The sequence below is a fragment of the Deltaproteobacteria bacterium genome (assembly GCA_026388545.1).
Lineage (GTDB): Bacteria > Desulfobacterota > Syntrophia > Syntrophales > UBA2185 > JAPLJS01.
The window spans coordinates 1-57,671 of the sequence record JAPLJS010000044.1 but is presented as its reverse complement, the minus strand read 5'-3'; the positions used below and the strand labels follow the sequence as shown (position 1 = coordinate 57,671).

54 protein-coding genes, 1 tRNA gene, 1 pseudogene and 1 riboswitch (1 of these 57 running past the window's edge) are annotated in these 57,671 nt (G+C 46.2%); of the genes and pseudogenes, 20 read left to right on the top strand and 36 right to left on the bottom strand.

The genetic code is table 11. The annotated features are described in order from the left end of the window. The 3 genes in view from NTW12_04815 to NTW12_04805 are tightly spaced (each overlapping or abutting the next) and all read right to left on the bottom strand, a layout consistent with a single transcriptional unit that may run on beyond the window. Window positions 1-981, bottom strand: partial view of a CofH family radical SAM protein gene (locus NTW12_04815; GenBank protein ID MCX5845667.1) — the 5' portion only. The gene continues 81 nt to the left of window position 1, outside the view; the window shows 981 of its 1,062 coding nt (coding positions 1-981); it begins with the start codon at window positions 979-981; its stop codon lies beyond the left edge, outside the window. Next, a complete protein-coding gene (locus NTW12_04810) occupies window positions 978-1,838 on the bottom strand; it encodes a menaquinone biosynthesis protein (GenBank protein ID MCX5845666.1) in 861 nt (286 codons plus the stop codon). The genes NTW12_04815 and NTW12_04810 overlap by 4 nt, the downstream gene beginning before the upstream one ends. Then, window positions 1,835-2,959 carry a CofH family radical SAM protein gene (locus NTW12_04805; GenBank protein ID MCX5845665.1) on the bottom strand — a complete coding sequence of 375 codons (1,125 nt, stop codon included), beginning with the start codon at window positions 2,957-2,959 and terminating at the stop codon, window positions 1,835-1,837. The genes NTW12_04810 and NTW12_04805 overlap by 4 nt, the downstream gene beginning before the upstream one ends. Before the next feature lie 196 nt (window positions 2,960-3,155). Here NTW12_04805 and NTW12_04800 point away from each other — a divergent pair, with 196 nt between their 5' ends. Beyond that, the gene (locus NTW12_04800; protein ID MCX5845664.1) at window positions 3,156-4,454 is read left to right on the top strand and encodes a phenylacetate--CoA ligase; all 1,299 of its coding nucleotides are present in this window, start codon (window positions 3,156-3,158) and stop codon (window positions 4,452-4,454) included. Window positions 4,455-4,482: 28 nt separating this feature from the next. After that, window positions 4,483-4,917 (top strand): hypothetical protein, encoded by a 435-nt coding sequence (locus tag NTW12_04795; GenBank protein MCX5845663.1) that lies wholly within the window; start codon window positions 4,483-4,485, stop codon window positions 4,915-4,917. 2 nt (window positions 4,918-4,919) lie between these two features. Here the strand turns inward: NTW12_04795 and NTW12_04790 are convergent, their stop codons facing one another. Further along, window positions 4,920-5,435, bottom strand: coding sequence for a cob(I)yrinic acid a,c-diamide adenosyltransferase (locus NTW12_04790; GenBank protein MCX5845662.1), 516 nt, complete (start codon window positions 5,433-5,435; stop codon window positions 4,920-4,922). Then, window positions 5,432-6,145, bottom strand: a complete 714-nt coding sequence (locus NTW12_04785; GenBank protein ID MCX5845661.1) for an MTAP family purine nucleoside phosphorylase — start codon at window positions 6,143-6,145, stop codon at window positions 5,432-5,434. Before NTW12_04785 ends, NTW12_04790 begins: the two co-directional genes overlap by 4 nt. 156 nt (window positions 6,146-6,301) lie before the next feature. Here NTW12_04785 and trxA point away from each other — a divergent pair, with 156 nt between their 5' ends. The 3 genes from trxA to NTW12_04770 all read left to right on the top strand — a co-directional run bounded on the left by trxA (window position 6,302) and on the right by NTW12_04770 (window position 10,586). Beyond that, a complete protein-coding gene (trxA, locus tag NTW12_04780; protein MCX5845660.1) occupies window positions 6,302-6,634 on the top strand; it encodes a thioredoxin in 333 nt (110 codons plus the stop codon). A 3-nt stretch (window positions 6,635-6,637) separates the two neighbouring features. Further along, window positions 6,638-7,354 (top strand): outer membrane protein assembly factor BamD, encoded by a 717-nt coding sequence (locus tag NTW12_04775; protein MCX5845659.1) that lies wholly within the window; start codon window positions 6,638-6,640, stop codon window positions 7,352-7,354. A 295-nt stretch (window positions 7,355-7,649) separates the two neighbouring features. Continuing rightward, on the top strand, window positions 7,650-10,586 hold the full coding sequence (locus NTW12_04770; GenBank protein MCX5845658.1) for a PAS domain S-box protein: 2,937 nt from the start codon (window positions 7,650-7,652) through the stop codon (window positions 10,584-10,586). A 107-nt stretch (window positions 10,587-10,693) separates the two neighbouring features. On the opposite strand, the gene NTW12_04765 is transcribed toward NTW12_04770, so the two are convergent. The 8 genes from NTW12_04765 to NTW12_04730 all read right to left on the bottom strand — a co-directional run bounded on the left by NTW12_04765 (window position 10,694) and on the right by NTW12_04730 (window position 21,456). Continuing rightward, window positions 10,694-12,043, bottom strand: a complete 1,350-nt coding sequence (locus tag NTW12_04765; GenBank protein ID MCX5845657.1) for a CoA transferase — start codon at window positions 12,041-12,043, stop codon at window positions 10,694-10,696. 6 nt (window positions 12,044-12,049) lie between these two features. Then, on the bottom strand, window positions 12,050-13,378 hold the full coding sequence (locus tag NTW12_04760) for a CoA transferase (protein ID MCX5845656.1): 1,329 nt from the start codon (window positions 13,376-13,378) through the stop codon (window positions 12,050-12,052). A 102-nt stretch (window positions 13,379-13,480) separates the two neighbouring features. Continuing rightward, a complete protein-coding gene (gene rlmN, locus NTW12_04755; protein MCX5845655.1) occupies window positions 13,481-14,551 on the bottom strand; it encodes a 23S rRNA (adenine(2503)-C(2))-methyltransferase RlmN in 1,071 nt (356 codons plus the stop codon). Next, the gene (locus NTW12_04750) at window positions 14,511-15,731 is read right to left on the bottom strand and encodes an NADP-dependent isocitrate dehydrogenase (GenBank protein ID MCX5845654.1); all 1,221 of its coding nucleotides are present in this window, start codon (window positions 15,729-15,731) and stop codon (window positions 14,511-14,513) included. Before NTW12_04750 ends, rlmN begins: the two co-directional genes overlap by 41 nt. A 122-nt stretch (window positions 15,732-15,853) precedes the next feature. Next, complete coding sequence (locus NTW12_04745; protein ID MCX5845653.1) at window positions 15,854-17,128, bottom strand: SAM-dependent methyltransferase; 1,275 nt, start codon at window positions 17,126-17,128, stop codon at window positions 15,854-15,856. Between the two features lie 143 nt (window positions 17,129-17,271). After that, window positions 17,272-19,209, bottom strand: a complete 1,938-nt coding sequence (locus tag NTW12_04740) for an aconitate hydratase (protein MCX5845652.1) — start codon at window positions 19,207-19,209, stop codon at window positions 17,272-17,274. 15 nt (window positions 19,210-19,224) lie between these two features. Next, window positions 19,225-20,085 carry an OmpA family protein gene (locus NTW12_04735; GenBank protein MCX5845651.1) on the bottom strand — a complete coding sequence of 287 codons (861 nt, stop codon included), beginning with the start codon at window positions 20,083-20,085 and terminating at the stop codon, window positions 19,225-19,227. Between the two features lie 405 nt (window positions 20,086-20,490). After that, on the bottom strand, window positions 20,491-21,456 hold the full coding sequence (locus tag NTW12_04730) for an NlpC/P60 family protein (GenBank protein MCX5845650.1): 966 nt from the start codon (window positions 21,454-21,456) through the stop codon (window positions 20,491-20,493). A gap of 374 nt (window positions 21,457-21,830) precedes the next feature. On the opposite strand from NTW12_04730, the gene mtgA reads away from it, so the two are divergent. From mtgA to NTW12_04700, 6 genes are all read left to right on the top strand, one after another. Next, window positions 21,831-22,721: a monofunctional biosynthetic peptidoglycan transglycosylase gene (gene mtgA / locus NTW12_04725; GenBank protein ID MCX5845649.1), complete on the top strand. Its 891-nt coding sequence runs from the start codon at window positions 21,831-21,833 to the stop codon at window positions 22,719-22,721. Between the two features lie 122 nt (window positions 22,722-22,843). Beyond that, window positions 22,844-23,033: riboswitch (cobalamin riboswitch) on the top strand. A gap of 83 nt (window positions 23,034-23,116) precedes the next feature. After that, window positions 23,117-24,082: an alcohol dehydrogenase catalytic domain-containing protein gene (locus NTW12_04720; protein ID MCX5845648.1), complete on the top strand. Its 966-nt coding sequence runs from the start codon at window positions 23,117-23,119 to the stop codon at window positions 24,080-24,082. A 156-nt stretch (window positions 24,083-24,238) separates the two neighbouring features. Next, on the top strand, window positions 24,239-25,354 hold the full coding sequence (gene trpD, locus NTW12_04715; protein ID MCX5845647.1) for an anthranilate phosphoribosyltransferase: 1,116 nt from the start codon (window positions 24,239-24,241) through the stop codon (window positions 25,352-25,354). A gap of 243 nt (window positions 25,355-25,597) precedes the next feature. Then, a complete protein-coding gene (locus NTW12_04710) occupies window positions 25,598-26,161 on the top strand; it encodes a hypothetical protein (protein MCX5845646.1) in 564 nt (187 codons plus the stop codon). 56 nt (window positions 26,162-26,217) lie between these two features. Continuing rightward, window positions 26,218-26,454, top strand: coding sequence for a hypothetical protein (locus NTW12_04705; GenBank protein ID MCX5845645.1), 237 nt, complete (start codon window positions 26,218-26,220; stop codon window positions 26,452-26,454). A 723-nt stretch (window positions 26,455-27,177) separates the two neighbouring features. Then, window positions 27,178-27,408, top strand: a complete 231-nt coding sequence (locus NTW12_04700; GenBank protein ID MCX5845644.1) for a hypothetical protein — start codon at window positions 27,178-27,180, stop codon at window positions 27,406-27,408. Window positions 27,409-27,538: 130 nt separating this feature from the next. Here the strand turns inward: NTW12_04700 and NTW12_04695 are convergent, their stop codons facing one another. The 4 genes from NTW12_04695 to NTW12_04680 all read right to left on the bottom strand — a co-directional run bounded on the left by NTW12_04695 (window position 27,539) and on the right by NTW12_04680 (window position 28,779). Further along, complete coding sequence (locus NTW12_04695; protein MCX5845643.1) at window positions 27,539-27,913, bottom strand: helix-turn-helix transcriptional regulator; 375 nt, start codon at window positions 27,911-27,913, stop codon at window positions 27,539-27,541. Then, complete coding sequence (locus NTW12_04690; GenBank protein ID MCX5845642.1) at window positions 27,882-28,145, bottom strand: hypothetical protein; 264 nt, start codon at window positions 28,143-28,145, stop codon at window positions 27,882-27,884. The genes NTW12_04695 and NTW12_04690 overlap by 32 nt, the downstream gene beginning before the upstream one ends. Before the next feature lie 218 nt (window positions 28,146-28,363). Then, window positions 28,364-28,591, bottom strand: a complete 228-nt coding sequence (locus NTW12_04685; protein ID MCX5845641.1) for a type II toxin-antitoxin system MqsA family antitoxin — start codon at window positions 28,589-28,591, stop codon at window positions 28,364-28,366. A 112-nt stretch (window positions 28,592-28,703) separates the two neighbouring features. Beyond that, window positions 28,704-28,779: transfer RNA gene (locus tag NTW12_04680), tRNA-Asn, on the bottom strand. Window positions 28,780-29,096: 317 nt separating this feature from the next. Between NTW12_04680 and NTW12_04675 the strand changes: the two genes are divergently transcribed. The 4 genes from NTW12_04675 to mutS are packed head-to-tail and all read left to right on the top strand — an operon-like array spanning window position 29,097 to window position 32,817. Next, window positions 29,097-29,255, top strand: coding sequence for a rubredoxin (locus tag NTW12_04675; GenBank protein MCX5845640.1), 159 nt, complete (start codon window positions 29,097-29,099; stop codon window positions 29,253-29,255). 36 nt (window positions 29,256-29,291) lie between these two features. Continuing rightward, on the top strand, window positions 29,292-29,789 hold the full coding sequence (locus NTW12_04670; GenBank protein ID MCX5845639.1) for a rubrerythrin family protein: 498 nt from the start codon (window positions 29,292-29,294) through the stop codon (window positions 29,787-29,789). A gap of 8 nt (window positions 29,790-29,797) precedes the next feature. Further along, the gene (locus tag NTW12_04665) at window positions 29,798-30,199 is read left to right on the top strand and encodes a phage holin family protein (GenBank protein ID MCX5845638.1); all 402 of its coding nucleotides are present in this window, start codon (window positions 29,798-29,800) and stop codon (window positions 30,197-30,199) included. Continuing rightward, window positions 30,196-32,817 (top strand): DNA mismatch repair protein MutS, encoded by a 2,622-nt coding sequence (mutS, locus tag NTW12_04660; protein MCX5845637.1) that lies wholly within the window; start codon window positions 30,196-30,198, stop codon window positions 32,815-32,817. The genes NTW12_04665 and mutS overlap by 4 nt, the downstream gene beginning before the upstream one ends. 95 nt (window positions 32,818-32,912) lie before the next feature. On the opposite strand, the gene NTW12_04655 is transcribed toward mutS, so the two are convergent. From NTW12_04655 to pyrR, 7 genes are all read right to left on the bottom strand, one after another. Then, window positions 32,913-35,204: a GspE/PulE family protein gene (locus NTW12_04655; protein MCX5845636.1), complete on the bottom strand. Its 2,292-nt coding sequence runs from the start codon at window positions 35,202-35,204 to the stop codon at window positions 32,913-32,915. Window positions 35,205-35,416: 212 nt separating this feature from the next. Continuing rightward, window positions 35,417-37,489 (bottom strand): glycine--tRNA ligase subunit beta, encoded by a 2,073-nt coding sequence (gene glyS / locus NTW12_04650; protein MCX5845635.1) that lies wholly within the window; start codon window positions 37,487-37,489, stop codon window positions 35,417-35,419. A gap of 106 nt (window positions 37,490-37,595) precedes the next feature. After that, complete coding sequence (locus tag NTW12_04645) at window positions 37,596-38,489, bottom strand: glycine--tRNA ligase subunit alpha (GenBank protein MCX5845634.1); 894 nt, start codon at window positions 38,487-38,489, stop codon at window positions 37,596-37,598. Window positions 38,490-38,626: 137 nt separating this feature from the next. Continuing rightward, the gene (recO, locus tag NTW12_04640) at window positions 38,627-39,400 is read right to left on the bottom strand and encodes a DNA repair protein RecO (protein ID MCX5845633.1); all 774 of its coding nucleotides are present in this window, start codon (window positions 39,398-39,400) and stop codon (window positions 38,627-38,629) included. Next, window positions 39,397-40,704 (bottom strand): dihydroorotase, encoded by a 1,308-nt coding sequence (locus NTW12_04635; protein MCX5845632.1) that lies wholly within the window; start codon window positions 40,702-40,704, stop codon window positions 39,397-39,399. The genes recO and NTW12_04635 overlap by 4 nt, the downstream gene beginning before the upstream one ends. 166 nt (window positions 40,705-40,870) lie before the next feature. Further along, window positions 40,871-41,794: an aspartate carbamoyltransferase catalytic subunit gene (locus tag NTW12_04630; protein ID MCX5845631.1), complete on the bottom strand. Its 924-nt coding sequence runs from the start codon at window positions 41,792-41,794 to the stop codon at window positions 40,871-40,873. 131 nt (window positions 41,795-41,925) lie between these two features. Further along, window positions 41,926-42,468, bottom strand: coding sequence for a bifunctional pyr operon transcriptional regulator/uracil phosphoribosyltransferase PyrR (gene pyrR / locus NTW12_04625; GenBank protein MCX5845630.1), 543 nt, complete (start codon window positions 42,466-42,468; stop codon window positions 41,926-41,928). A 262-nt stretch (window positions 42,469-42,730) separates the two neighbouring features. Here pyrR and NTW12_04620 point away from each other — a divergent pair, with 262 nt between their 5' ends. Both NTW12_04620 and NTW12_04615 read left to right on the top strand, forming a co-directional pair. Beyond that, complete coding sequence (locus tag NTW12_04620; protein ID MCX5845629.1) at window positions 42,731-43,990, top strand: CBS domain-containing protein; 1,260 nt, start codon at window positions 42,731-42,733, stop codon at window positions 43,988-43,990. A 67-nt stretch (window positions 43,991-44,057) separates the two neighbouring features. Continuing rightward, on the top strand, window positions 44,058-45,302 hold the full coding sequence (locus NTW12_04615) for an Nramp family divalent metal transporter (protein ID MCX5845628.1): 1,245 nt from the start codon (window positions 44,058-44,060) through the stop codon (window positions 45,300-45,302). Window positions 45,303-45,433: 131 nt separating this feature from the next. Here NTW12_04615 and lepB read toward each other — a convergent pair whose 3' ends face one another. The 9 genes from lepB to mazG all read right to left on the bottom strand — a co-directional run bounded on the left by lepB (window position 45,434) and on the right by mazG (window position 52,791). Beyond that, complete coding sequence (gene lepB / locus NTW12_04610; protein ID MCX5845627.1) at window positions 45,434-46,045, bottom strand: signal peptidase I; 612 nt, start codon at window positions 46,043-46,045, stop codon at window positions 45,434-45,436. A 10-nt stretch (window positions 46,046-46,055) separates the two neighbouring features. Continuing rightward, a complete protein-coding gene (locus NTW12_04605; GenBank protein ID MCX5845626.1) occupies window positions 46,056-46,568 on the bottom strand; it encodes a DUF456 domain-containing protein in 513 nt (170 codons plus the stop codon). A gap of 3 nt (window positions 46,569-46,571) precedes the next feature. Further along, a complete protein-coding gene (gene secF / locus NTW12_04600) occupies window positions 46,572-47,480 on the bottom strand; it encodes a protein translocase subunit SecF (GenBank protein ID MCX5845625.1) in 909 nt (302 codons plus the stop codon). 47 nt (window positions 47,481-47,527) lie between these two features. Beyond that, a complete protein-coding gene (gene secD / locus NTW12_04595) occupies window positions 47,528-49,132 on the bottom strand; it encodes a protein translocase subunit SecD (GenBank protein MCX5845624.1) in 1,605 nt (534 codons plus the stop codon). 18 nt (window positions 49,133-49,150) lie between these two features. Continuing rightward, window positions 49,151-49,477 carry a preprotein translocase subunit YajC gene (yajC, locus tag NTW12_04590; GenBank protein ID MCX5845623.1) on the bottom strand — a complete coding sequence of 109 codons (327 nt, stop codon included), beginning with the start codon at window positions 49,475-49,477 and terminating at the stop codon, window positions 49,151-49,153. Window positions 49,478-49,538: 61 nt separating this feature from the next. Then, a complete protein-coding gene (tgt, locus tag NTW12_04585) occupies window positions 49,539-50,663 on the bottom strand; it encodes a tRNA guanosine(34) transglycosylase Tgt (protein MCX5845622.1) in 1,125 nt (374 codons plus the stop codon). 90 nt (window positions 50,664-50,753) lie between these two features. Next, window positions 50,754-51,794: a tRNA preQ1(34) S-adenosylmethionine ribosyltransferase-isomerase QueA gene (queA, locus tag NTW12_04580; GenBank protein ID MCX5845621.1), complete on the bottom strand. Its 1,041-nt coding sequence runs from the start codon at window positions 51,792-51,794 to the stop codon at window positions 50,754-50,756. 3 nt (window positions 51,795-51,797) lie between these two features. Then, window positions 51,798-51,983: a DUF2065 domain-containing protein gene (locus NTW12_04575; protein MCX5845620.1), complete on the bottom strand. Its 186-nt coding sequence runs from the start codon at window positions 51,981-51,983 to the stop codon at window positions 51,798-51,800. A gap of 7 nt (window positions 51,984-51,990) precedes the next feature. Beyond that, window positions 51,991-52,791, bottom strand: a complete 801-nt coding sequence (gene mazG, locus NTW12_04570; protein ID MCX5845619.1) for a nucleoside triphosphate pyrophosphohydrolase — start codon at window positions 52,789-52,791, stop codon at window positions 51,991-51,993. 276 nt (window positions 52,792-53,067) lie between these two features. Here mazG and NTW12_04565 point away from each other — a divergent pair, with 276 nt between their 5' ends. The 3 genes and pseudogenes from NTW12_04565 to NTW12_04555 all read left to right on the top strand — a co-directional run bounded on the left by NTW12_04565 (window position 53,068) and on the right by NTW12_04555 (window position 54,288). Next, the gene (locus NTW12_04565) at window positions 53,068-53,445 is read left to right on the top strand and encodes a YtxH domain-containing protein (protein MCX5845618.1); all 378 of its coding nucleotides are present in this window, start codon (window positions 53,068-53,070) and stop codon (window positions 53,443-53,445) included. Window positions 53,446-53,485: 40 nt separating this feature from the next. After that, window positions 53,486-53,881 carry a DUF948 domain-containing protein gene (locus NTW12_04560; GenBank protein MCX5845617.1) on the top strand — a complete coding sequence of 132 codons (396 nt, stop codon included), beginning with the start codon at window positions 53,486-53,488 and terminating at the stop codon, window positions 53,879-53,881. A gap of 101 nt (window positions 53,882-53,982) precedes the next feature. Then, window positions 53,983-54,288, top strand: a pseudogene (locus NTW12_04555) (YajD family HNH nuclease). 129 nt (window positions 54,289-54,417) lie between these two features. On the opposite strand, the gene NTW12_04550 reads toward NTW12_04555, so the two are convergent. The 3 genes from NTW12_04550 to folE2 all read right to left on the bottom strand — a co-directional run bounded on the left by NTW12_04550 (window position 54,418) and on the right by folE2 (window position 57,640). Continuing rightward, window positions 54,418-54,618, bottom strand: a complete 201-nt coding sequence (locus NTW12_04550; GenBank protein ID MCX5845616.1) for a cytoplasmic protein — start codon at window positions 54,616-54,618, stop codon at window positions 54,418-54,420. A gap of 5 nt (window positions 54,619-54,623) precedes the next feature. Beyond that, window positions 54,624-56,693 (bottom strand): NAD(+) synthase, encoded by a 2,070-nt coding sequence (locus NTW12_04545; protein MCX5845615.1) that lies wholly within the window; start codon window positions 56,691-56,693, stop codon window positions 54,624-54,626. A gap of 164 nt (window positions 56,694-56,857) precedes the next feature. Then, the gene (gene folE2, locus NTW12_04540; protein MCX5845614.1) at window positions 56,858-57,640 is read right to left on the bottom strand and encodes a GTP cyclohydrolase FolE2; all 783 of its coding nucleotides are present in this window, start codon (window positions 57,638-57,640) and stop codon (window positions 56,858-56,860) included. Window positions 57,641-57,671 lie beyond the last annotated feature (31 nt).

Below are 57,671 nucleotides of genomic sequence, written 5' to 3'. Positions count from 1 at the left end.
TTCCGCCATATTGGTTCTGGTCTTGATACCGGTGGCCTTCACCACCACCTCTTCCGTGAGCACGCCGCCCATATCATTGGCGCCCATCGCCAGCGCGATCTGCGCCAGTTTCATGCCTTCGGTAAGCCATCCCGCCTGGATATATGTTATATTGTCCAGGAAGATGCGTGAAATTGCCACAATCCTGAGATAGTCGATTCCGGTTGCAGGCTGCATATTCTCCATGCGTGTCCGCGCAGGGGAAAAGGACCAGGGAATAAAGGCGCGGAGTATCCCGGTTTTGTCCTGCACGGCGCGCACGACTTCAAGGTGGGCGATTCGCTCCTCAAGGGTTTCGCCCATGCCGTAGGTCATGGTGGCGCTCGATTTCATGCCATGACGCGAGAGTGTATCCATGACCGTGCGCCATTCTCCTTTCGTAAGCTTTCCGGGACTCACCTTGCTGCGAATCCTGTCCACAAGGAGATCCGAAGCTCCCGGAACGGAATCAAGCCCGGCCGTTTTCAGCCTTTGTACCACATCATCGAGCGAAAGGCCTCCCCGGCGGGCAATATGGACCAGCTCCGCCGGTGAAAAGGAGTGGAGATAGACATCGGGGAAATATTTTTTGACGGTCGCTACCATAGTAGTATAGAAATCCAGGGTGTAGTCCGGATGCAGACCGCCCTGGAGCATGACCTGCGTGCCGCCCATGGCCGTCAGTTCCTCCACCTTACGCAGGATATCGTCGAGGGGAAGTTCATACGGTTCGATCTGCCCCGCCCGCGCATGGTAGGCGCAAAATGCGCATGATGCCGCGCAGACATTGGTAAAGTTGATGATACGGTCTACGATAAAGCCCACCTTATCATCAGTGGATGCAAGCCTTGTCCTATAATCCGCGGCCATGCCGAGCTCGAGAATATCCCAGGAGAAAAGACCGACGGCCTCCTCGGAGCTGATGCGCTTTCTCGCGTAGATTTTTTCCTTAAGGTCATTCATAGAAAAACTCCGGCCTGCGGCGCTTGCCCTGGCTCCACTTTTGTCACAAAAAGGTCCATATATTTTACGGCATTCACTTTTTTGAGGAGGCCCAGTTCACCGGCGAGACGGAGGTAAAAATTCAGTGCACCCTTCAATTCGGAAGTGAATGTGTACTCCAGCGACTGGTAGTACGAGTCGATGTCCCATTTGACGGAGGGGTATCTTTCTTCCGCTTTTTGAATCAGTGTTTTCCGGTTATGATCAAGGCAGGCCAGCGATTGGTGGTAGGAGTCAACGACAGCCCCGATTGTTGAGAGATTTTTCTCAATGGCCGATTTCCGGATGGCGAATACGGCGAATACCACGGGATACCCCGTCTTTCTCAACCACAGATCGCCGAGATCGTAGGTATAGGGAGAAACTCCCTGTGTCATCGCCTCATTGCCGATGACAAGGGCGGCATCGAGCTCTTGATCTTTCAGGGAGGGGTTGGGGCCTGTCGCCACATAGACCGGTTCAAGAGAGTAGTAGCTTCCGAGGAGAATTTTCAGGAACACCACGGAGGTCAGCGATGCACTGGAGAGCCCGACTCTTTTTTTGTCCAGCTCTTCAATGGGGACGAGGCTTTTCAGGATTACCGAATGCACGTATCCAACTGAGCTGAGACAGAAATCGGGAAGGAGCACCACCTCTTGTTCTAGCTCGGCGTATGCTGCCGCGGAAATCGGGCTCATGTCGAGTTCCCCTTTTACCATCAACCGATTCAGTTCACTGGGGTAGCGGGGAAATATCTGCACATCCGGAAGGGGGCTGATCTCGAACATGTGGTAGTAGAAGGGATAGCAGTTCAGGTAATCGATGTAGCCTAACTTCATTGCGTGTTCCTCGTTTCGTAATTGGCAGCCGCCCTCACCGGGTTCAGTCCTGAGAGCTCGATAAGTCTTCGCAGGTGTGACTCGCTTCCGCTGTCGGGTGTGGACGCTCCTGCCGCGTGTACTATCTTTTCATGGTGGTAGGTTCCGCCGAGATCATCGACGCCGAAATGGAGGAGTGTCTGCGCCATCTTCTCCCCGACATACATCCACAGGGCTTTCAGGTGCGGAACGTTGTTAAGGACGATGCGGCTCGCAGCATACAGGCGGATATCTCCAAAACCGGTGGTCTCAGACCGTCGGGAACGAACATCCGTATTGGTGTCGTGGTAGGCCAGCGGCACAAAGGTCTTGAACCCTCCGGTCTCCTCCTGAAGGGCTCTGATCTGTAACAGGTGATCCGCGATATCGACAGGTCGTTCAATGTGGTTATGGAGCAGCGTGGCGTTTGTCTTCAATCCGAGCCTGTGCGCGGTGCGCATGACCTCGAGCCAGCGCGTTCCGGATATCTTCTTCGGGGCGATAACCTCCCGTATTTCCGGGGCAAAAATCTCTGCCCCTCCTCCGGGAAGGGCGCCCACGCCAGCCGATTTCATCAGAATAAATACCTCCTCCAGGGGGAGGTTATTGATCCGGGCGAAATAGTCATACTCGACCGCGGTAAAGGCGACGATGAATATATCCGGCTTGATGGACTTTATCCTTCTTAGCATCTCTAAAAAGTAGTCGATCTTCAGTTTCGGGTTGAGACCGCCTACAATATGCACCTCATCGATGCCGCAGGATGCCGCATTTCTTACCTTGATCTCAATCTCGTCCAGGGTGAGGGTGAATGCATCAGCAGCATCCTCCGAACGCGAAAAGGCGCACAATGGGCAGCGCAACTCGCAGACATTGGTATAATTGAGATTCATATTAACACTGTAATAGACAGCATCGCCATGCAGTTTTGTCTTAAGGAAATGGGCGATCAATCCCAGTTCCAGAATGTCGTGTGTGGCAAGCATGATAAGAGTATCGGACTCATTCACCGGTACTCCCTTCACGACCTTTTCGGCGATGCCCTGGAGTTTTCTGCTTTTTATCCTGTCTGAGAGGTTATCTGTTCTGGTGAAGTCGCGCAAATTTCTACTCACGGTAAATTTTTAGCTGTCTATACAAGTTTATCACTCCATGTTGCAACAAAAAAATCCTCTCTACCCCGGTGTGTCCGTTTACAAGGTCTAAAAGATTGGTTAATGCAGTTATTGATAGATTTGCCTTGATAAAACTTTGAACGAATTGTAAGAGTGACACCCGAGAGAACCATGGAGGCCTGATATGTACTGGGAAAAAGATATTGAAACGATGGATCGAGCAACGCTGGAGGCCTTCCAGCTCGCACAATTTAAGGAGATCGTCAAAAATGCGAAGAAATCCATCTATTATGGAAAACTTTTCCGGGACATTGGACTGGATACGGAACAGATAGACTCTCTTGATGTTATCAAAAAGATTCCTTTTACCACAAAGGATGATTTGAGAGAAAACTGGCCGTATGGTCTTCTTGCTGTTCCAAAGTCTGAATTGATCAGAATGCATGTGTCTTCAGGAACGACCGGCCGGGCTACGGTAGTATTTCATACAGCAAGCGACATCCAGGCATGGACGAATGTCTTGGCCCGCTGCATCTATATGGCGGGCATGAGAAAGGACGATGTCTTCCAGAACATGATGACGTACGGTCTTTTCACGGGCGGTCTTGGTTTTCACTATGCCGCCGAAAAAGTTGGGGCTCTGGTAATACCGTCAGGGGCGGGCAATAGCAAACGTCAGATTCAACTGATGCGTGATTTTGAGACAACGGTTATCCATATAATACCGAGCTATGCCCTTCATCTCTCAAGGGTTTTTGAGGAATTAAAGGTTGATCCCAGGAAAGATACAAAACTAAGGATCGCTTTTATCGGGGCTGAACCGCATTCTGAAAAGATGAGAAAAGTAATTGAGGAGATTTACGGGCTGAAAGCATACAATTCCTACGGCCTTTCCGAGATGAATGGGCCGGGGGTGTCTTTTGAATGTCCCTATCAGAACGGGATGCATATCTGGGAAGATCATTATTTTGTGGAGATCATCGATCCAATAACCCTTAAACCCGTTTCTGATGGGCAAGAGGGAGAACTTGTCTTGACCACCCTGATGAGGGAGGGTATGCCCGTTATCAGATATCGGACAAAGGATCTGACACGTATTATCCCCGGACCGTGTGAATGTGGGAGAACTCACCGGAGGATCGACCGTATCAAAGGAAGAACCGATGATATGATGATTCTCAAGGGGGTCAATATTTATCCCATCCAGATCGAAAAGAAGCTGATGGAGATACCCGGCGTGGGGACTAACTTTGTCATTATTCTGGAAAGGGAAGGGTATGATGATGATATGATTGTCAAGGTGGAGGTACAGAAGGAATTCTTTGACGGTGATTTAAAACAGCTTGAAAATTTAAAAAAAAGGATCGTTGATGAATTGAAAGCGGACATTTTGATTACACCGAAAGTTAACCTGGTCGAGCCGAGGAGCCTTCCCATAAGTGAAGGCAAAGCGGTCCGGGTTATCGATAACAGAAAAGAATAGATGAAAGCAGGGGGTTGAGAAGAGACAAATGACTCACAGTGATGCAGGAAATTATAAAGCGAAACATTCGTCCGATGTTACGGTCAATGCAAAAATTGCACAGGCAGTGGAGAAGAAAGCCGTCGATAGAATAATTACATGTGCTGATTCCAGCGATATTGCCGGCGATTTACACGTGACGATGCAGGAGGTTGGCGTTACTCTTGATCTGATGGAGATTCGGCTCGGCAAATGCCAGTTGGGACTTTTCGGTTACAGTACGGAAAAAATCGTTGTTACACCCGCTTTAATCATCCCCGGCGAACTGGAGAGGGCCATACGCAGCGATCTGGTAAACAACCGCCTTCCCTGTGCGGCTGCCTGGAATATTGCTGAAAGATTCGGCATTCCGAAAATGGAAGTCTCATCGGTATGCGAGGCCTTAAAGATTAAGGTAAAGCCTTGTCAACTGGGGGCCTTTTGACGTTATCCGTTCTGCTCTTCATACCGCGCAAGCACAAAGAGCATATCCGCTAATCTGTTGAGATATTTGTGAATATCAGCATTGTGGATGAGTCCGTCATCCTTAAGCCTGGCAGCTTTCCTTTCCGCCCTTCTTATAATGGTTCTGCCCACATCGATCTGGGCTGAAACAGGGGTTTCCCCCGGGTAGATAAATTCGTTCTTTAAAGTGATAGTATCCTGCAGCTCATCAATGATTTTTTCCAGGCGCCGAACATCTCCTTCGCCGATTCTGTGAGTAAGCTTCGATGTATCTTCCGGTTGACTGGAAAGCTCCGCGCCCATGGTGAGCAAGTCTTTCTGCACGCTGAGGATAACGTCTTTGATATTTTGGTTTTTTGTTGAAGCTCTGGCAACACCAAGTGCAGAGCTTGCCTCATCTAATGTTCCGTAAGTCTCCGGTCGTGCATCGTATTTCGGGACTCTCTGCCCGCCTAATAAACTTGTTTCCCCGCCATCACCTTTCGTGGAAAATTTCATTGCGTTCTCCTTTCGATGTATCTCGTGACAATTTTAAATATGATATCAGCATTTCTCCGGGCATGCAGCAGTATTTCATCTACCGTCAATTCCTTTTCTCCAAGACCATGCCCATAATTATCTACGGAACATAAGGAAGCATAAGACAGGCCTAATTCCTGTGCAACCACCGCCTCGCTTGCCATTGTCATCCCGACAAGATCGGCAAATTGGGACATCATCATGATCTCAGCCTTGGTCTCAAGCCTCGGACCTGTTGTTTGCCAGTATGTTCCTCCATTTACGACATCAATTCCGCAGTCTCGGGACGCCTCGATCCATTTCTGCCGGACTTCAAAACTGAGCTTTGGTGTGATATGGAAGGCTGCTCCGTGAACTGCCGTTGGTGTTCCGGATACCATGATAAAGTCATCCGGCACGGCGATCATACCGGGTTTAAGGTTTGGCTTAAGAGACCCTGTAGAGTTGATACCGATGACCTCTTTGATGTTAAGGTCCTTTAACGCCTTCAGATTGGCCTGATGATTAATCAGGTGAGGGAGAATGTGGTGTTGGGGGTCTTTACCGTGTCTTGGTATGAATGCAATGGTCTCTGAAAAGAAAAGAAGCACCTTGCCGAACTCCGTTACCATTTCTCTTTCTTCCAGATTGTCGAAGATGCCTTTTCGCTGCAGAAGAATAATACCAGAGATGACGCCAAGAGGTTCCATTTGATTTTCCTGCGAGACTCCTGTAATTGATGTGCGTTCTTATAGCAGATTCACGTTGGTCTGTCAAACGGACAGGGCCATAATTAAATAGCATTTGACATTATTTGCTTCTCTATGCCATATAATCCCCAACAATAGTGATAAGGAGAATTTCGTATGGGTAAAGAGGAATTTTTAGTTCACGTGAGTGACGATAATTTTGAACAGGAGGTTATCAAATCGGAAAAGCCTGTTCTTGTTGACTTCTGGGCGCCATGGTGCGGCCCCTGCAGGGCAATAGGGCCGGTTGTTGAAGACTTGGCAGAAGTATACAAAGACCGCGTAAAGGTTGCAAAACTCAATATTGACGACAATCCCAAAACCGCGACAGTCTACGGTGTAATGAGCATACCGACCATTGTCCTCTTCAAGAATGGCAATGCCCTGGATAAGGTCGTGGGACTTGTGCCTAAAGATCGTCTTGAAGAATTGGTGAAAAAGGCTCTGTAATCAATGATCGAAGGAATACGCGGTAAAAAAACAGTTTTAATTTTTGTCTTTATTGCCATATTCTCCCTGTCCGGATGCGGCTGGTGGAAGGACCTATGGGGGCGTGGCGACAGAACGAAAATCACCCCCGAGGCGCTTTATCAGAGAGGATTTGAGGCATATCAGGATGGCCGTTACAAAAAGGCAATCGAAAATTTTCAAAGGCTAAGGGATGAGCATCCTCTGAGCAAGCTTGCCATTCTTGCTGAAATGGGGATTGCTGATTCTTATTTCAGTGATGAAGAGTATGGTGAAGCCGAGATGGCATATAATGATTTTATAAACCTTCATCCAACGAATGAGAATATTCCCTACGCAATGTATCAGCTTGGTATGTGTCACTATAATCAGATGTATACCATAGACCGGGACCAGACCGAGACTGCTAAGGCCAGAAAAGAATTTGAAAGGCTTATTGCACGGTTTCCAGGCAGTAAATTTTCTTTCATGGCGGAGAAGATACTCAGAGAATGTAAAAAGAGGCTTGGGGAACACGAGTTCTACGTGGGGGAATTTTATTTCAAGAGGAAGCAATATAAAGCCGCTCTGAAGAGATTTGAAACAATCGCACGCGATTATGCGAACATTGGTCTGGATTATAAAGTGAATTACTTTATTGTTGAAACAAAGAAACGGCTTGCCCAGGAGGAAGTGAAAAAAGAATCAAAAATCAAAAAATAGAATCGTCAGTTTTCAATCAAGACTCCTGAAATATACTCATTGAAGCTAAAGCTCTGAAATCTTAGAAGTAAAATTCATAGTTAATGATTTCGTAAAATGTCGGATTCGCCTCAAATTGTCATTCCCGCGAAGGCGAAAATCCAGTAATATTAAATAGTTTTGGACTCCCGCCGGAGCCTGCCCTCGAATGCTCTTGTCGGGGGCGGGAGTGACAGGAATTTTTGCTCCTTACGAATGCGTCGTAGTTTGTTATTATAATTTGTAAATCACTATAATCATTAAGGAACAATGGGTAATGCGTCTCATTTCTCATGAAAGTGGGCTTTTGCGGTATCGCTGGATGATAATCCACCTGATTCTTCTTTCTGCCGTTGTTGTCGCCGGATGGTTTGTAACGGTTTATTTAGGCGACAAAGCCAGGCAGGAAATAATCGGGGGCAACGAATCTGCACTATCAATACGCTCAACCCATCTGACTGATGAGTTGAAAAAGATTGAAGGAGCCGTCAAGGCCATGGCAGGTTCTCCCTGGATCGTCTCGGCATTGATTTCACGCAAGAACCATGATATCGTGCAGGCAAACTCAGCGTTAGACAGGTATAACACAGCCTTGGATGCCTCCGTCAGTTATCTTATCGACAGCACGGGGGTGACTGTTGCTTCTTCCAACCGTAACGATCCGGACAGCTTCGTTGGAAAATCCTACCAATTTCGCCCGTATTTCACACAGGCGATGAACGGCAACCCGGGCCGTTACTTTGCCCTGGGTATTACTTCATTGAAGAGAGGTTTTTACGCGAGCTTTCCTGTCCGGGACGGTAAAGACAGGATTGTTGGCGTTGTCGCGATGAAGAGGGATCTCGATGAGATGGAACGTCAGTTGAGCAGTTACCCCTATTGTTTCGTCGTCAATCAGCACGGTATAATTTTCCTCTCCAGCAAGCCGGATTTGCTCATGAAGAGTCTCTGGCCGATAAATCAAGCAATCGAGCGGGAGTTGCTTACATCCAAACAATTTGGTGAAAAACCATTCGATCCGGTCATGCCAAAGGAAGTTATTGACAAAACGGAAGTCACATTACAGGGGACTTCATACCTCGCCTCACGTAAGGTCATTGATCCCGAAGGATGGTCGATTATACTCATGACCCCGACGGACAGCATCACGATATATAAGTCAGTCGGCGTGATAGTAACGCTTGTCGTATGCCTTCTTATTATTATACCCCTCGCCGTCACGTATCAGACTGTCAGATCTGCGGAAGCTGTCCGGAGTAGTGAAGAGCGGTTTCAGCAGGTGGCACAGAGTTCTCAGGACTGGATCTGGCAGACCGACAGGGAAGGACGGTACATCTATTCCAGTCAGGCCGTGAAGCAGATCCTCGGCTATGAGCCGGAAGAGATAATAGGAAAGCATTACTATGATTTCTTTATTCCCGAAGAAAGAGAAGAACACAGGCATGAATTAAAGGGCTTTTTTGACAAAGATGAAGCATTTTTCCGCATTGTCAGTAGAAGGCTTCATCGGGATGGGTACCAGATTTACATAGAGGCTACGGGTTTGCCGTTAATTAATGCTGAGGGGAAAACAGTCGGTTACAGGGGTACGAACCGTGACATTACTGAACGGATCCGTGCAGAAGAAAAGCTCAGGGAGAGTGAACAGAGATTGTACAAAGTTATCCAGGGCTCCGCTATTCCTACCTTTGTCATCGGAAAAGACCACAGAATCATATATTGGAATACGGCGCTGGAAAAACTCAGCAGCATAATAGCTGAAGAAGTAGTTGGCACAACCCAACACTGGAGGGCGTTCTACAAAGAAGAAAGACCCTGTATGGCGGATTTGCTGGTCGATGAATCCCTGGAAACAATCCCACATTGGTATTCGGAAAAGTATAAAAAATCAAAGTTAGTGGCAGATGCGTATGAGGGTTTAGATTACTTCCCGGATATGGTCGGAGGAGGGAAATGGCTGCGATTTACCTCAGTAGGTATCAGGGAATCTCAGGGGAATGTGGTCGGCGCTATAGAGACCCTTGAAGATGTTACTGAAGGCAAGAAGGCTGAAGAAGAAAAGGAGAAATTGGAGAGGGGGCTCCTCCATGCCCAAAAAATGGAGGCGATCGGGACACTGGCAGGGGGCATTGCCCATGATATTAACAATCTTCTCATGGGAATCCAGGGATACGCATCGTTAATACTTTTAGATTCTGATGTTGGTGATCCTTATTACAAGAAGCTCAAAAGCATAGAGGAACAGGTCAAAAGCGGGTCTGATCTGACAGGGCAACTCCTCGGATTTGCCCGGGGAGGAAGATATGAGATCAGACCTACAGACTTAAATGAGGTGGTCAGGAAAACCTCAACCATGTTCGGGAGGACAAGGAAGGAGATAGCGATTCACCAGAAATACCAGGAAGACCTCTGGCCGGTGGAGGTTGACCGGGGGCAGATCGAGCAGGTACTCCTGAATCTTTATGTCAACGCCTGGCAGGCCATGGCGGGAGGCGGAGAGCTCTACCTGGAGACCGCCAATATAGTCCTGGATGAAAACTATGCAAAAGCTTCTTCCGTAGCTCCCGGAAAGTATGTGAAAATATCCGTAACGGACACGGGTACAGGGATGGATGAGAAAACCAGGGCGAGGATATTTGAACCCTTCTTTACCACGAAGGAAATGGGCAGGGGAACCGGACTCGGTCTTGCAACGGTCTATGGCATTATCAAGGGTCACAAAGGAATCATCAATGTTTACAGTGAAAAAGGTCAGGGAACGACCTTTAACCTATATCTCCCCGCTTCGGAGAAAGAGGTGATACGGGAAAGGAAGGTATCTGATACATTCTTAACGGGGAAGGAGACCGTTCTTATCATTGACGACGAAGAAATGATCCTTGCGGTTACCAGGGAAATGCTGGAGAGTCTTGGTTACAAAGTTCATACAGCCGGGAGAGGCAGGGAAGCCATAAATGCTTACAGTGCGAAGCAAGAAGAGATTGACCTCGTTATTCTTGACATGATCATGCCGGAAATGGGGGGTGGGGAAACCTTTGACCATCTCAAGGAAATCAATCCCGATATTAAGGTGATCCTCTCCAGTGGATATGCTTTAAACGGTCAGGCGAACAAGATCATGGAAAGGGGTTGTCGGGCCTTCATCCAGAAGCCTTTCACCGTTATGTCCTTATCTCAGAGGGTCAGGGAGGTGTTGGATATATCAGTAAAGTAATGTCCCTTATTTTCTGAAGTGGCTTATACGGAACCTCATGTTCCGGCCGGTGAGGATACAATTCCGGCCGGAACATCGCTTCAACCAGTTTTTGATTGGTAATTTATTTAGACAATACCATTAGTTGCCAGTTCTTTCAGTTTTACCGGACCATATCCAAGATACTTCAGATAAATAAATCCGTTGTCGTAACCGACAGGCCGGCATACCCATTTGGTTCGGGGCGGCGTCTCCGTCGCCTTCCACTGCGCCTGGGCGCACAGCACAGAGCCGTAGACAGGATCCTGAACCGGTGTGAACATTCCCCGATCCAGCCAGGTTTCATCGTGCATCGCTTTCCAGGGTGACATGATCTCCGCCACGACCGGAGTGATAGGCGCCAACCGGCCGCTTTTCGCGTATTCAACCGATTTTTTTGTGAGTTCCTCACTCGTGTACTGTGAAGTTAATGGATCGATCATAGACTGATATTTGAGCTGCCAGTCTTTTTTCATGAAAGGCGCAAGGGTAGTCCATTCCTCGGCTTTCCACTCATCGTATTTTCCTATCATATCCACGAAGGCCTTCCACATCTCCAAACGGAGACCGCCGAGGAAGACACCGCCGTCTTTAGTCGGATAAAAACCATACAGCCATAAAGCCGTGTCAAGACTACCGAAGCGCTCGTTGATAACTCCGCCTTCGCCGTACCACATGAGTTGGTAATCGTTCAGGCGGCCATAGGCTTCCGGGGTGGATACATCGATGGCCTGGCCTTCCCCTGTCAGGTCTCTATAATAGAGGGCCGCCAGGACGCCCATAGCCGCGTAAGTACCGGAGACAGACCACGCAATCCAGGGTCCCGCTTTTGTGGGAACTGCGTACGGCATTTCTTCCACGGTTTTCCCTTCCGGCAAAACCTCTCCCGTCGCATACTGTATGCTGGAGCGGGCCTGGGATACGTTGTCATAATCATACTGTTTTCTTCCACTCTCCGGGCCAAACTGGCCGAAGGTGGAAATGGATGTAAAAATGAGGCGGGGATTGATCGCGGAAAGCTCTTCATAGCCGATTCCCCACTCATCCATGATCCCTGCAGGATAGGTCTCAATCAGGATGTCCGCCTGACCGACAAGGGATCTGAGGATGTCCCTTCCTTCTTCCGTTTCCAGGTTCAATGTTATATGGTACTTGTTTCTTCCCTCCTGGAGATATGCAAGGCCCGTATCTTTCACCATGATCCCGTTTGGAGAATAGGTCCTGACCAGATCGCCTCCCGGCGTCTCTATACGAATGGTCTCTGCGCCGAGTTCGGCAAGCAGTGAAGAACAGTAGCACCCTGCCATACTCCGTGAACTTATATCGATTACCACAAGGTCGTCCAGAGCTTCAGGTTTCTCGAAGGTCTTCGCCGGATCGTCCAGTGACCTGATGTGGTCCGCCCAGTCCGCCCATTTTGCTCTTTTGTAATCTGCCATGGCTTATCACCTCCTTAATATAGCGCCTGATTGTCCGTCCCAATCTGAGGGCGGCCTGCGACCCTGCTGGTCCTTCCATTTTCCCAGTACCCCGTGTGCATAGAGTTCGTTGAGCTGGATCTGGTTCCTCCCGAGAATCTTCGTCATGATGTAGTCGTTATCAAAACCGACGGGTCTGACACCCCAGCGGTGTTTCGGCGGGGTTTTTGACATCATTACGGGGAATTCGTGATCCACGTACTTCCCGTAGAGGGGGTCGTCGATCTCTTTGATGAAGCCACGGTCCCTGCGGTGGGTATCCTCAAATTCATCCTTGGCGGTGTGAAGCCGGCTCGCCGCGAAACCGTGGTGCTTGCCAAGGTTTTCAATCTCGTCGGCCGTTTTGGTGACTGCCCAGTCGGCAATGATTTTAAGGATGGTCAGGGCATTTTCATCTTTAAGCCGGGTCGCATGATCCTTAAATCTGGGATCTTCAGCCAATTCCAGCTTACCTATAGCCGTACAGAGTCCCTTGAATTCATCCGGCGCCGGAGCCGCAAGAGCCGCAAAGTTTCCGTCTTTACAGAGGAATGTATCGGCAGGGCAGATACACTGGTCTCTGTTTCCCGAAGGTTCCGCTCCCTTGCCTGTCATCTGCTGGTAGGGCCATACCCACCCCATGGCGCGCATGATATTCTCGCTCTGGGACATTTCGATATACTGTCCTTTTCCCGTTTTTTTCCTATGATGGAGAGCCGCCAGCACCGCAACCTCTCCCATCATGGCCCCGTAGACGTCGCAGATCCAGATGCTCTGCTTGAGCGGGGGCCGGTTCGGAAAACTGGATAACCAGGCATAGCCGGAAAGGGCCTGGGCCGCACCGTCGTTAGATGGGCGGTCCTCCTCGGCATAACGGCCCCACTGGCCGAATCCGTTCTTTTCAATGTAAATAATACCGGGGTTTACTTTCTTGATATCTTCATAACCGATGTTCCATCGATTCGTTACCGCGGGGCGGAGGTTGAACTCGACAATGTCCGCTTTTGCGCAAAGCTCTTTGAAGATATTCTGCGCTATGTCGATGTGGAGATCCAGCGCCATGTAATATTTCGATGGGTTGATGTGGATGAACATGGGCCCCTGTTCCTTGTAAAACCAACCGAAGGGGTTCAGGGAACGGGTCACATCTCCTGCAGGGGGTAATTCGATCTTGATCACTTCGGCTCCCATTTCGGCGAGAAATGACGGACCGGCCGGTCCGAAGAGCAGAGTACAGACCTCTACTACCCTGATTCCCTTAAGGGGCGCCGGTTTTTTGAACTTGTTTTTGACATAATCTTTGAAGACTTCAGGCATATAAGGTCCCTCCTTTTGATCCTCATGTAGTTAATAAAAATACACGCAAACATACGCCATACATACAGTCATTCCTAATTTAAGACAGCCGGATGTTTTTTATCACCCCCTTTCGTTGGCTTGCCCGCTTAACTGACCGCAGGCCGCTAAGATGTCGCTTCCCTTGCTTGCCCGGATGATCGATGTGTAGTGGTGGTTGAGAAGGACGTGCTGAAACGCTTTAATTTTCTCCTCTGAAGGAGTTCTGAAGGTGGAGCCGGGATATTCATTAAAAGCGATCAGGTTGAGCTTGCATCTGATCCCTTTGAGAAGAAGTGCCAGCTTCCGGGCATCTTCGGGAGAATCATTAATGCCCGCGATCAGGATATATTCAAAGGTGAGCATTCTCCGCCCGGGCATGGGATAGTTCCGGCAAGCGTCAAGCAGTATTTTAAGTGGATATGTCCTGTTAATAGGCATGAGCATATCCCGTGTTTTATTATCCGGTGCGTTCAAGGAAATGGCGAGGTTGACGCAGATATCTTTTCCCAGTTGCCCGATCATCGGCGCAACCCCGCAGGTGGATACGGTGATCTTCCTGTTTGAAAAACCAAATCCGAAGTCGGAAGTGATTATCCTGATTGCCTTGACGGTATTTTCATAGTTGGCCAGGGGTTCTCCCATCCCCATCATCACGATGTTTTTGATATTGTCTCCTTCCGGCATGCTGGTCCGGAGCATGGTTATCTGTCCGGTGATTTCCGAGGGGAGGAGATTTCTTTTAAAACCCTGCTTGCCGGTCATGCAGAATGTGCACCCCATCCGGCATCCGGCCTGTGTGGAAACGCAAATTGTCCAGTGATTTTTCCCCGAAATGAGGACACTCTCGATAAAAAGACCGTCTTCCAGTCTAAAGAGGATTTTTTTCGTGCCGTCCTTTGAAATCTGTGTTCTTTCAATCTCCGGGTCTGCGATTCTGGCCAGTTCTTGTATCTGGATACGGAAGGCCTTAGAAAGGTTCGTCATTTCCTCAAAGGATCCGGCGTTCAACTGGTAGAGCCACTTCATGAGCTGACGCGCCCGGTATTTCTCCTTGCCGAAATGCGAGATAAAGACTTCGATCTCCTCGAGAGACATGTCTTTCAGGTTCGGTTTAACAGAGAAGTTTTTTTCGAAGGTTTTCAGCAATGGCATCAATGAATCCTTCCGTATGCACTTTTATATTGTTGGGGTTCTTGTCTGCTACAAGGAGGAGATCACCGGTCATGATCCCGGAGGTCACGGTTAAAATGGCTGCTTCTTCAAGTTTGTCTGCAAATGAAACCACCTCCGGGGTGGAATCAAGCTCGCCGCGCTTGCGTAAACACCCTGACCATGCGAAGATGAGAGCCATGGAGTTTGTGGATGTTTCCTCCCCCCTGAGGTGTTTGTAGTAGTGTTTCTGTACCGTGCCGTGGGCGGCTTCATACTCGAAGGAGCCGTGAGGAGAGACGAGGACGGATGTCATCATGGCAAGGCTTCCGTTTGCCGCCGCGATCATGTCGGACATCACGTCGCCGTCATAGTTTTTAAGGGCCCAGAGGATACCTCCCTCCGACTTTATGATTCGGGCCACCGCATCATCGATGAGGGTAAAAAAATATGAGATACCGGAATGTGCGAATTTTTCCTTCCAGTTCTTCTCGTATTCTTCCTCAAATATATCCCTGAACCGGGCGTCGTAGGTTTTGGAGATGGTATCCTTGGTGCTGAACCATAGATCGATTTTCTGATCGAGGGCAAAGGTAAAGCAGGCTTTAGCGAAACTTTCTATGGACTCGTCGGTATTGTGGATGCCCTGGACAATCCCCGGGCCTGTGAATTCCTTGATGGTGTGTCTGACCGGCGGGCCTCCTCCATCGGGCGTAAAAACAATCTCTGCCTTTCCCGGAGAGGGTATGCGCATCTCAGTATTGCTGTAAACATCGCCGTAGGCATGCCTTCCTATGGTGATGGGTTTCTTCCACGTGGAAACGGACGGGCGGATATTTTTTACGGGAATCGGCTTCCTGAATACCGTTCCGTCGAGCATAGCCCTGATCGTTCCATTCGGACTTTTCCATAGCTGCCTGAGATTGTATTCACTGACCCGGTCTTCATTCGGGGTGATCGTCGCACATTTGACTCCTATACCATGCCTCATAATGGCCCTGGCTGCGTCGATCGTAACCCGGTCATCGGTTGCATCACGGTTTGCGATGTGAAGATCGTAGTATTCAATGTCCATCGCAAGATAGGGAAGAAGCAGTTTGTCCTTAACCATCTTCCACATTATTCTGGTCATTTCATCGCCATCTATCTCGACGATGGTACCCCTGACCTTTATCTTCTCCATCAACGGCATTGTTTTCTCGCTTGAAGATTTTTATTTTTTGATATGAATTTCCTTCCGGTGTTATGAAATATAGGGGAAGATGTTCTTGGGTGTCAAGTCAATTCGACTACAAATTAATGAATTTAATCTAAGACCGCTGCGCTCACAAAACAGAGAAGGGCCGGCACTTTCCCAACAGATGAACCGCCACGGAGTGTTAGATACAACCTTTCCATATCCAATGCTTCCAGATGATCAATAATTTTATATCCCCTATCTGACAAAAAAGATACTATTTTCCCTTTCTCTATTCCGAATTGGGTAGGTTCACCGGGATGATTACGTTTCATAAATTCCATTAATTCTCTCACTCCAAATGAATCCAACATCTCAGGCCATCGAGAACTATAGTCAAAGCAAATAGTGCTGCCGGAAGGTGAATTCGACCTGATAAAATTCAGGGTATCATCAACAACCCTGGCCGGCAGGTAATATGTGACGCCCTCCCAGACAAAAAGTGATTTTTGATTTTTATCATAACCTGCCTGAAATAAAACATCTCTAAGGGTGTCTTTGTTAAAATTGATGGAAACAAAAATGAGTTGTTCCGGTAGTGAAATATTTGCTTGATGCAATAATTCCTTTTTACGTTGCTGAGTAGTGTGGATATCTAATTCAAAGACCCTGGTTTCTTTGATAAGGTCCTTGAAACGATAGGGTCTGCTATCGTATCCCGCTCCCAGAAATACGATTTGAGGAATATTTTCCCGCAGGGCCTGTTCTACAATATCGTCAAAGAAGGCTGTGCGGGCAATTAAGTATTCGTACATACCGGGAGGGTTTTTCATCACCCATTTCCTTACAGCGGGGTCTTTCAGGCGTATTCTTTGACTCTCAGTGAGAAATATTTCTGCGATGGTATCATTGCCTCGAATCTCTTCTCTCTCATCAATAGAAGCAAGAGTACGCAAAAAGACAGCCCCCAGAGCTGTTTCTGAGGGTTGTTGTTCAACAGACCTCTTTTTTGCATCTACGTTTGTGGTTATTATCCCCAAAATGTTGCCAAACGGATCTAATACAGTTGCTACCCTTGTACCGAAAACAGAATGAATTTCAGTATGCGGAGCCGCGCCAAATTGAAGCAGCTTTTTATACGCAAAATCAATATCATCAATCCCCCAATAGGCCACAACAGTGTCATCGCTGTTTGATGGGGAATTTGCATTTGGAGTAAGGACTAAACCGGAATTTCCAATTGGAAAAACCACAGCAAAGGGTGAATCAAAAGTGGGTTCTGTATCGAGAATTGTGCGATACCAATTTTTTGCTTTTTCAATATCTGAAACCCGGTAAGTTACTCTTTTTAAACACTGAAACATTTCGTTTCCTCTAACGTTGAGATTGATTTCAAATGTCACGACACGGAATCCGCGGAATGGTGCATGATCGGTCTCCGTGACTTTCATCTAATTCGGTTATATTCGAATTAAGGAGGTCGTTTTAGAACACGGGCTCTCAGTCGAAATGGCAAAGTGACTATTTCCAGAGATTTCAGAATGTATCAGGTGTGCCTCAGATTAAGTGCGCCGCCTGCGAGCAGTATCCTTTTCTGCCTGTCGGAAAGAGCGTAACTGACCTCAAATGATACACCCCCGGAGACATTTTTTACGATCATTGTGCTGTTTGCCTCGATGATTTCTCTGACATCCGGTATCTCAAGGCTGTCCCCCTGGTTGATGCGGTCGTAGTCTCCTTCGTCTTGAAAGGTGAGGGGGAGGATACCGAAGTTGATCAGGTTCGCTGAATGGATTCTCTCGAAGGACTTCGCAATAACTGCTTTCACACTAAGAAACATCGGGCATATCGCAGCATGTTCTCTCGACGAACCCTGCCCGTATGAAAGCCCGGCGACAATGATGTTGTGCCTTCCCTTATTCTGAATTTTTCGGGCACGTTTATAGAAATGCCCATCCAGAATTTCAAAAAAGTACTCTGAATACTTGGGTATGTTTGATCGATATTTCATTCGTTTGCCGGCGGGGATGATATGATCGGTGGTGATTTTATCCCCAACCTTGATCGTTACTTCACCGTTAATCACATCGGGAAAGGGGTCATTCCTGGGAGGGGCGCCGATATTGGGGCCCCTGTAGATTTCTATGGAGGATGGATCCCTGGTGTCTTCGGGCTTCATGATCATACTGTCATCAATGGTGAACCGTTCGGGCATTCTCACTTCAGGATAGCTGATGCTGAGGTCACGGGGATCGGTGAATCTGCCGGTAATAACTGCGGCTGCCGCAGTTTCCGGGCTTACAAGATAAACTTCCGCGTCAAATGTGCCTGACCTGCCTACGAAATTCCTGTTCGATGTCCGGAGAGATACACTTTTTGTCTGCGGACTCTGGCCGTTGCCGATGCAGAATCCGCAAGCAGTTTCCATAAGCCGTGCCCCTGCCCGGATGAGGTCTGCAAGATAACCCTCTTCGGCAAGATTTTCCAAAACCTGTCTTGAGCCCGGGGCGATGATAAAGCTGACCCCTGGGTGAACCGCTTTTCCTTTTAAAATCTTCGCGACCGTTACCAGGTCTTTATAGGATGAATTCGTACAGCTTCCGATGCAAACCTGGTTCACCTCAATTTTCCCTGCATCTCTCACGGTGCTGATATTATCCGGGCTGTGCGGTCTTGCGGTGAGGGGAACCAGTTCAGAGAGGTTGATATCAACGATCCGTTCATATTCCGCATCAGGGTCGGCTCTTAATTCCTGCCAGTCGCCGTCCCGCTGCTGGGCTTTTAAAAAAATCCTTGTCATTTCATCGCTCGGAAAAACAGAACTCGTTACACCGCATTCCGCTCCCATGTTCGCGATTGTCGCCCTTTCCGGTACGGACAGGGTTGCCGTACCGTCTCCCCCGTATTCAAAAACGCACCCGACGTTTCCTTTTGTCGTAAATATCTCAAGAACCTTCAGGATGATATCCTTGGCAGAGATCCAGGGGGGGAGTGTACCGATAAGATTGATCCTGACTATTTTAGGGCACGTAAGGAAGAAGGGCTCCCCCGCCATCGACAGGGCTACATCAAGGCCGCCTGCCCCGATGGCCAGCATGCCCATTGCTCCCCCTGTGGGGGTGTGGCTGTCAGAGCCAAGGAGGGTTTTCCCCGGTTTTCCAAACCGTTCTAAGTGCACCTGGTGACAAATCCCATTCCCTGCCCGCGACAGGTATATTCCGTACTTCTGTGCGACAGTTTGCAGGTACCTGTGGTCATCCGCATTTTCAAACCCGATTTGAATGGTATTGTGATCAATATAGCTTACCGACAACTCCGTCCTGACCCGCGGGATGTTCATTGACTCGAACTGTAGATAGGCCATCGTCCCTGTGGCATCCTGCGTCAGTGTTTGATCGATTCTGATACCAAGTTCGACGCCCGGAATGAATCTACCGGTGACTATGTGCGCTTCACTAATCTTCTCGGTAATCGTCTTGCCCATGATCAATTTTTATCATCACTCCTTTGGAAGGAGAATAATGGCAATTCTTCGGTTCTTGGCCCGTCCTTCCGAAGTGTCGTTACCTGCAATCGGCTTGTATTCACCATAAGCCGTGGCGGATAAGAGTACAGGATCAATTCCCTGCTGCTGTAAATATTTTGTGACATTGATGGCACGGGCCGCCGAGAGTTCCCAGTTGGTGGGATACTGTCTGGCAAGCATGCCTTTTATTTTTATAGTGTCAGTATGCCCCTCAATTCGGATTGCCTTATCCTTCACATTTTTGAGGATATCGATGACCCTTTGCAGAACTGCCAGCCCCTCCCTTGTTACCTCCGCCTGTCCGGAGGCAAAAAGAATTTTATCTACCACATCCAGGGTCAGTTTTCCTTTGAGTTCTGAAATTGTGATCTGCCCCTTGGCAACCTCACCCTTCATTTCCTGCATCAACTGTTTATAAGTATTACTCTCAGACTCAACCGCTTCCTCTTTCTTTTTCAGCTCAGCAATATTTTCCTTCAGTTTTGAATTTTCAGCTTCGAGGTTAGCATTTTTCTGTCTCATATCTGTTATAATCTTTGAAAGATCATCAGATTTGGATTTTAAGACCTTATCCAATTCTTCCTTTTCCTTGGTCGCGCCGGCAAAAGCTTCTTTCAGTTGATCTCTATCCGCCGTCAGATTTTTGATCTTGTCTTTCAGCGCGGTATTTTCTTTTGTAAGGTCACTGTATCTCTGCTGGAGAGATGCGAGTACTTTTGCCTGACCGTCTGCCTCTGCAACTTTCTTCAAGTACGTCCCTTCGGTTACCAGGCATCCGCTCATAAAAAAGGAAAACATTAGAATAATTCCGAACGATAGTAATTTTTTAAGCATGTTAGCCTCCTTCATATGTATTTAGATGATACAATATTTTTGGTTCTTCTTCCATTTAGTTGCAAACAGGATTCGAGGATTCAAGTGCTTGTTTTCCAATGATTTTATAAGTGCCTTGAGCATCCTTCTTCTTTGGGAGATCCTTTTGTTAACTTATAAATATCCAGACACAACTGATATGATTTTTGCCCCTTTAACCTTTAACCTTGTTCCTTGAACCTTATACATTTGGTACCTGAAGTACGGGGCCAAGGATATAGAGGGAACATAAATAAATCAACATAAAAAAAGGGTTGAACGTGGATTTTGGATCGGTCATGATAGATGTGGTGAAGTAAAAAAAATGGGACACTTGTATGTCCCATTTTTTAAATATTTTATTTACACTGTGGGCATTGCGGTGAATTATACTCCGCCATCCAACCCTTTAATTCTGACGGCTTTGACAAAGCGTTTGTCGTAGTAAGGCTTGTCGAGCGTATCTATCCTGACCATTCTCCCCCGGCCAGATGACGCATGAACGAATTCGTTGTTTCCGATATATATTCCCACATGGCCAAATGCCCGTCTCGTATTGAAGAAGACAAGGTCACCTTCCTTCAGCTCATCTCTCGATACGTGCTTCCCTACATGTGCCTGTTCCCTTGCTGTTCGGGGAAGGCTGACGTCAAAAAATTCATAAATCTTTTTTACGAATGCGGAACAATCTAACCCTCTGACGGATGATCCCCCTAATCGATAAGGAGCGCCCATAAATCCTTTGGCAACCCGGATGAATAATGACCGTTCATGGGAGCTGTTCCATGTGCCTAATAATTCAGAGCTTGTCTCAATGTCATTTTCCGCTTTCACCAAGTCATCATTCATGACAAGGTCTTCATCGTCACCCAGCAGATCATCGTCATCGACAAATTCATCTGTTTCATCAGTTCTCGCCACCGCCAACTCTCTCACGGGGCCATGCCTTGTCAGGACGAGCCGTTGCCCTATTTTCAAGGATCTTGCATTTACATGATTTAACCTTCTGATTTCATTAACCGAGTAGCCGGTTTTCTTCGCAATGACTTGAAGGGTCTCTCCCTTTTTGACTACATAGGAATCCGCTCTATTGGAATGAACCTTCTTTGATTTTGCGATTTTTTTCTTGCCGTTATCCGGAATGATAAGGACTTGTTTGGGTTTGAGGGCATTGCTTGTCAAACCATTGGTTTCCATCAAGGCCTGAGTAGTAACACCGAGCTTTTTTGAAATCTTGGCGAGAGAGTCGCCACGTCTGACTTTATATTCCTTTGCAAAAACCTCCTGACTGAGGCAAAATGCAGTGAACAGGACAATCAGTCCCATCCATAGGAAAATCTGCCGTTTCATCATGAAGCACCTCCTCTTTTTCATTCGGGGGATCCCCATTTTGTTAACGGTGCACAGATTTTGACAATGGATGACAAACTGCACACAGAAAAGCTAACAACACTTTCTACAGAAAAAAGTTTCATAAGTCAAAGCAATTCTTCGCCCAAATGAACAGTATTGAAGAAAATCAAATGAAATCAAATCATTGTACAGCCACAATATAAGGCATTTTAGTATATAAAGATGAGTTTTGCTTATGTTGAATCAAAGCTTTACTTTCATTATGCTATAATTTGGTATATGAAAAACAACTTGACTTAAATTTTTTTCGGCAGAAATTTCTTAAATAATTCATCCTTACTATTCGGTCATATGGTTTCAAAAGTTTAGTGATAATGAAGAAATTATTAAAAATTCTTATTGTTATCAGTATATCTGCACTTTTTTTAAGTATTGGTGTGTATTTTATTTACCCTGATGTGGAAAAGCTGAAGAAGTCATATCCGAAAAAAACGGCTTTCATGGAGTATCGGGAAGATGAGTGGCAAAAGCAGGGTAAAAAGAAAAAGATCGTCCAGCAATGGATACCCCTGTCGCGGGTTTCTCCTTATGTAATCAAGGCGGTGCTGATTGCAGAAGACGACAAATTCTGGACTCATGAAGGATTCGATTATGAAGCCATGCAAAAGGCCATTGAAAAAGACATCAAAAAGAGGAAATTTGCGGTGGGCGGCAGTACGATAAGCCAGCAGCTCGCAAAAAACCTGTATCTGACTCCTTCAAAAAATCCTGTCCGCAAGATAAAGGAAGCCATCCTCACCTGGCGAATAGAGAAAAATCTTTCCAAGAAAAGGATTATCGAGCTTTATCTGAATGTTGCGGAATGGGGTGAGGGTATGTTTGGAATCGAGGTTGCCGCCCGCAACTACTTTGGAAAACCCTCATCAGAACTGACGGCCAAAGAGGCGGCGCGGCTGGCATCCGTTCTTCCTAATCCCCGAAAGTACAATCCCACAGGTACATCGAAGTTTGTTGAGAACCGCTCCGAGCGAATCTATCAGATAATGGTGAGAAGGGGTATTGTAATACCGGAATACGAAGAGGTGATGAGTGAACCACAGAGAGCTGATGAAGAACATCAGGCAACACCCCAGGAACCATTACCATCGGACACCAGAGATACTACGGCTGAACATTTCCCAAAAGCTGCCGACAGTAGTGCAGGTAGTGATGAGCGAGAAAGTTCCCCTTCGTTGAAGGATAAACCTTCAGAAAAAGAACAATGAATAAAATTATAATCTTAATATACGTGCCGGCAGGATTGCGTGTGGAAAAAGGGGTGGTTGTTTCTCATTGACATACCTGTTCGTTTCTTATATGGTCATGCGCCAAGAAACATAGTTCTCAAATAGTTACTCTAAATATTAGTGCTTCAGCATTCCGGAACACGGTGAAAAACCGTGGCGGTCCCGCCGCTGTAATCGGGGACATGGGCTGCGAATAAGGAAACGCCACTGTCGGGAACACCCTGATGGGAAGGCGGCCGCCCGATGGATGATCCGAGAGCCAGAAGACCTGCTGAGGCGGATATATCGGGGAATCTAATGGTAAAGGGTTCCTGTGGATGGGTTTCCATCCGCGGGAACCCTTTTTTTATTTACTAACCTGATGAGGAGGATTCATGAAGGCTGTAATGGTTAATGAAATAGGTTCCTTTGCCATTATTGAAATCGAAGTTCCCAAGCCCGCTGCAGGCAATGTTTTGCTGCATGTCAATGTTACCGGTCTTTGCAGAACGGATTTGAAAATAATACGGGCCGGTCACAGGGATCTTGTTCTTCCCCGCATTCCGGGTGAAGAGGTCTTAGGAACTGTATGTGGATTGGGCGATGGCGTCACCGAATATTCGATGGGTCAGCGTGTATACGTCTATCCCGGTACAAGCTGCGGTTACTGCGGTCAGTGCAGGGCCGGGGCTGAGAATTTGTGCAGGGATATGAAGATCATGGGGTTCCACCGTCATGGGGGTTTTGCGGAGTACGTCGTTGCTCCAGAGAAAAGCCTTATTGCAATTCCCGAAACCCTGTCGGACGAAGAGGCGGTTTTTGCCGAGCCGCTCTCATGCTGCCTCAATGCACTTGAACTGGCGGACATTACACCGGACGAAACGATAGGAATATGGGGAGGAGGTACGGCAGGCACTCTTCTCCATCGTGCTTCCATTGCAATGAAAGCCCGACCCTTTATAATTGAGCCTGATGAAAGACGGCGCTCCCTTCTGCACGGATATTTGACTCCGCCTGAAATGAGCTTTGATGTCTGTATCGTGGCGGTAGGTTCGGAAGAAGCGTACCGTCAGGCGCTGAATCATCTCAACAAGCGCGGGAGGCTTGTCGTATTTTCAGGACTTTCCCCCGATAGGTCCGTCATCAATGTCGATTTCAATCAGCTCCATTATTTCGAACAGACCATTACAGGCGCCTACGGATGTGCGTATCGCCATGGTGAACGTGCGCTGGAGTATATCGGAACGGGAAAAATAGACGTAATTGATATGATTTCTCACAGGATATCGTTGTGGGAACTCGAACATGCCCTCGAATTGCTGGAAAAACGGGAGTGCAGGAAGATACTCCTGTATCCATAGACAAGCGGTCTTAACGACGGTGTTGGACAAGACGCCCGCCCTGCCGAGGGGTAGGACAGGCGTCCCGCCTGTCTTTTACATTGACGCCAGTTTCCGTGTAGGTAGAGAAATAAAATAAAAATGGTATCTATAGTTATTTAGGTTCAGGAGGATATGATGGAAGCTTCAAGAATAAAGGATTTTGGAACAAAGATTCAGAGATTGATCGAGGGGCAGGATTTGTCGCGGGATGAAACATACTGGATGTTCAGGGAGGTACTCCTTAACCGGCAGCCTGACCTGCAGCAGGGCGCTTTCCTGGCCGCACTTGTAGCCAAAGGGGAAACGGTTGAAGAGATCGTCGGGGCATGGACGGCTATTGATGAGTTGGATACAGTCCATGTGGCGCCTGATCTGCCGGATGCCCTGTTTGAAAATTCGGGGACAGGAATGGATATGCTGAAGACGTTTAATGTCAGCAGTGCGGCTGCCGTTGTTGCCGCCGCGTGCGGTGTCGTCATGGCCCGCCACGGGGCGAGAGCGATTACCTCTCGCTGCGGTACTGTTGATGTTCTGGAAGCTGTCGGCATAGACGTTGAATGCGATGTGGAAGTTGTGGGAGACAGCATAAAAAAGGCCGGAATAGGACTTTTCAACGGCATGAGCCCGAAAGTGCATCCGGGAGCCCTCGGCCGAATACTCAGCCAGATACGTTTCGGTTCAACGTTGAATATTGCCGCATCTCTTGCCAATCCATGCAGACCGACCCTCTGCCTGCGCGGTGTATATACGGAGAAATTGCTTCATAAAGCCGCTGAGGTCATGCGGTTAATAGGCTATGAAAGAGGAATGGTCGTATACGGGAAGGATGCGAATTCGGGGTATGGCATGGACGAGCTTTCCGTATCAGGAGAAACCGGAGTATTTGAATTTACTCGTCATTCGCAGAGTGAATACACTCTCCACCCTGAGGATGTGGGCCTGAAACAGATACCTTTTGATGAGATAGCCTCACTCGACAATCCCGCAGATGAAGCGTTGCGCTTCGTCCGGGTTCTTTCCGGAAAGAAGCATGTGGCGTGTATTGATTTTACATGCCTGAATGCCGGCGCGATACTCTATACGGCGGGGAAAGCTGACAGCCTTAGAAAAGGTGTCGAAATGAGCCGTGAAGCAATTGAGAACAACCGGGCAATCGAAAAGCTGAGACAGTGGATTATGTGCCAGGATGCGACGGGCGGCAAAGGGCTTCATTGCTTCGAGTTGCTACTGGAAAGATCGGTAGTGTCTTAGTGTGATTAGAGAGAATGGTTTTCCTTCTTTGGGGGAAGTGAAATTAAAAAAGGGGCCATGATGGCCCCTTCGTAAATTTTTGGCTTGCCCGGTGGATGTGAAAATTGGCAGTGGCTAATTGCCTTGACATATAAGCAGCTAATCCCTTATACTTAAACCGCTAAAAAAAGGAATTTATATCAGAAAAATATGCAAGTACAGGGATTGTAAAACCGGTAAAAAGAGGTTTAAATTAAATAAAAAATGAAATTCCTACGGGCAATATCAATTTTTTTCGTATCTCTGGCAATGACGGCGTGTGCGGGCAAGCCATACATTGTTTACCACAAACCACAGCCTCTAATGATAAGCACGACATGTCCGATAGCTGTACTGGAATTTGCCCCGCCTGATTATTCATCTGAGCAGATAGCCGGTAAAGTAATCAGCAACTATTTTGAAATGTTGATTCCAACGACTAAATGCAGTGTTGTCAATCGCATGAATATACGTGACATAATTAACGAGCAGCAATTTCAGCTTTCCGGTTTAACTGATGATAGTACCGCCATAAGGATAGGACGCATGGTCGGCGCTCGATCCGTCCTCATAGGTCAAGTTATCAGCTATAAAAAAAGAGGCGTACTGTTTTCAAAAACCCATACAGTTACGTTCCAGTGCAAATTATTGAGCGTCGAAACAGGAAATATACTGTTTTCGACAACATCTCAATATGAAGATGTGGCGGAGGTCTTGCCGTCTCTTGAACAAATGGCTGGATATCTCGTGGAGGCAACTATAGCGAAAATGGGCGAAGTCCCTGAATAACTATATCTCTCGAGTACCAAAATATTTTATAAATTACAATCATAAGGATTAAAAATATGAGCAACAGTATATCCAAAGCAAGGGAACGGTTGGATAAAATTAAATATTATCATAAATATGCTGGAGCAAATGGATACCATCAAGCTATGGATTACTATAGCGAATTAGTTCGTATATGTAAAAAAGCAAATCAAAACGATGCACCGATTATTCATATTTTTTATAAAGAGGCTGACGAACTTATGGAAGAAATGAAAAAAAGGCAAGATGATTTTAAAAAAGAAAGTCAATAATTATTAAATTCGGATTTACTAGTATCATGGATTAAATAAGCGCCTATCCTTAAAATGACCAACGAAAATAATAAGAGAATAAAAGTGATAAAAATTATTCTTTTCATTTTTTTGCGTTATTAGAAATTAAGTTATAAGTTTTATATTGAGCATCCGTCATTCCATCAACGATTTATTCCGCTTCAGCATACCTTCCGCAGGATTTCATAAAGCTAAATAAATAAGGAAAGTGTTAGTAGCTCACGGTTATGTAACACGGGGCGGGAAAGTACGTTTATCATGATCTAATAATAACATCAGGGTTGAAGGGTTGGTTTATTGGCACGTCATACATGCCGGACATTTTGCTCTGGGGAATGTTAATGTATGGATGCAGATATCAAATCAAATCAATATATCTATTAATGTTCCTTTGCCCTTTATGGGAGGATTATCTGAAGGTTTATATCTGATTATATTTGTGTTTGCAGGAGAAGGTTTGCCCGTATTTATTTCGACACAATGGATAATATCATCAGGAGAAACCGGCAAGGTTTGAAGGGCAGCGCGTTGCAGTGTTTGGACAGCTCGTTGGTATACAGCAGGAACAATAGTGGGAATTTGGGTGTTCGGCGGTTTAATGTCCATGATTCACCGTGCAGAAAAAACAGAGACAGGATATTCGTTCATGATCTTATCTCTATCCTCTTAATGTTCATTGTTTCTGAGAGTATATAATCCGCAGTGGCAGTGATTCGAGCACTGGATAATGACACACCCCCGCAGCATGCAATCTTCTCCAATCTTTTTGGAAGCAAACTGTATGCCAGAGAAGCCCATTTCAGCGATGCCGCCAATATGCTGATTTTACAATGTATTCAAACAGATAATTTAGAAATGACGGGTGTGTACCATGAACAATGGGAAGCAAATGCGTCTCCTCCCTGTCTGCACCCGGCAATATTTGCCGAGTAATATGGTGGGTATTGTATAAAAAAACAAAGCTGGGACACTCGTATGGAGTGCCCAGCTTTGGTAATGGTTGTTTCCAGCGTAAAATAAATCTGTCTCCTAATTCTACCCTGTTTCTATTTCGCATCAACTTTCACATCAGTAATCTTTCAATAGGAATATTGAAAAGCTTCGCCAGTTTCTTGGCGGTGTTTAGGCTGATCGGCCTTTTACCGGTTTCCATATTGGAAACATGCTGCCTGGGAATCCCTCCAAGAAGTTCGCCTAACCGGGTCTGTGTTATTGAGCGATTCTCCCGATAAATCCTCATTACGCCGCCAGGCGTCAGTTTCTCTTTAATTCCCTTATACCACTGCGTCTCAACGACGTTGACCAGATCATCTTCGTCATTTTCGGTAACTTTTACGTCGTCGCCGTACTCTTCCTGCAAAAGATAGATCAGCTTTTGAGGTATCATCTCCCCCTTGATATTAATTTCAATATGGGGCGTTTTCACGACTGCCTGCATAATACACCTCGATAATAACGGAATCTTCTTCACAATACCAACAAGCCACCCATTTATAAGCAAGGTGACAATGGTATGTATTCTTTTCAAGTTTACTATAGTTTGGCCAATCAGACCTGATTGGCCCCCGTTCCTTCAAATCATCGATAAGCATAGCCAGTTTGTTTTGGACTGCTATCGGCAGCTTTTCGATCTCTTTGATGGTCTTCTTTTTGACCAAAACTTTGTACATGGTTATATTGTAATCATAAATTGGTTACATGTCAAGTGAATTTGTCATAACAGTGTCAGAAGCAAGTAAACTGTCCTGTATTGTAGCACATAAACTGTCCGGTTTATGGGGAATCCGGGGGGATTTCGGGGGACACAATACCGATTGTAAATTTACTTTTGGAGAAATTAGTTTTTCAGGTAGTGAGTAAATAAAATCTGCTCTTTTTTTGAGTAAATCTATGCGGCTCTGTATTGGCGGATGTTAACCTGTGCACCGGCCTTGGCCATCTGCTCCGCAGTTGTGAGAAGCTCTCCAGCTACTGATTCATTTACATAGTCCTCACCGCAGTTGGGACATACCTGGGCAGGAACACCATTTACAACATAGGTAAAACCATCGCGTTCCAGTGTCACAGTTGTTGTACCTGGTTTAGTTTCAGCATGTTTACAAATAACACATTTCATGGAACTATCCTTTTTAAAGTCGGAACTTTAGTAAATATGCCAGATAATTCTCATCCACGCATCGGAAATAAAAATAATAAAGGCCCGTTTTAGAAACGGGCCTTATTATGTTTGGCTCCCCGGCGCGGACTCGAACCACGGACCCGATGGTTAACAGCCATCTGCTCTACCGACTGAGCTACCGGGGATTAGTCAATTTAACTTGTCCTCATTAGTATAAGATCTTTCTAAAGTCAACTATCGTCTTATACGTTTTCCCGCTTTAATGAAAAATCTTGATAAATCCTTCCAAAGTGGATATTAAAAAGTCGATTTAAGGTGCGCCTTATAGTACAAGACAATCTTCTTGTCAATAAATGTTCGTATCATTTTCACTTTCTTTAACGAAAGGAGACATCCATCCTCCGCACTGCCCTGTAATTGTTGCAATTCTTTAAAACTATTTGTAAGGAGATGGTGGAGTATACATTTGTTGATCTACTAATAATGAAAGGGAGATGGAAAAATGGAAAAGTATGTATGTGGTGTGTGCGGCTATGTGTATGATCCAGCCAAGGGAGATCCGGAGAACAATCTTCCGCCTGGTGTTCCGTTTAAAGAACTTCCCGATGACTGGGTATGTCCCATATGCGGGGCGGGAAAAGACGAGTTTGCTCCTGAGTAATGTGGTGGGCTGCTAAAGTAAAGAGAGGTTTTTACAATGGCTAGTAAAACGGAAGATGCGTTGTATCAAGCGTATACGGGTGAAGCCAAGGCCGCGCTGAGGCTGAAAGTTTTCGCCGATAAGGCGGAAGGGGAGGGATACCCCCAGATCGCCAAACTCTTTCGGGTAATTGCTTTCTCTGAAGAAATCCACGGAGCGCGTGCCCTTCAGGTTTTAGGGAGAGTGAAAAGCACAGAGGAAAATCTTGCTGCAAGCTTTGAATCGGAGTCGAAAGTTGCCGAAGTTGCCTACGATCAGTTCGTCAAGCAGGCGGAAGAAGAAGGGAATATGGCGGCTGTGCTTCACTTCAGCCAAAGTAAGGATGTGGAAGAAGTCCATGCCAGGCTCTATAAAGAGGCGATGGGCCATGTCATGGAGGAGAGGGAAACCACATACTATGTCTGCAAAGTCTGCGGTTATGTATCCGATGGCATCCTTCCTGACGAGTGCCCTGTCTGCGGCGCAATGAAAGAACAATTTACCAAGGTTGATTAGGAGTATTCATGATGGGATTTTTAATACGCTGGCTGATTCTGACGGTCGCAATTATCATTGCCTCCTACCTGCTGGAAGGTATCCACATCAGTGGTTTTTTCTCTGCCTTCTTTGCAGCAGCGGCGCTGGGAATCCTGAATGCTCTGTTCAGACCTATTCTGATACTACTCACCCTGCCCATTAACATTCTGACGCTTGGACTCTTCACCTTTATAATCAATGCCCTGATGTTGAAGATGGCATCAGGGGTTATTCCCGGTTTTGAGGTTTACGGATTCTGGACAGCCGTGTTCGGTTCCCTCATTATCAGCGTCGTAAGCTGGCTTCTCAATTCTTTCATCAGTGACAGGGGAAGGGTAGAGCGGGTGGATTATATCGACTTAAAGAGAAAGGGTGACAGGTGGGAATGACCGTCACGATGAATGTAACCCCCGCCATGCGACAGTACCTGGAAATCAAGGAGCAGCACAAGGACTGCATCCTGTTTTTCAGAATGGGGGATTTCTATGAGATGTTTTTTGAAGATGCCGTCACCGCCTCAAAAATTCTGGAGATTACTCTCACTTCGAGGAACAAGGGAAAAGATGACAGCATTCCCCTCTGCGGAATCCCCTACCATGCCGCCTCATCGTATATCGCAAAGCTCATCGAGAAGGGTTTCAAGGTGGCTGTCTGTGAGCAGACTGAAGATCCGAAAGAAGCAAAGGGCATTGTAAAAAGGGATGTGGTGCGCATTATCACGCCTGCGCTCTATGTAGATGCAGATAACCTGAACATCAGGGAAAATGCCTTTTTGATGGCGCTCGCGTGCAGAGAAGACAGGTTTGGCCTGGCATTTCTTGATATATCTACAGGGGAGTTCCGGGTGACGGAATCTCAAGACAGGGATATCTTCATAGCGGAAATAACCGGTCTCGATTTTCGGGAAGTCATTGTCGAGGAGGACTTTCCGGAAAAGGCTATTGTGAAGGCGTTATTTCAGGGAGAACCCCGTTTCAGAATAAATTATTTTTCACCTGATTATTTTGATCATGATGCGGCTGTGGCCCGGTTACGAGAGTATTTTCCTCCCGATATTTTGAATCGAGAGGGTGTATTAAAACATCCGGCCACGGTAGCCGCAGCCGGCGCCATCCTCCGATATGTGGAAGAGACGCAGAAAGACCACCTCGGTCATATTAACGCTATCGAGTGGTATGAGACGGATAGTTACCTCGTCATGGATGATGTTGCCAAGCGAAATCTCGAATTATTTGCAACCATAACGGACAACCGTAAAGAAGGGTCTCTCTTTCATATTCTCGACGACACAGTCACGTCAATGGGAGCGAGAAGGCTCCGGTGGTGGCTTAATTATCCTCTTATGTATCCTGAAAAGATCAAAGAAAGACTGGCCGCGGTGTCTGAAATCAAAGAACATCATATACTCAGGGGAGATCTGCGAAAGGCCCTCTCTCGTGTCTATGATCTTGAAAGACTCGCAAGCAGGGTGTCTATGGGTGTCGCCAATGGGCGTGATTTGATTGCGCTGAAGACATCGCTGAAATCCCTGCCGGAAATCAGGGGACTGCTCTGTAATCTGGAATCACCCCTGCTACTCTCAATCTATGCAGGGATCGACGAGATGCCGGATATCCTTGACCTGATTGAAAAAGCTATTGCCGGCGATCCTCCGATGACAATTCGTGAAGGGGGTATCATTAAAGAAGGCTATGATCGAGAACTTGACGAATTGATCTCAATCAGCAGGGATGGAAAAAAATGGATTGCAGCCCTCGAGGAAAAAGAGAGAAAAAGGACGGGGATCAATTCTCTGAAGGTAGGATTTAACAGTGTCTTCGGGTATTACATTGAAGTTACCAAAGCAAACACCGGATCCGTTCCCGATGATTATATCCGAAAACAGACCCTCGTGAATGCCGAACGGTACATCAATCAGGAATTGAAAGGATATGAGTACACGGTTCTCAATGCAGAAGACCGCCGGAGAGAACGGGAATATAATCTTTTTGTGGGGATCAGGGGAGAGATTTCGAAGGAAATAAAAAGGATCCAGACCACGGCTTCGCATATAGCCGGCCTGGATGCCGTCACATCCCTGGCGGAGGTTGCGGAGCGGTACAGCTACTGCTGCCCCGTTGTTGACGGTGAAGGCAGGATTGAAATAAAGGATGGCAGGCATCCCGTTGTGGAGAGGATGCCTCTGCCGGACGGCTTTGTACCCAATGACATCTATCTTGATCTGGAGAGCAGCCGCCTTCTCGTCATCACCGGTCCCAATATGGCGGGAAAATCGACATACATCCGGCAGATTGCACTCATTGTGGTTCTTGCCCAGATGGGAAGCTTTGTACCGGCAAAGGAGGCGCGTATCGGTGTTGTGGATCGAATATTTACCCGTATCGGTGCGGTGGACAGCTTGGCGAGGGGACAGAGCACCTTTATGATCGAAATGAATGAAGTAGCCAGTATCCTGAAGAATGCCACCCGCAGAAGCCTGATTATCCTTGATGAGGTGGGGAGGGGGACCAGCACGTTCGACGGCCTCAGCATTGCCTGGGCGACGGCGGAATACATTCATGACGAGAAACATATCGGGGCGCGCACTCTTTTTGCCACCCACTACCACCAGTTGACCGACCTGGCCGTAACGAAGGAGGGGGTAAAGAATTTCAATATCGCCGTCAAGGAATGGGGGGATAGGATCATCTTTCTTAGAAAGATCATGGAAGGGGGAACAAACCGGAGCTATGGCATCCAGGTGGCCAGGATCGCCGGGGTGCCCGATGAGGTTATTACCCGTGCGAGAGAAATCCTGAAAAACCTTGAAAAGGGTGAATTCGACGAGGTCGGTATGCCGAAGATTGCCCGCGGCAGGAAATCGGCGCCAAAGGACAAGGCCCAGTTAAGCCTCTTCATGGATGAGGAAGATATAATCGTAAGCGAATTGAAGACACTGGATATCCTGAATATGACCCCCATTGAGGCCTTGCAGAAGCTCATCGCCTGGAAAGACAAACTTACCTGATTTTTATAAGAGCACCATTTTGGGCGTGGAGAGCAGAGAGGAAACCGTCAAGCTTAACGAAAGAATTTTTCTTCACTCGTCAGATTATCGTGGGCTTACTTGATACAGACCCTGCGGACCTGTTTTGCGTCTGTGAGCCCCGTGAATGCTTTCTGGAGACCGTCCTGAAGCAGTGTGGTCATTCCTTCGGATATTGCCATTTCGCGGATCACCTCAACGGATTCATGCTTCTGGATCAATCGTTTAACCTGGTCTGTGTTGATGACGAGTTCGTGAATACCCATTCTTCCTTTGTACCCCGTATTGTCGCAGGAGCCGCAGCCCTTCGGACGGTAGAGGGTCAGTTCGTCGGTATAAGGAATATTGAGTTTTGCGAAAGACTCGGACCCGTAACTTTCCACTATTTCGTTATATTCCTCGATCGTCGGATGGTATGCCTCTTTACAATTCTTGCAGAGGGTTCTCACCAGTCGCTGGGCAAGGATGCCCAGGAGAGAGTCCGCGAAATTCAGGGGGTCTATCCCCATATCGAGAAGCCTCACGATGGTTTCAGGGGCGCTGTTCGTGTGGAGAGTACTGAAAACCAAGTGTCCTGTCAGTGATGCCTCAACGCCGGTTTTTGCTGTTTCAAAATCCCTCATTTCACCGACCATGATGACATCCGGGTCGGCACGGAGGAAGGAGCGCATGGCAGCGGCAAAATCGAATCCTATCTTGGGCTGTACCTGCACCTGACGGAGCCCATACTGGGTAATTTCCACGGGATCTTCCGCCGTCCAGATTTTTTTGTCCGGGGTATTGATATGGTGCAATGTTGCGTGGAGTGTTGTCGTTTTCCCGGAACCGGTTGGACCGACAACCAGTATCATACCGTAGGGTTTTTCAGAAATACTGACAAGTTCCTTGTAGTTTCTCTCCGATAACGCCATGGCTTCAAGAGGCATGGTTGAGCCCTTGGCGAGTATTCGCATGACCACGTCCTCTACGCCGCCCTGAGTAGGGATTGTAGCCACACGAAGTTCTATTTCATCACCACCGGAACGCCTGAATTTTATCTTTCCGTCCTGAGGGAGTCTCTTTACGGTGATATCGAGATTGGACATGATTTTTATTCTTGAAACGAGGGCAGCCCGATAACTGTAGGGGAGGGTCTGGTACAGCATGCAGTCTCCGTCGATTCTATAACGGATTTCCACGTTTTTCTTGCCGACATTTGGTTCGACGTGAATATCGGATGAGCGCCGTCCGTATGCGTCGTTAATGATCTTGTTCACAATCTGCATGATAACACTGTCTGATTCTGTAATAACGTCGCCATCTTCTTCTTCAATATCCTCATCAGAATCAAGATTTTTCCCCAGAATGTCATCCATCGAGTGCTCATCTTCGTGTGATGAGAAAAAAAGATTGATAAACTTGATAATGTCTTCTGTAAAGGCTACATCATATTTAACAGCTTTCGTTTTTAAGATACTTTCAATCGTATCCCGTTTTAGGATGTTGTTGGGATCATCCAGAATGACGTGAATGTTTCCTTCCACTTTTTCAAGAGGAACCCACATCTCGCGGCGGAGAAATTCTTTCTTTAAATTCTTTAACAGGTCTCCCGGGATCGGGAATTTATCATTGAATGGTATGACTTTGCAGCGGAAATATTCTTCGTAAGACTTAACGATATCATCCCTCGATATTTTATATTTATTCATCATGAAGGTTTCCATCGATTCCTTCTCTTCTCTCGATTTATCCCATGCGTTATCCAGCTCTTCTTCTTTGAGTAAACCGCGAGTAAGGAGGAAATCGAACCTTGTTTTTCTCCTCTTGACGAACCTTTCCTGATTGTTGAGGGCGATTCCCAAAACATCGGCAATCTCCAGTAAGAAACCCTGTTCATCTTCTGTAAATTTACCGGCGACTTTTCTGTTCAGTATCTGTATTACTCCCTTGAGGGTCTTATCGTAAAAAACAGGGGCTGCCAGAACCTGTTTTGTTCTGAAACCGGATTTCTTGTCCCAGCTGTAATCAAAGGACAGCTCTTTATCAATACTTTTCAGCTCCGTCGTATCATAAACGTCTGCTATGTTTACTGATATCCCGCTGTTGGCCACGTAACCGGCGATGCTTTTATTGCTGATGGGTACCCTGATTTCTTTAAGCTGAGAGCCGACGAGGAACATGGAATAGATTTCATTTCTTAATTTGTCCACCACGTAGATAGTGATTGAATGGGCGTCAAAGAGGTTGAGAATACCGTCTCTCAGATCCACAAGTATCTGCTTCGTGTTCTGTGCAGCATGAATACGATTTGTAATATCCTGCAATGCCTTGCGGAGGCGCAATTGCTCCTCAAGAGCGGCCTGCTGACTGCCCATCAGAGGGTCATTCACTGCTTTTTTCCCTACTTGAAGAGTATTTATTTCCATAGAGTATGTATGAAAATTGATTGTTTAGCTATTAAGCATGAATTATTTATAGTGTTACCATGCTAAATCAGAATGAAAAATAATTCAATATAAACTTGTTTCTTAAAATAGCAGCAACACGCCCGGTATAATATTACAGAAACAGTGGCGGAGGCTGGGTTTTACAATAAAGATAATCAGGATTCCGTGACGATCTTTGAAAAATCAGCGATCATATGGAAAATCTTCGATATTTCCTTGAGAAGAGAAAGGCGGTTAAATCGTATAGATTCGTCTTTTGCCATTACCAGGACGTTATTAAAGAAATCATCTACAGGTTTTCTCAAAGCGGCAAGTTCAATCAATGCAGAACGATAGTCATCTCCTTTAATATAGTTAACCACATTCTTGTTCGTGCGTAAAAATGCATTGTGGAGATGCCTTTCTTCATCGGTTTCGAACCTTGAGGGATCAACGGTTCCGTTTTTAAAATCCTTTATGATATTACCGACGCGCTTAAAGGCAATCGCCAGTGGCTCGAAGTCCGCATGGGATTTGAACGTTTCCATCGCCTCAATTATTTTAACGGATCGAACGATATCCGACGCACCGGTCTCAAGAACGGCGTCTACTACATCATAGGGCCGTCCCATGGAGATGAGTTGATTTTCAAATCTCCCCTTGAAGAATTCGAGCACATCCGTCTTGATTTCCTCATGCGGCCTCTTCAGTTTATCGCCAAGAATCGAAAGACTTTTATCGATTATGGTCTCCAGGTTCAGGGGGTACTGCTTGTTGATGATTATATTGATAATTCCGATGGCCTGTCGTCGCAATGCGTATGGATCTGCCGTTCCCGTGGGAATCAGGTTAACGCCGAAGAATCCGACGATAGTGTCCATCTTGTCTGCAATACTGACAATGGCGCCCTCATCCGTTTCCGGCAGTTCACCTCCTGCCGATGTTGGAAGGTAGTGTTCATGGATGGCCTTTGCCACGACAGGTTTTTCACCGGCTATCAATGCATATTCTCGCCCCATAATTCCCTGAAGCTCACTGAACTCATAGACCATCTGCGTTTCTAAATCGGCCTTGGCAAGGACGGCTGTGCGATCAACCGTATCTTTGAGAGAAGGATCGATCTGTTCCGTTATGTATTGGGCAAGTTTTCTGAATTGCATGACCTTTTCATAGGAAGTGCCCAGCTGGGTATGAAATACAACCTGGTTCAACTTCTCAAAGTGATGATCAAGAGGTTTTTTTTGATCTTCGTCAAAGAAAAATTTCGCATCAGATAGCCTTGCGCGTATTACTTTTTCATTACCGCGGGCGACAACTGACGGATCTCGGGCAAGGGTGTTGTTTATGGTAATAAAATATGGCAGTAGGTTTCCCTTTTCATCAACGACAGGAAAATATTTCTGGTGTGAAATCATTGAGGTCGTGAGAACCTCTTTGGGCAGTTTCAGGTATTCTGAGTCAAAGCTTCCGCAGACAGCCGTCGGATATTCAACAAGATAGGTTACTATTTCGAGAAGGTATTCAGTATAAAATATTTTTCCGTTAACCGTCTTTGCGGTTTTTTCGGCTTCCGCAAGTATAATTTTTCTCCGCTCCTCAGGATCAACAATAACAAAGTGCTTTTTGCAATTTGTTATGTAATCTTTCATATTCTTGACTTTAAATGATTTCGAACTCATGAAGCGGTGGCCATAACTTCTGTCTCCGCTCATGATATTTCCGATCTCAAATGGTATCGTTTCATCCCCATAGAGAGCAAGTATCCAGTGAATCGGCCGTGCAAAGCGAATTTCCAGGTCAGACCAGCGCATGGATTTCTTAAAAGGGAGCGATGTGATGAATTTCGTGAGAATTTCCGGTAAAAGGGCTCTCGTGTCTCCACCGGCAATTTTTTTTCGTGCGCAGATATATTCACCCTTTTCCGTCGTGACCACCTCCAGTTCCGAGGCGTCTATTCCCTGTCCCGCTGCGAAGCCTGCGGCGGCCTTGGTTGGATTTCCGTTTTCATCAAAGGCAACTCTTTTAGCGGGGCCAATCTTTTCAATAAGCTGGTCTTCCTGCTTACTCGATAGGTCGGCAACACAAAGACAAAGCCTTCGGGGTGTTGCCATCGTTTTGATATCGCCGTGTTGGATGCGCCTGTGGGATAATTCCTTCCGGATGATATCGTCCATGTCTTTGATAGCCTTTGGTAAGAAGGCCGATGGTATTTCCTCCGTTCCTATCTCAAGTAGAAGTTCCTTGTTCATCAATCATCTCCAGTTTTAATCGAATCATAATTTCAAAAATCTACACTCTAAGTGCTTATAAGTATTTGGAATTTATTTTTGGTATCTTTCAGGACTTTATAATTTATTATCTGTGATCTAGTTGTTTTTTCATCTTTCCCATCAAGGGGTATCCCATCTTTTCCCGCTGTTTGAGATAACCTTCGGCGCTTAGCTTGGCCAGGTTTCTCACTCTGCCTATGTAGCTTGTTCGTTCGGCTACACTTATTGCACCCCGGGCATTCAGGAGGTTGAATAAATGGGAACATTTGAGGCAGTAGTCATATGTGGGCAGAACCAGTTCCTTTTCGGCCATCCTGATGGATTCGGCCTCGCACATGTCAAAAAATTTTCTGAGCATCTCAACGTCTGCGTGTTGGAAATTGTAGAAGGACCATTCTACCTCGCCATGGTGGTGCACATCCCCGTAAGTGACCTGGTCATTCCATTTAAGGTCGTATACATTGTCTATCTCTTGTATGTACATGGCGATGCGCTCGATGCCATACGTCAGTTCACCGCTTACGGGGTGAAGGTCGATGCCGCCGCACTGCTGGAAGTATGTAAACTGCGTTATTTCCATACCATCGAGCCAGACCTCCCATCCGAGCCCCCAGGCGCCCAGTGTGGGAGATTCCCAGTCATCTTCAACAAAGCGTATATCATGATCGAGGGGGTCTATGCCGAAACTCCTCAAAGAGTTGAGGTAGAGATCTTGTATATCGAGGGGGGAGGGCTTCAGTATTACCTGATACTGATAGTAATGCTGCAACCTGTTTGGATTCTCTCCATATCTTCCGTCGGTGGGTCTTCGGGAAGGTTCAACATACGCAACGTTCCACGGTTCGGGACCAAGCGCCCGAAGAAACGTTGCGGGGTTGAAGGTACCGGCTCCTACCTCAAGGTCGTAAGGTTGTTGAATGACGCATCCATAGTCCGCCCAGTACTTATCGAGGGCGAATATCAATTCCTGAAAGTTCACCGTATCCTCCTAAGTTATCACCCGCCATAGGCGGGAGATAAGGGGTTCTGCTTTGATTTTTATAGGTATTTAACAGCAGTACATAACACGGGGAAAAACCTGTGTCAATATGAAACTTGGTACCGTTACTATGAAGATCAGATCCCCATTTTATGGATTTCGTTGAGAACGTGGAGGGATTTTAATTCCTTCCCTAAGAGATGGTGAATGAAGCCGACGAGGATGTCCCTGCTTTCCTTAGCCATCATCTCTGATAGGGTAACCATCTTGATTCTTTCAATATCTATCTCTTTTCCCAGCAGGAGAGTTTTAATGGTTCCGAGAGAAACGTTAAGGGAACGGGAGTTATTCTGGTAGCACGTATTGCATCTCAGGCCTCCATCACTTGTGATAAAATAGTAGGTTACTTTTTCACTAACAGGCTTCCTGCAGATCATGCACTGGTCTAATACCGGTTCATATCCTGTAAGTTTGAGGAGACGCATTTCAAAAAAACGGATTAAAGCCTCTGACGGGCGACCGGCATCAATGAGTCCAAGGAAGCTTTGCAGTAATTGAAATAAATTAGCATTTTTTTTGCCTTCCAGCGTAAATTTATCAATTAATTCTATGAGATACGAGGATATCAGTGTGTTTCCGAGATCTTCCCTGATTTTTGCATGGTGGTTGATGATGTCAATACCTTCAATCAAAGCCAATGTTCCGCGTCCCTTTTTAGAAAAAATGATGTTACCGTATGAAAAGGGTTCAAGGGCATTGGAAAATCTTTTTCTGCTTCGCCGGGCGCCCTTTGCGATTCCCTTGATCTTACCGAAATCGTGGGTATAAAAGGTTACAATCCGGTCTGATTCTCCGTAATCGAGGCCGTGGAGGACAATCGCCGGACTCTTATGTACCACCCGCGTGTTCATGGTAATTCCTGATAGGTTATTTTTCCACCCATAATTGTCATTACGGCTTTTCCTTTCATTGTCCATCCATGAAAGGGTGTGTTTTTTCCTTTTGAACGCAGTCTGCTGCGATCAACTATCCAGTTCTTATCACGATCAATCACCGTGATATCGGCATCGGCACCTATTTTCAGAGTTCCCTTGGGAATATTAAGTATCTTGGCAGGATTTTTGCTCATCATGAAGATCAACTGGTTCAGTGTGAGGATGCCGTCGTCAACAAGTCTCAGGCTAAGAGCAAGTGAGGTTTCTAATCCTGTAATACCAAATGTTGCGTATTCAAATTCTACTTCCTTATCTGTTGAGGCATGCGGAGCGTGATCGCTTGCGATCGCATCAATGGTTCCATCCTTAAGTCCCTCTTTTACAGCATTGACATCCTCTTCTGTGCGGAGAGGGGGGTTGACTTTCGCGTTCGTGTCGAATTGCCTCAATGCCTCGTCGGTAAGAGTAAAGTAATGGGGAGCTGTTTCCGCAGTTACCCTGATGTCCCTCTCTTTGGCATCTCTGATCAGTCTGACGGCTCCCGCGGTGCTCACGTGGGCGATGTGAAGGTTTGCTCCGGTATAATCAGCGATAATGATATCCCTCGCAATGATTATGTCTTCCGCTATATTGGGAATTCCCTGAAGACCGAGTTCTGTGGCTACAAATCCTTCATTCATTGAACTCCCTGCCGACAGGTGGATGTCCTCGCAGTGCGATATTATCGGTATATCGAGGGAAGATGCATATTCGAGAGCCCTTCTCATGAGAGCGCTGTTTATGACCGGTTTTCCATCATCTGAGAATGCAACGGCGCCGGCATCTTTTAAATCCCTGAATTCCGTAAGAGCGGCCCCTTCCGATCCCATACTAATAGCTGCAACGGGGTATACGTTAACAAGATTACTGGCAGCAGCCTTTCTCTTTATGTACTCCGTTACCGATCGAGTGTCATTGACCGGATTCGTATTGGGCATACAGGCTATCGACGTAAATCCACCGGCTGCACCGGCTTCGCCCCCCGTCTGGATTGTTTCTCTATATTCAAACCCCGGTTCGCGCAGGTGGGTATGCATATCGATGAGTCCCGGCACCACAATCATACCCCTGACGTCAATGACATTGATTTCTTCGGCTGTTGATTTCCGGGAATTAGTTCCGGTTTTTTGTATATTTCCCCCGATCGCGGCGATTTTTCCTTTTTCAATCAGGATGTCCATCTGTTCATCCAGATCCTGGGAAGGGTCAACAATCCTTCCACCCGAAAGCAGTAATTTCATGATTTGCCTCCTAAAAAGCTGAAAAATCGATTGTATGATAGACGGCGAAGTAAAAAGTCCATAGGCAAGGCTCGCGAATCCTGAGGAATGAGGCATACTGGGATGTATGCCGTAATGACGAAGGATGATGAAGCGGAACGCAGTATATGGACTTTTGACGATGCCGTCATGATTTGCCTCCTATCAACAGATAGAGCAGTGCCATTCTTACAGCAACGCCGTTTGTCACCTGGTCAAGTATTACAGAATAAGGACCATCGGCGATATCCGAAGTGATTTCAATGCCCCTGTTGATCGGTCCCGGATGCATAACCAGGACGTCCTCCTTTGCCAGCTTTATATTGTATCTGTTGAGACAGAAATAGTTGGAATACTCACGGAGCGATGGAAATGTTTTCTGCTGCTGTCGTTCCAGCTGAATTCTGAGCATCATAATGATATCTACATCCCTGATCGCTTCTTCCAGATTGTTATGAACGGTCACTCCCATGCGTTCAATGTTTCGAGGAATCATCATTGCCGGTCCGGCCACAATAACGTGGGCTCCCATCTTTGTAAGGCCGTATATGTTGGAACGGGCTACCCGGCTATGTGCGATATCGCCGACAATTGCCACCCTGAGACCCGAAACCTTCCCTTTCTTTTCTCGTATGGTCATCATGTCCAGTAAGGCCTGGGTTGGGTGTTCATGGGCTCCATCGCCGGCATTGATAATGGACTGCTTCACCATCCTGGCGAGAATATGGGGAGCCCCGGCTGCACTATGCCTGATAACTATGGCATCCGGATTCATGGCCTCTAAGTTTCGAGCAGTGTCAATGAGAGTTTCACCTTTTACGACACTGCTTGTTGATGCGGAGATATTAATGGTATCGGCGCTTAGTCTTTTCCCGGCAATTTCAAAAGATGTTCTGGTCCTTGTACTGGCCTCGAAAAACAGATTGACGACTGTTTTCCCTCTCAGGGTTGGCACCTTTTTAATTTCCCTTGTAGAGACTTCGATGAAGGACACTGCCGTATCCAAAATGAGATTAATTTCATCAACAGATAGGTCCTTTATGCCAAGAATATCTTTTTTTGTTAACTTCATATCGGAACCTCAAACAAATCATTAAGATAGCGAATATATTATTTGGTTCTTCTCCAATTAAGTTGCAAAAAGGATTCGAGGTTCAAGGAACAAGGAAACTCTAACCTTGCACCTTGCACCTTGCACCTTACTTACTGGTTGCCTTCTTGAATGACGACTTCGTCTATCCCATTTTTCTCTGTGAGTTTTACAACTACAGATTCCCATAGCGAAGAGGGTAAATTCTTGCCGACGAAATCTGCCCTTATGGGAAGTTCCCGGTGTCCCCTGTCGATAAGTACCGCAAGTTGGATAAGCTTGGGTCTGCCGAAATCGATAAGAGCATCCATTGCGGCCCGTATCGTTCTGCCGGTAAAGAGAACATCATCAACCAATACAACTTTCATATTATCCAGGGAAAACGGTATATCTGTTTTTCCTAACACATGCTTACTATCGGTAAGGCGAAGATCATCACGGTACAGGGTTATGTCCAGAATGCCGAAAGGTATGTCAATTCCTTCCAGTCTGCTTATCTTTTGTTTCAGTCTCTCCGCAAGGAAAACACCGCCGGTCCTGATCCCTACAAGACACAATTCCTCTGTACCTTTATTTTTTTCCAGAATTTCGTAAGCTATCCTGGTGAGAGACCTGTCAATGCCGTCAGCATCCATGACTACCTTTTTCTGCTCCATTGCCCTGTTTCACCTCTGCACATCCGTAATTATAAAAAAAGCCTTCCCACTGGATGAGAAGGCTTTAAAAAGCTGAAAAATGTCTTAATTTCATATCCTTTTTCAATCTCTCAGGATTAAATTAAAAGGCTCAATCCTACGTTTCTATATCACCTTTTTTACCGCTCTATTATGCTAATTTATAGCACATCGATTGAGATAAAAAAAGCTTTTTTAATATTTTCAATAATGCTATAGCAAATCTGCCTGGAGGTACGTAAGTATGGTAGTGAATTCAGAACCACAGGTTTTTTTATTTTTAAGCCGTATCCTGGGTAAAAATGTTTCTGATGATAGAGGCAGGCCACTGGGAAAGATCATTGACGTAATCGCCGGCCTGACCGAACCGTATCCGATCATCACGCATATACTTTTGAAAGGCGACAGGAAAAAGCTTGCCTCTCTGCCGTGGCAAGGTGTTACTGAGATGGGGGGTAAATTTGTTGCCGATCCTCAGTCTTTAGAGTATATTGCGGAACCCGTTCTTCGTGATGGGGAACGCTTGCTTAAGGATACGCTGTTGGACAAGCAGATTGTCGATACCGATGGGGCAAAAGTTCGCAGGGTGAATGATCTTCAATTTCTGAAAGCGCGCGGATATCTTCACTTAGTGCACGTAGATGTTGGTTTTCGCGGCTTGATGCGGCGTGTGGGTCTGGAAAAGACTATGGATATTTTTTCACGCGGATTTTTTGATTATGTTCCTGCTGATCAGTTTATTTCCTGGAAATTCGTCCAGCCGCTTTCTTCTCCCGACCTCCTGCGCCTTAAGATCTCTCAGAATCGATTATCCCAGTTACATCCTGCTGATCTTGCTGATATAATAGAGGAACTCGATATTCATAAAAGAACTGCCGTTTTTCAAGCCCTGGACGTTGAGACAGCCGCCGAAACCCTTGAAGAAACGGATCCGGAAATTCAAGTTAGTTTAATTGAAGATATGGAAGTATCGAAAGCTTCTGATATCATAGAAGAAATGTCTCTGAGTGAGGCAGCGGATCTATTGGGAGATCTTCCTAAAGATAAGGCTGAGGATATCCTCATGGAAATGGAGAAAGATATTGCAGAAGATGTCAAGGAACTGCTGTCTCACCCGGAAGAAAAAGCCGGGGGCCTTATGACCACTTCTTTCTTGTGTTTCACTCCGTCGGAAACCGCTGGTGAAGCCCTGGAGCATATTCGCAAGGAAGCTGAGGATATGGATTTTATCTATTACCTGTATGTGGTTGATGAGTATGAACACCTCCTAGGTATGCTCAGTCTGCGGGAGCTCTTGGTAGCCTCGCCTGAGACGGCGCTTTCTGAGTTGATGGATACAAGGGTCGTTTCCGTGTCTCTGGATGAGGAAAAAGAAGAAATTGCCGAGCATTTTGCCAAGTATGGCATCATGGCCATACCGGTTGTGGATGAAACGAACGTAATTAAAGGGGTAATCATCTTTAAAAACCTTTTAGATGTGGTTGCTCCCCATCTGGGAAAATAATGGCTATGGACGAAGATGGTGATAGAAAATCATGGTTAGCAGTGCTTCAAAAACATCGTTCCGGTCTATGCTTCAAAACATTTTCCCCAGAAGAACCTGGAGGTCTCTTGGCATTTTCTTCGCCCTTCTCGGCCCGGGGATCATCACTTCCAACGTTGATAATGACGCGGGTGGGATTACCACCTATTCTTTAGCAGGTGCTGAATTTGGCCTGTCCCTTCTCTGGACCCTGATCCCTATTACACTGGTGCTTATTATTATCCAGGAAATGTGTGCCCGTATGGGGGTGGTTTCCGGTAAGGGCCTATCCGACCTTATTCGTGAGCGTTTTGGCGCTAAAGTAACTTTCTATTTGATGATTTTGTTATTCCTTGCGAATCTGGGGAATACTTGGTCAGAATTTGCCGGTGTGGCGGCAAGTATGGAAATATTCGGAGTCAGTAAATACATCTCGGTACCCATGAGCGCCATATTTGTCTGGTGGCTGGTGGTCAAGGGGACATATAAAACCGTGGAGAAAGCGTTTCTTTTTGCCTGTCTTTTTTATCTATCCTACATTGTTTCCGGCTTTATGGGCAAGCCCGACTGGAGCGCCATCGGGTCGGCGTTTGTTACGCCCACTGTTAGCTTTGATCCCCGTTTTCTTACCATGGTTATAGCGATTATCGGGACAACCATTGCCCCGTGGATGCAATTCTATCTCCAGTCATCCATTGTTGACAAGGGACTGAAGACGGACGACTACAATTACACCAGGCTGGATGTGATCTTTGGCTCTTTCACCGTTAACATCGTTGCCTTTTTTATCATCATGCTTTGTGCTGTCACCCTCTTCCAAAACGGGATAAAAATAGAGACAGCCAAGGATGCGGCGCTCGCTTTAGAGCCGTTAGCAGGGAAATATTGCTCGTTGCTGTTTGCCTTTGGATTGCTGAATGCATCACTGTTTGCTGCTTCAATCTTGCCGCTTTCCACAGCTTACACCATCTGCGAGGCTTTCGGCTGGGAATCAAGCCTTGATCGTAAATTTACCGAGGCGCCGCAATTCTACGGCATGTATTTCCTCATGATATTTTTAGGGGCAGGCATTATCCTTCTTCCCGGCATACCATTGATCTCTATCATGTTCTATTCGCAGGTAATCAATGGGACACTTCTTCCTTTTGTTCTGATTGCTATGCTGATTCTTATCAACGACCGGCGGATTATGGGGAGATACACCAATGGACCTGTGATGAACACCATTGCCTGGTTGACCGTTTTTATCCTCATTTTTATCTCAGGTGCAATGGTTGTTTCTTCTCTGATTTAAGCCGGGATATCAAGGATCAGGGCTAAGGGGGTAGCAGCAGGACAGACGTTCTGCTTGTATGTAACATTTAATGCCTATCCCCGTGAAGGCGGGGAGCGGGGGAATAAAATAAATTTGATAGAGATACTGGATTAATGGGGAATTTGGCCAAATCTGTTCCACCTGACACTGTGGTTTTCCTTATCCCATGACCAGTAAATAATAAAAGCTTTCCCCATAACATCTTTCAGGTCAACGAAACCCCAGAATCTGCTGTCATAACTCTGGTCTCTGTTATCACCCATCACAAAAATGGAGCCGGGACGAACGGTGATCGGCCCAAAGTTATCGCGAGGTTGTATAGAACCCGGTATGATGAAATCGTCGGTATAAACACCATGGGCATCGTTCATTGGCAAGCCGTTTAAGTAAATCTTCTTGTTTCTTATTTCTATGGTATCGCCGCTTACCCCGATGACCCTTTTGATAAAATCCTTGGATCGGTCTTCAGGGTATATAAACACCACAATATCTTCCCTTTTTGGTTCACTAATAGAAATGAGCGTCTTTCTGATAAAAGGTATTTTTATACCATAGATGAATTTACTCACCAGTATATGATCTCCGATTTGAAATGTCGGCTTCATCGATCCTGATGGTATTTTAAATGCCTGGATTATGAAGGTTCTTATAAAAAGGGCAATCAGGATGGCAATGATTATTGCCTCCGCGTATTCTTGCACTTTGGATTTGGTTTTGGTCATGATTCAGCCTTTATGAGTATATATTCGTCATTGTGATAATTATCATTACAAGGGCGCAAAATCCTTTTACGAGGATTCCGATAACTCTTCTCAAGATAGCACCATAGCCTGCCCTCAGCGCCGGTCTTAACTTTGTTTGACGGAGCAGCTCAACACTCAATACACCGGTAAATCCGCCGAGAAAGGTTCCCACGACAGTTCCTAAACCGAAAATGACCGGGGTCATCACCATGGCGCCGGCAAAACCACCGATAAGGGAAACCCATATTCCTCTTTTAGAAATTTCAAATCTTGCCGCACCCGACATTCCAAGTACAAAATCCGTAGCTTCTGCCAAGATAGAGATCATTAATAGGATAATTATAATCGTTATGCCAATTCTATCAAAGCCGGTGATCAAGGCGTAAAGGGTCACATTGATCAGAATTATGACTGTTCCGGGAATACCAAAGATTGTGGAGAAGATTCCCACAAACAATACGAGAATGAAAATGGTTAGTCCTGCAGTTTCGAGAGGGGTCACTACTTATTTCTTCTTTTTCAGTGTCGATGGTTTATAGTTTTCCCACGCGAGAACAACGGGAGCCGCAATAAAAACGGATGAATAGGTACCGAAGATCACGCCTACCAGAAGCGCAAAGGCAAAATCATGGATAACAGCGCCGCCAAAGAAAAACAAAACGGCAACAACAAGGACCACCGTAAATGAAGTCAGGATTGTCCGGCTTAACGTCTGATTGATACTCTCGTTCATGATGGTGGGAAGATCTTTCTTCGTATTTTTTCTTACGTTTTCTCTGACCCGGTCAAAAACTACGATGGTGTCATGAATGGAGTAGCCGATAATGGTTAAGAGCGCGGCAACAATGGTCAGAGTGAACTCAATGTTGAAAATGGAAAAAATTCCTACGGTAACAATAACATCGTGGACTACACCCACGATGCCGCCTACGGCATGACGAAGTTCGAACCGGAAAGCAATATAGATGAGCATGCCAACCCATGAGAAAATGACAGCCAGAATCGCCTTTTGCGTTAAATCTTTTCCAACCTTCGGGCCGACCACCTCGACTCTCTGTACCTGAAAAGCATCTTTGCCGTATGCGGCATTTAATGAATCCTCGATCTTGCCGGAGAGGCCTTTAATTTCCGTAGAAGACTTTGCTGTTCTGATTATTACCTCGTCGGCGCCAAAAGTCTGGATGACACTGTCGTCAATGCCGATCTGTGTTAAGACTTTCCGGATATCATCCGCGGAAGTTGCTTTGTGAAATTTGATCTGCACCAGGGTTCCGCCGGCAAAATCGATTCCGTAATTCAGTCCCTTCCAAAAGATGGATATAATACATATAATGGTGAGCACTACCGAGAAGGCAATGGCGTATTTTAACCTCCCTACAAAGTTGATGTTGATTCCCGGTTTTACAAGTTCCATTTATATCTCCTGTTTGCAAAAAATGCAGTAAGCTCCGGTGCCGAGTATCAGACACTAACGGATTCGATTTTTCGATACCAGATGAAATAGTCAAAGATAATTCTCGTCACAAAAACAGCGGTGAAAAGGCTTGCGATTATGCCTATGCTGAGAGTAACGGCGAAGCCTTTAACCGGACCTGTACCGAAACCGAAGAGAAACAGAGATGCAATTAATGCATTCACGTTTGTGTCAAAAATTGTCATGAAAGCCTTGGCATATCCCGTTTCAATAGCCGCTCTCGGTGTTTTGCCCGCCCTCAACTCTTCACGAATTCTCTCAAATATCAAGACGTTGGCATCTACAGACATACCAATGATGAGGACGATGCCCGCAATGCCGGGAAGGGTCAGGGTGGCCCTGAAGGCGGCTAATGCGCCAAGTATGATTACGATATTCATGATTAAAGCGACATTTGCCACAATTCCTGAGAGCCTGTAATAAACCACCATAAACAAGCCGACAAGGATGCCTCCAAGAATGGCGGCCCACATCCCTTTGTCGATGGAATCCTGTCCTAAAGAAGGCCCGACGCTCCTTTCTTCGAGAATATTTACCGGTGCGGGAAGGGCTCCCGCCCTGAGGACTATTGCCAGATCCTTTGCTTCGTCCAGGGTAAATGAACCCGTAATCTGGGCATCACCTCCCGATATTCTCTCCTGGATTACCGGCGCCGAGTGTACTACGCCGTCAAGAACAATCGCCAAGCGCTTTTTCACGTTTTCCCCGGTTATCCTGTCAAAGTCCTTCGCACCCTGGGCGTTGAATTTTATGGCCACATAGGGTTCATTAAAGCGGTCACCGATTTTTACCTGGGCACTTTCAAGGTATCCACCGGTGAGGAGGGTTCTGTTCTTGAGCAGAATGGGAGTACTTGTTCTTCGTCCGGTTTGTCTATCCAGGCGATTTTCATATGCAATGACATCGCCTTCAGGTACATTGCCTCGCAGTGCATTATCGATGCTTTTTTCTTCATCAACAAGCTTGAATTCGAGAAGAGCCGTCTTGCCGATAAGATTTTTTGCCCGTTCCGTATCCTTGATGCCGGGAAGCTGAATGACGATACGGTCATTACGCTCGGGGATGATTTCCGGTTCCGTAATACCAAATTGATCAACCCTGTTCCGGATGGTTTCAAGGCTCTGTTCAATGACCATTTTCTTGATATCTTCAGCTCGTTTGCTCTTAATCTTGAGAGAAACAGTGTCTTTACCCCCCCGGACTTCCGACGAGACAGCTTCTAAATCGGGATAATTATCTTTGATGACTTTATCAAAAGCAGCCCTCGATGCACTGTCAGGCAGTTCGAAGGATATGACGTCTGTCTTTTTTGTCCCTTCAAGATGAATGAAGCGGACCTTATTGCTCATCAAGGTTTCCTTCACGTCATTGGATAATCGTACAATGGTGCTTTCAACCGCCTTCTCCGTGTCCACCTCCAGAACGAGATGGGTTCCTCCCTGAAGATCAAGACCCAGGTGGATTTTATCCGTGGGCAGGTATTTCTGCCACACGTCCGGAAGATTCGGCGTCAGGGAAGGTAAAAGATAAAATATTCCGAGAAGGCAGACAACGAATGCCAAAGCAGCCCTGATTTTAATACCCTTAAGCATGTTTTACCTCTTTTGACATCATTCTTTTGCAGCTTTCTGAGTAATAGTACCGATAAATTCTCGTGAGACTTTTATCCTTACTTTCTCAGCAATTTCAATTGTAACAAGAGTATCTGTCAAACCTGTGACTTTTCCGTGAATCCCTCCCACGGTCATGACCATGTCTCCATGAATGAGGTTCTCACGCATCACCTTAATTTCTTTTTGTTTTTGTTGTTGAGGTCGTATCATGAGAAAGTAAAAGATGGCGAAAACAACAGCCATCATGATGATAAAACTAATATCTCCCCCTCCGGCGATCCCGCCTCCACCGGCGCCCCCCATAGCGTAAGCAATATCTTCCAATGTCAAGTCCTCCTCTTTTGCGATTTACTGTCAGCGCTCAGCTTTCAGTATAGTATAGCCGTCAGCTATCGGCTGAAAGTTGACAGCTGTTTAAAAATTCTTTCTTGAAAACCTGGTACCTGCCATCACCTATGGCTGCCCTGATTCGTTCCATAAGGTGCATATAGTACCGGATATTGTGGATCGTATTTAAAATCATGGCCAAGATCTCCTTGGCCATATACAGATGCCTCAAGTATGCCCGTGAGTAGTTTCTGCAAGTATAACAATCACATGTGCTATCAACAGGGAGATTATCATTCCGGTAACGAGCGTGCTTTATAACAACCTTTTCATGATTTGTAAATAATAATCCGTTTCTGGCGCAACGGGTGGGTATTACGCAGTCGAACATGTCTATACCATAACTCACACACGCAACAATGTCTTCCGGCGTTCCCGCACCCATCAGATACCTTGGTTTATCCTCGGGAAGCAAAGGGGTGATCAGTTTAGTGATACTCAACATGTCTTCTTTCGGTTCTCCCACGCTCAACCCGCCCAGGGCATAGCCGTCAAAGCCGATATTTGCCGATATATCTTCTACCGCCCGCTTCCTGAGGTCAGGATAAATTCCACCCTGAATGATTCCGAAGAGGGCCTGATGATCATTTTTCTTACTGTTTTTACACTTCCTGGCCCAATTAACAGTCAATTCGAGAGATTTTTCCGCCTCTTCAAAGCTGGCAGGGTAGGGTGTGCATTCGTCGAAACACATCATGATATCTGAACCGAGAGCCTCCTGAATCTCAACCGCCAGCTCCGGACTTATGAAATGCCGGGACCCATCAATGTGCGATTGAAAAATTACCCCGTCGTCCGTTATTTTTCTCATGGCCCCGAGGCTGTATACCTGAAAACCGCCGCTGTCGGTCAGGATAGGAGAGTTCCAGTTCATAAATTTGTGGAGACCTCCGAATTCTTTAATAATATCATGACCGGGCCTCAAATAGAGGTGGTAGGTGTTTGAGAGGATCATTTCGGCTCCAAGATCCCTCACCGTTTCAGGGACGAGAGACTTTACAGTACCTTGGGTGGCTACCGGCATAAAAACGGGGGTATTCACCTCGCCATGGGGTGTACAGATTTTTCCGAGGCGCGCCTCGGATGTGGGGTCTTTTTTGAGCAGTTTAAATTGGTACATCATACGCGTCTAACATTTAGGAGTCAGGCATCAGTAATAATTATTGAGTACTTTGTCTTCTGTATTCTGCCCCCTGTATTCTGCCTCCTCATTTTATACTATCAACATACAGTCCCCATAACTGTAAAAGCGGAACTGATTTTCTATTGCCTGATTGTATGCTTTTACCATCAAATCTCCGCCGGCAAATGCGCACACAAGCATGAACAGAGAAGATCTGGGGAGATGAAAATTAGTGATCAGTGCATTAACTCTTCTGAAGCGGTAACCGGGATAGATAAAAAGTCCGGTATACGCGGAAAAGTGCTTTATTCTCCCCGTTTCGTCAGCAGCCGATTCAATAACCCTTGTCGATGTGGTTCCTACGGCAATGACCCTTTTGGCTTCATTGATAACCTCTGCTGCCTCTTTCGTTATCTCGAAGAACTCCTCTTCCATTACATGCTTCTCAACACTATCTGTCTCGATGGGGAGGAATGTCCCGTAACCGACGTGGAGTGTAACCGGGACAATGTGTACACCGTTTTTTTTGAGTGTGTCGAGGATATTCTGAGAAAAATGCAAACCCGCGGTTGGTGCAGCAACCGAGCCGGGCCGCTTCGCATAGATTGTCTGATATCTGTCAATATCCTCAGGAGATTCTGCACTGCCTTTGTTTCGTTTGATGTAGGGAGGCAGAGGTGCCCTTCCGTATTTTTCCAGAAAAAGATCAAACTCCACGCTTATCAGAAATGTGACGATCCATTTTTTGTCCGACACCCGGTCGATAACCCGTGCTTCACAATCGCCGTCAAACACTATTCTGGTTCCGACACGGACTCTTTTTGCAGGTCTTAATAATACCTCCCACGTCGGTAACGGTCCTGAAGCTTCGCATTTTCTTGACAGAAGGAGTATCTCGATCATTCCCCCTGTTTCCTTTTTTCCAATGAGCCGCGCCGGAATTACTTTTGAATCGTTAATAACCAGAACATCGCCTTTTTGTAAATAGTCCGGGAAGTTATGAAATACTTTACAATCAACCTCTTCGGTTTTTCTCCTGACGACCATCATCCGGGAATGGTCCCTTAGATCACAGGGGCGCTGGGCGATAAGCTTTTCCGGAAGATAGTAGTCGAAATCCTTTAATCTCATCTCTCAACTTCTTCCGAAAAACACGAGAAAAAGCCCCGTTATAATTGCAGATAACCCGAAGAGCCTCAGGGTCGAGTCAGGCATTTCCTGTAATTTCATGAGATAAGTCTTGATCTTCTCCGGGAAGGCAAAGTAGGGGAGTCCTTCGATGATGAAAACCATTCCCAACACACAGAGAAAATACTTCATTGTATCGTCATTCCTTTAATTTCGATTCATTCCACAGATCATCCATCTCTTCGAGTGATGCCTCGGTAAGACTCTTTCCCTGCTCCGTGAGCTTTTTTTGGACGTAAGAGAATCTGTCGGTAAATTTCTCAAGAGAGGCCTTCAGAGCATCTTCGGCATTTACATCCACAAATCGACAGAGATTTACGAGTGAAAACAAAAGATCGCCAATTTCTTCCCTGATATACTTTGCGTTATTGGTTTTCAGGGCAGCCTTGAATTCACTGAGTTCCTCTTCGATTTTAGCCAGGACTTCTTCCGTTTTTTTCCAGTCAAAACCGACTTTGGAGGCGTTCTCGGTTATTTTTTGTGCCCTGAGGAGAGACGGCATCGATTGCGGTATCCTGTCAAAAATGCCGCACGGTTTTTCATTTCTGTTTTCCGCATATTTCTTTATGTCCTCCCAGTTTGCCTTGATCTCCTCGATATTTTTAACTTTTGTATTTCCAAAGACATGGGGGTGCCTTCTTATCATCTTTTCCGCGACATATTCCATAACATCGGAGAGGTTAAATTCACCCGCTTCTTCTGCAATACGTGCCAGAAAAAGAACCTGAAAAAGAAGATCCCCCATTTCTTCTTTGAGGGCTAGCGGAGAACCGCTGTCTATGGCATCGATGAGTTCGTAGGTTTCCTCCAGCAGGTATTTTGCGATATCTTCCTTTGTCTGTTTTTTATCCCAGAGACACCCGTCGGGAGATCTCAATGTTTGAATAATTTCCAGAAGCCTCTTCAGAGCTGCTTCAGCCTGGCAAGACGTTTTTTTCATATTCTATCCTAAAGGGTTTTGAACTAAAATCGGATTTTGATAGCATATTCACGAAGGCGTTACAATCAGAGAAATCTTTGAACTACTCAATAATGAAAAATTCTTTACCCATTCATTTTGGGGTTGCATGTTTTCATGTAAATCTGTATAAACCTACTATAGTATTAAGTAGACTCACTATTCAGTGTTTATTGCTGTTTCGAAGACAAATTAGTCCGGCCACTTAATCATCTGGCTGGAATTGAGGGATTTTTAATAAAATCAGGAGGTGAAAAAATGTCGAATAGAGTCGATGATTTCATTAAAGGTTTGCTTGTTGGGGGATTGATTGGCGCCGTTATCGGGATTCTCTATGCGCCGAAAAGCGGTAAGGAAACGCGGGAGGACATCAGCAGGAAAGCAGAGGAATTGATGGAAAAGGCCAAGGAGGAATACGAGCAGGCTCTGGAAAAAAGTAAAAAAGCTTACGATGCTGCCGTTAGCCGCTTGAAACAACTGGAATCTTCCGCGAAGGAGAAAGTAGGAGAAATGGAGGAAAAGGTTGAAGGGCTGGCTGAACGAGGAAAAGACACACTGCTCGACACGAAAGGCCGCCTGAAGAAAGCGATAGATGCGGGTGTTGAAGCCTTTAAGGAAGAAAAAGAGAAGGCGTAATCATGAAAAGCGCCTTAGCTAAAAAAAGAGGGGGATATCAATGTTTCTCGAAATCAGTGTGGCTATTTTAAGCATCGTATTTCTCCTCATCGCTGTATTGTCCATCCCCTTTCTGTTGCAGATCTGGCGGACCGCAAAGGGTATTACCGAAACCCTGCACATGCTCAATGAAAGTCTGCCCGGTATCCTCAAGAATCTGGAAGAAATTACCGCGAATATCAACAAAGCGACCCATACGGTCAATGAACAGATTGAGGGGCTGTCGCTTGTAGCCAGACGCATTCAGGGGCTCATGAGCATTGTATTGGATGTAGAAAATATCCTACGCGCCGCTGTTCGTCTTCCCGTTTTCAAAACGCTCAGAAATGCTCTCGCGGTTGCGACGGGGGTGAAAGCTTTTATGAAAGTATTTTTCTCTTCCCGTAGATCCGAATAACGCTCGTATCACAGTAAACTCTTTGTAATTTGTTTGGAATTGTGGAGGTGCATGGAATGCCCCGGGCTACGTATGGGAAAAAATGGGGGCGTGTCCGTACGATAACTGTCAAGGATAAGTCTAAAGACGGCAAATCTCCTGAAGATGTTGTCCGTGAACTGAAGAGAGAACAGCAGAAACTGCCGGGTGAAGATTACCGGGAAAGGTCATTGGCTCTTTATGATCTTATCTGTGCTCGGTGCGGGAGGGAGTTTGATGAGTCGAAACGGCACCTGCTGACCGTTCACCACAAGGACGGCAACCATAACAACAATCCATTGGACGGGAGTAACTGGGAGAATCTCTGCGTGTATTGTCATGAGGATGTTCATAGCCGTGGCATTCTTGGAGACTATCTGGAAGGGGAATCGGGAGGGGCAAAGAGCAGTCTTATTTATAAGGACGTTGGCGAAAAAGATACCTCTTCGTCCGGCACTGGTTCTCTTGGAGAAAAATTGAAAAAAGCCATGGAGAAAAAGGTAAATCGGTGATCACTTTTATTTTATCTCTATCCTGAAATTATCCTTCTGTGAGACCGTTTTATCCCCTACTGACGTTCCGCAGAATACGCATGAGTAATCATATTTATCGCCATTAGACAGGATCAGCAGGAGCCTCTTTCTCACCGGGACGGCCCTCCTGCAATTGGGGCAAAAGAGTTCCGTGGCATCAAAGTCTTTGTACGTTTCCCTCTGCATAGTGTCTAATCATCCTTTTCCGGTATGTTTTTAGCGTTATCCAGCCAAACGGTGGCTTCACTATCGCTCGGTGCCCTGTAATCTCCCCTTGGAGAGAGAGACCCCCCGGATCCCACTTTCGGGCCATTCGGCATACATGAGCGTTTGTACTGGCTCAACTTGAAGAAGCGGTACAGATAGACTTCAAGCCACTGTTTTATTTCTCCAATCGTGTATTGAGTCCTCTTTTCTTCAGGCACATCGGGCCATAGTCCTTTTGCTTTATCTCTCCATGCACAGTAGGCCATGAAGGCCACTTTGGTCGGGAGGTAGCCGAAACGGGTTATATAAAAGTTGTTAAAGTCCTGCAAGTCATAGGGGCCTATGGAAGATTCTGTCTTTTGAGCGGGTTGATCACTATCTTTTCCCGGGATAAGCTCAGGACTTATTTCTGTTTCAAGAATGTCAAGCAGGATTTCGGAAGTTTCCTCAGTAAACTGCGAAGAATGGGCAACCCATCGGATCAGATGCTGAATAAGGGTTTTTGGCACACTGGCGTTCACATTGTAATGAGACATGTGATCACCGACACCGTAGGTACACCATCCGAGTGCCAGTTCGCTGAGATCACCTGTACCGACAACGAGGGCGTTTCTCATATTGGCAATTCGAAACAGATGGGAAGTACGCTCACCGGCCTGAATATTTTCAAAAGTAATATCGTACAGCTTTTCTCCTTCTGCATAGGGGTGGCCGATATCTTTGAGCATCTGCATACAACTGGGTCTTATATCAATCTCGTTCGACTCAACACCGATTGCCCTCATCAGCCTGAGTGCATTTGTGTACGTTTTCTCCGATGTCGCAAAACCCGGCATGGTGTACGCTTTAACATTGGATAACGGGAGGTTTAAGAGTTCCATAGTCCTCGCAGCAACAATCAGGGCATGGGTGGAGTCCAGGCCGCCCGATACACCGATTACTACGTTTTTGATGTCTGATGATTTCAACCGCTGGGCCAGCCCGTGAACCTGGATGTTATAAGCTTCATAGCAGCGCTGGTCACGCTTTCCGGGATCTGCAGGTATATACGGGAATCTTGGATATTCCCTTGTCAGCAATATTCTCTTTTCAACAGGATCGACGAAAAATGATACTTTCCGGAATCCTTTGAGTCTTTCTTTATGGGTGCGGGCATTCTGACCAAAGCTGTTCATACGCATTCTGTCCTGGGCCAGTCTGTCCAGATCTACATCAGCATAGATTACCTGGGATTTATGGAAGAAACGTTCCGATTCTGACAGGAGATTGCCGTTTTCATAAATCAGCGCATGACCGTCCCATGAAAGATCGGTGGTGGATTCACCCGGACCTGAAGCCGCATAAAGGTATGCAGAAATACAGCGTGCGGACTGGCTGGACGCAAGGGAATGGCGATACTCCGATTTTCCAACGGTTATGTTGGATGCGGAAAGGTTCCCGATGAGAGTTGCTCCGGCCATGGCGGCAAAGCTCGATGGTGGGACAGGTACCCAGACATCTTCACATATTTCAATAAAGAATTTAAAATTATGTATATTCTCGACATCAAAGAGAATGTCCGCTCCAAAAGGGATGTTTGCCTGCCCGCAAATGTCGATTGTCTTGGACTGAACATCTTCAGCCGGACTGAACTGGCGGCCTTCGTAAAATTCGCGATAGGTAGGCAGATAGGATTTGACTGCAATGCCGAGGATGCGCCCGCGGTGGAGGACAATGCCACAGTTGAATAGACGAAAATCGACCCGCAGGGGGGCGCCGATAACTATAATTGTATTCAGGTCTTTCGTGGCTTGGAGAATGTCGTTGAGTTCGTCGATGACGCTTTTCAGGAGAGCATCCTGTTGAAACAGGTCATCGTTCGAATAGGCGGTAATGCCGAGCTCAGGGAAGAGTGTAAAAATCGCGTTGTTAGCTGAAGCTTGCTTCGCCAGTTTGATTGTGCCGGCGGCGTTGAATGGCGTGTCGGCTACCTTTACCTCCGGTATGCAGACGGCAACCCTTATGAATCCCTGCTTGTATATGTTAAAAAATGTTAGCTTGTCACTTGATTCCATGGTTTACAATTCCTTCCCGTTTCGCAATGCACACACGCCACCGGATGTTACTGTAAATGCATGTCGCTTTGTTTCAAATCTTTCTAAGAGGAATCTAACAGATTTTCTAAATGATTCAAAGGGTTTTGTCAAAGGAAAATGAAGAAGACTCCTGTCATCGCCCATCAGGAATCCGTCTTGCAATTTTTCTCTACGTAAGCGTAAGCGCTGTGATTATGAATACTTTCGTAATTTTCAGCCTCAACGCTGTACCATCTGAAATTATCATCCCTGTTGAGCTCTTGGGCCACATTTCTTACTACGTCTTCAACGAACATCGGATTTTCGTGAGCTTTTTCCGTGACGAATTTTTCATCCACTCTTTTTAAAAGCGAGTACACTTCACCGCTTGCCGAGTCTTCCACTATCCTGATGATATCCTCGATCCAGAAAAACTTGTTGAACCTGACCTTCACGGTTACCATGCTTCTCTGGTTATGAGCGCCCATGTTGCTGATTTCCTTTGAGCAGGGGCACACCGTAGTGACCGGCACAACAACGCCGACCAGAAAAGCGGTTTTGTTACCGTTGTTTTGTCCACTGAAGGAGCACATATAGTCCATGAGGCTTTTTGACCCCGATACAGGGGCGGTTTTTTCAACAAAGTAAGGAAATTCAATCTCTATATGCGCCGATTCTGCGTGAAGTTTTTTCCTGATCTTTTGGAGAATTTTATTTAAGGTTTTAATGTTGATTTGACCCCTGAATTCATTCAAAATTTCGACAAAACGGCTCATATGTGTCCCCTTGAAGTGGTGGGGAAGGTTGACATAGATGTTGATGGTTGCGTTAACGTGCTGGGTACCGTTGGCGCGGTCAAGAACGACAATAGGGTATTTTATTCCCTTAACGCCGACTTTTTGAATATCTATATTTCTGTTATCTTTCTGGTTTTGAATATCGATCATTACGTTTTCCCGCTATAAGAGACCTTTGCGT

Excerpts from the sequence above, each read along its gene's own strand:
- NTW12_04810 (MCX5845666.1), bottom strand. The coding sequence starts at position 1,838 with ATGAAGTTAGGCTACATCGATTACCTGAACTGCTATCCCTTCTACTAC.
- NTW12_04800 (MCX5845664.1), top strand. The coding sequence starts at position 3,156 with ATGTACTGGGAAAAAGATATTGAAACGATGGATCGAGCAACGCTGGAG.
- NTW12_04795 (MCX5845663.1), top strand. The coding sequence starts at position 4,483 with ATGACTCACAGTGATGCAGGAAATTATAAAGCGAAACATTCGTCCGAT.
- NTW12_04790 (MCX5845662.1), bottom strand. The coding sequence starts at position 5,435 with ATGAAATTTTCCACGAAAGGTGATGGCGGGGAAACAAGTTTATTAGGC.
- NTW12_04785 (MCX5845661.1), bottom strand. The coding sequence starts at position 6,145 with ATGGAACCTCTTGGCGTCATCTCTGGTATTATTCTTCTGCAGCGAAAA.
- trxA (MCX5845660.1), top strand. The coding sequence starts at position 6,302 with ATGGGTAAAGAGGAATTTTTAGTTCACGTGAGTGACGATAATTTTGAA.
- NTW12_04775 (MCX5845659.1), top strand. The coding sequence starts at position 6,638 with ATGATCGAAGGAATACGCGGTAAAAAAACAGTTTTAATTTTTGTCTTT.
- NTW12_04770 (MCX5845658.1), top strand. The coding sequence starts at position 7,650 with ATGCGTCTCATTTCTCATGAAAGTGGGCTTTTGCGGTATCGCTGGATG.
- NTW12_04765 (MCX5845657.1), bottom strand. The coding sequence starts at position 12,043 with ATGGCAGATTACAAAAGAGCAAAATGGGCGGACTGGGCGGACCACATC.
- NTW12_04760 (MCX5845656.1), bottom strand. The coding sequence starts at position 13,378 with ATGCCTGAAGTCTTCAAAGATTATGTCAAAAACAAGTTCAAAAAACCG.
- rlmN (MCX5845655.1), bottom strand. The coding sequence starts at position 14,551 with ATGCCATTGCTGAAAACCTTCGAAAAAAACTTCTCTGTTAAACCGAAC.
- NTW12_04750 (MCX5845654.1), bottom strand. The coding sequence starts at position 15,731 with ATGGAGAAGATAAAGGTCAGGGGTACCATCGTCGAGATAGATGGCGAT.
- NTW12_04740 (MCX5845652.1), bottom strand. The coding sequence starts at position 19,209 with ATGGGCAAGACGATTACCGAGAAGATTAGTGAAGCGCACATAGTCACC.
- NTW12_04735 (MCX5845651.1), bottom strand. The coding sequence starts at position 20,085 with ATGCTTAAAAAATTACTATCGTTCGGAATTATTCTAATGTTTTCCTTT.
- NTW12_04730 (MCX5845650.1), bottom strand. The coding sequence starts at position 21,456 with ATGATGAAACGGCAGATTTTCCTATGGATGGGACTGATTGTCCTGTTC.
- mtgA (MCX5845649.1), top strand. The coding sequence starts at position 21,831 with ATGAAGAAATTATTAAAAATTCTTATTGTTATCAGTATATCTGCACTT.
- NTW12_04720 (MCX5845648.1), top strand. The coding sequence starts at position 23,117 with ATGAAGGCTGTAATGGTTAATGAAATAGGTTCCTTTGCCATTATTGAA.
- trpD (MCX5845647.1), top strand. The coding sequence starts at position 24,239 with ATGGAAGCTTCAAGAATAAAGGATTTTGGAACAAAGATTCAGAGATTG.
- NTW12_04710 (MCX5845646.1), top strand. The coding sequence starts at position 25,598 with ATGAAATTCCTACGGGCAATATCAATTTTTTTCGTATCTCTGGCAATG.
- NTW12_04705 (MCX5845645.1), top strand. The coding sequence starts at position 26,218 with ATGAGCAACAGTATATCCAAAGCAAGGGAACGGTTGGATAAAATTAAA.
- NTW12_04695 (MCX5845643.1), bottom strand. The coding sequence starts at position 27,913 with ATGCAGGCAGTCGTGAAAACGCCCCATATTGAAATTAATATCAAGGGG.
- NTW12_04690 (MCX5845642.1), bottom strand. The coding sequence starts at position 28,145 with ATGTACAAAGTTTTGGTCAAAAAGAAGACCATCAAAGAGATCGAAAAG.
- NTW12_04685 (MCX5845641.1), bottom strand. The coding sequence starts at position 28,591 with ATGAAATGTGTTATTTGTAAACATGCTGAAACTAAACCAGGTACAACA.
- NTW12_04675 (MCX5845640.1), top strand. The coding sequence starts at position 29,097 with ATGGAAAAGTATGTATGTGGTGTGTGCGGCTATGTGTATGATCCAGCC.
- NTW12_04670 (MCX5845639.1), top strand. The coding sequence starts at position 29,292 with ATGGCTAGTAAAACGGAAGATGCGTTGTATCAAGCGTATACGGGTGAA.
- NTW12_04665 (MCX5845638.1), top strand. The coding sequence starts at position 29,798 with ATGATGGGATTTTTAATACGCTGGCTGATTCTGACGGTCGCAATTATC.
- mutS (MCX5845637.1), top strand. The coding sequence starts at position 30,196 with ATGACCGTCACGATGAATGTAACCCCCGCCATGCGACAGTACCTGGAA.
- glyS (MCX5845635.1), bottom strand. The coding sequence starts at position 37,489 with ATGAACAAGGAACTTCTACTTGAGATAGGAACGGAGGAAATACCATCG.
- recO (MCX5845633.1), bottom strand. The coding sequence starts at position 39,400 with ATGAACACGCGGGTGGTACATAAGAGTCCGGCGATTGTCCTCCACGGC.
- NTW12_04635 (MCX5845632.1), bottom strand. The coding sequence starts at position 40,704 with ATGAAATTACTGCTTTCGGGTGGAAGGATTGTTGACCCTTCCCAGGAT.
- NTW12_04630 (MCX5845631.1), bottom strand. The coding sequence starts at position 41,794 with ATGAAGTTAACAAAAAAAGATATTCTTGGCATAAAGGACCTATCTGTT.
- pyrR (MCX5845630.1), bottom strand. The coding sequence starts at position 42,468 with ATGGAGCAGAAAAAGGTAGTCATGGATGCTGACGGCATTGACAGGTCT.
- NTW12_04620 (MCX5845629.1), top strand. The coding sequence starts at position 42,731 with ATGGTAGTGAATTCAGAACCACAGGTTTTTTTATTTTTAAGCCGTATC.
- NTW12_04615 (MCX5845628.1), top strand. The coding sequence starts at position 44,058 with ATGCTTCAAAACATTTTCCCCAGAAGAACCTGGAGGTCTCTTGGCATT.
- lepB (MCX5845627.1), bottom strand. The coding sequence starts at position 46,045 with ATGACCAAAACCAAATCCAAAGTGCAAGAATACGCGGAGGCAATAATC.
- secF (MCX5845625.1), bottom strand. The coding sequence starts at position 47,480 with ATGGAACTTGTAAAACCGGGAATCAACATCAACTTTGTAGGGAGGTTA.
- secD (MCX5845624.1), bottom strand. The coding sequence starts at position 49,132 with ATGCTTAAGGGTATTAAAATCAGGGCTGCTTTGGCATTCGTTGTCTGC.
- tgt (MCX5845622.1), bottom strand. The coding sequence starts at position 50,663 with ATGATGTACCAATTTAAACTGCTCAAAAAAGACCCCACATCCGAGGCG.
- queA (MCX5845621.1), bottom strand. The coding sequence starts at position 51,794 with ATGAGATTAAAGGATTTCGACTACTATCTTCCGGAAAAGCTTATCGCC.
- NTW12_04575 (MCX5845620.1), bottom strand. The coding sequence starts at position 51,983 with ATGAAGTATTTTCTCTGTGTGTTGGGAATGGTTTTCATCATCGAAGGA.
- mazG (MCX5845619.1), bottom strand. The coding sequence starts at position 52,791 with ATGAAAAAAACGTCTTGCCAGGCTGAAGCAGCTCTGAAGAGGCTTCTG.
- NTW12_04565 (MCX5845618.1), top strand. The coding sequence starts at position 53,068 with ATGTCGAATAGAGTCGATGATTTCATTAAAGGTTTGCTTGTTGGGGGA.
- NTW12_04560 (MCX5845617.1), top strand. The coding sequence starts at position 53,486 with ATGTTTCTCGAAATCAGTGTGGCTATTTTAAGCATCGTATTTCTCCTC.
- NTW12_04550 (MCX5845616.1), bottom strand. The coding sequence starts at position 54,618 with ATGCAGAGGGAAACGTACAAAGACTTTGATGCCACGGAACTCTTTTGC.
- NTW12_04545 (MCX5845615.1), bottom strand. The coding sequence starts at position 56,693 with ATGGAATCAAGTGACAAGCTAACATTTTTTAACATATACAAGCAGGGA.
- folE2 (MCX5845614.1), bottom strand. The coding sequence starts at position 57,640 with ATGATCGATATTCAAAACCAGAAAGATAACAGAAATATAGATATTCAA.